At 70.3% G+C, this 57,671-nt stretch carries 48 protein-coding genes and 1 tRNA gene (1 of these 49 running past the window's edge); 30 read left to right on the top strand and 19 right to left on the bottom strand.

Annotation, left to right across the window (positions count from 1 at the left end; translation table 11 throughout):
* Positions 1-474: 474 nt before the first annotated feature.
* The 4 genes from VF542_RS11600 (at position 475) to VF542_RS11615 (ending at position 3,554) form a co-directional block, all read left to right on the top strand.
* Positions 475-1,146, top strand: a complete 672-nt coding sequence (locus VF542_RS11600; protein WP_408651864.1) for a 50S ribosomal protein L25/general stress protein Ctc — start codon at positions 475-477, stop codon at positions 1,144-1,146.
* 89 nt (positions 1,147-1,235) lie between these two features.
* Positions 1,236-1,808: an aminoacyl-tRNA hydrolase gene (pth, locus tag VF542_RS11605; protein ID WP_408651865.1), complete on the top strand. Its 573-nt coding sequence runs from the start codon at positions 1,236-1,238 to the stop codon at positions 1,806-1,808.
* Between the two features lie 89 nt (positions 1,809-1,897).
* On the top strand, positions 1,898-2,929 hold the full coding sequence (locus VF542_RS11610; RefSeq protein ID WP_408651866.1) for a L,D-transpeptidase family protein: 1,032 nt from the start codon (positions 1,898-1,900) through the stop codon (positions 2,927-2,929).
* A 55-nt stretch (positions 2,930-2,984) separates the two neighbouring features.
* A complete protein-coding gene (locus VF542_RS11615) occupies positions 2,985-3,554 on the top strand; it encodes a GNAT family N-acetyltransferase (RefSeq protein ID WP_408651867.1) in 570 nt (189 codons plus the stop codon).
* Between the two features lie 15 nt (positions 3,555-3,569).
* Here the strand turns inward: VF542_RS11615 and VF542_RS11620 are convergent, their stop codons facing one another.
* The 3 genes from VF542_RS11620 to ppc form a co-directional block, all read right to left on the bottom strand.
* The gene (locus VF542_RS11620) at positions 3,570-4,058 is read right to left on the bottom strand and encodes a methylated-DNA--[protein]-cysteine S-methyltransferase (protein ID WP_408651868.1); all 489 of its coding nucleotides are present in this window, start codon (positions 4,056-4,058) and stop codon (positions 3,570-3,572) included.
* Positions 4,055-5,548, bottom strand: a complete 1,494-nt coding sequence (locus VF542_RS11625; protein WP_408651869.1) for an AlkA N-terminal domain-containing protein — start codon at positions 5,546-5,548, stop codon at positions 4,055-4,057. Before VF542_RS11625 ends, VF542_RS11620 begins: the two co-directional genes overlap by 4 nt.
* Before the next feature lie 73 nt (positions 5,549-5,621).
* Positions 5,622-8,486: a phosphoenolpyruvate carboxylase gene (gene ppc / locus VF542_RS11630; RefSeq protein ID WP_408651870.1), complete on the bottom strand. Its 2,865-nt coding sequence runs from the start codon at positions 8,484-8,486 to the stop codon at positions 5,622-5,624.
* 476 nt (positions 8,487-8,962) lie between these two features.
* Between ppc and VF542_RS11635 the strand changes: the two genes are divergently transcribed.
* From VF542_RS11635 to VF542_RS11660, 6 genes are all read left to right on the top strand, one after another.
* Complete coding sequence (locus VF542_RS11635) at positions 8,963-10,480, top strand: sugar transferase (protein ID WP_408651871.1); 1,518 nt, start codon at positions 8,963-8,965, stop codon at positions 10,478-10,480.
* Positions 10,481-10,665: 185 nt separating this feature from the next.
* Complete coding sequence (locus VF542_RS11640) at positions 10,666-14,265, top strand: fibrinogen-like YCDxxxxGGGW domain-containing protein (RefSeq protein ID WP_408651872.1); 3,600 nt, start codon at positions 10,666-10,668, stop codon at positions 14,263-14,265.
* 437 nt (positions 14,266-14,702) lie between these two features.
* On the top strand, positions 14,703-16,256 hold the full coding sequence (locus VF542_RS11645; RefSeq protein WP_408651873.1) for a family 16 glycosylhydrolase: 1,554 nt from the start codon (positions 14,703-14,705) through the stop codon (positions 16,254-16,256).
* A gap of 94 nt (positions 16,257-16,350) precedes the next feature.
* Positions 16,351-17,274: a glycoside hydrolase family 16 protein gene (locus VF542_RS11650; RefSeq protein ID WP_408651874.1), complete on the top strand. Its 924-nt coding sequence runs from the start codon at positions 16,351-16,353 to the stop codon at positions 17,272-17,274.
* 82 nt (positions 17,275-17,356) lie between these two features.
* On the top strand, positions 17,357-18,322 hold the full coding sequence (locus VF542_RS11655) for a glycosyltransferase family 2 protein (RefSeq protein ID WP_408651875.1): 966 nt from the start codon (positions 17,357-17,359) through the stop codon (positions 18,320-18,322).
* 2 nt (positions 18,323-18,324) lie between these two features.
* On the top strand, positions 18,325-19,653 hold the full coding sequence (locus VF542_RS11660; protein ID WP_408651876.1) for an O-antigen ligase family protein: 1,329 nt from the start codon (positions 18,325-18,327) through the stop codon (positions 19,651-19,653).
* On the opposite strand, the gene VF542_RS11665 is transcribed toward VF542_RS11660, so the two are convergent.
* The 6 genes from VF542_RS11665 to galE all read right to left on the bottom strand — a co-directional run bounded on the left by VF542_RS11665 (position 19,646) and on the right by galE (position 26,015).
* Positions 19,646-20,206 (bottom strand): glycosyltransferase, encoded by a 561-nt coding sequence (locus tag VF542_RS11665; RefSeq protein WP_408651877.1) that lies wholly within the window; start codon positions 20,204-20,206, stop codon positions 19,646-19,648. The genes VF542_RS11660 and VF542_RS11665 overlap by 8 nt on opposite strands.
* Positions 20,207-20,304: 98 nt before the next feature.
* Positions 20,305-20,754: a PssD/Cps14F family polysaccharide biosynthesis glycosyltransferase gene (pssD, locus tag VF542_RS11670; RefSeq protein WP_408651878.1), complete on the bottom strand. Its 450-nt coding sequence runs from the start codon at positions 20,752-20,754 to the stop codon at positions 20,305-20,307.
* Positions 20,755-20,759: 5 nt separating this feature from the next.
* On the bottom strand, positions 20,760-22,451 hold the full coding sequence (locus VF542_RS11675) for a hypothetical protein (RefSeq protein ID WP_408651879.1): 1,692 nt from the start codon (positions 22,449-22,451) through the stop codon (positions 20,760-20,762).
* A gap of 163 nt (positions 22,452-22,614) precedes the next feature.
* The gene (locus VF542_RS11680) at positions 22,615-24,162 is read right to left on the bottom strand and encodes an oligosaccharide flippase family protein (RefSeq protein ID WP_408651880.1); all 1,548 of its coding nucleotides are present in this window, start codon (positions 24,160-24,162) and stop codon (positions 22,615-22,617) included.
* Positions 24,159-24,995, bottom strand: a complete 837-nt coding sequence (locus VF542_RS11685; RefSeq protein WP_408651881.1) for a CDP-alcohol phosphatidyltransferase family protein — start codon at positions 24,993-24,995, stop codon at positions 24,159-24,161. The genes VF542_RS11680 and VF542_RS11685 overlap by 4 nt, the downstream gene beginning before the upstream one ends.
* Positions 24,996-25,040: 45 nt before the next feature.
* Positions 25,041-26,015, bottom strand: a complete 975-nt coding sequence (gene galE, locus VF542_RS11690; RefSeq protein ID WP_408651882.1) for a UDP-glucose 4-epimerase GalE — start codon at positions 26,013-26,015, stop codon at positions 25,041-25,043.
* Positions 26,016-26,168: 153 nt separating this feature from the next.
* On the opposite strand from galE, the gene VF542_RS11695 reads away from it, so the two are divergent.
* Positions 26,169-26,603, top strand: a complete 435-nt coding sequence (locus VF542_RS11695; protein ID WP_408651883.1) for an adenylyltransferase/cytidyltransferase family protein — start codon at positions 26,169-26,171, stop codon at positions 26,601-26,603.
* A 66-nt stretch (positions 26,604-26,669) separates the two neighbouring features.
* Here the strand turns inward: VF542_RS11695 and VF542_RS11700 are convergent, their stop codons facing one another.
* Both VF542_RS11700 and VF542_RS11705 read right to left on the bottom strand, forming a co-directional pair.
* Positions 26,670-28,457 carry a DUF4012 domain-containing protein gene (locus tag VF542_RS11700; protein WP_408651884.1) on the bottom strand — a complete coding sequence of 596 codons (1,788 nt, stop codon included), beginning with the start codon at positions 28,455-28,457 and terminating at the stop codon, positions 26,670-26,672.
* 124 nt (positions 28,458-28,581) lie between these two features.
* Positions 28,582-29,202 (bottom strand): hypothetical protein, encoded by a 621-nt coding sequence (locus VF542_RS11705; RefSeq protein ID WP_408651885.1) that lies wholly within the window; start codon positions 29,200-29,202, stop codon positions 28,582-28,584.
* 221 nt (positions 29,203-29,423) lie between these two features.
* Here VF542_RS11705 and mfd point away from each other — a divergent pair, with 221 nt between their 5' ends.
* On the top strand, positions 29,424-33,026 hold the full coding sequence (gene mfd / locus VF542_RS11710; protein ID WP_408651886.1) for a transcription-repair coupling factor: 3,603 nt from the start codon (positions 29,424-29,426) through the stop codon (positions 33,024-33,026).
* Between the two features lie 145 nt (positions 33,027-33,171).
* Here the strand turns inward: mfd and VF542_RS11715 are convergent, their stop codons facing one another.
* Positions 33,172-33,531, bottom strand: a complete 360-nt coding sequence (locus VF542_RS11715) for a hypothetical protein (protein WP_408651887.1) — start codon at positions 33,529-33,531, stop codon at positions 33,172-33,174.
* A gap of 603 nt (positions 33,532-34,134) precedes the next feature.
* On the opposite strand from VF542_RS11715, the gene VF542_RS11720 reads away from it, so the two are divergent.
* Positions 34,135-35,076: a carbohydrate-binding domain-containing protein gene (locus VF542_RS11720; RefSeq protein WP_408651888.1), complete on the top strand. Its 942-nt coding sequence runs from the start codon at positions 34,135-34,137 to the stop codon at positions 35,074-35,076.
* 417 nt (positions 35,077-35,493) lie between these two features.
* Here the strand turns inward: VF542_RS11720 and VF542_RS11725 are convergent, their stop codons facing one another.
* Complete coding sequence (locus tag VF542_RS11725; RefSeq protein WP_408651889.1) at positions 35,494-36,216, bottom strand: VOC family protein; 723 nt, start codon at positions 36,214-36,216, stop codon at positions 35,494-35,496.
* Positions 36,217-36,441: 225 nt separating this feature from the next.
* Here VF542_RS11725 and hrpB point away from each other — a divergent pair, with 225 nt between their 5' ends.
* Positions 36,442-38,937 (top strand): ATP-dependent helicase HrpB, encoded by a 2,496-nt coding sequence (gene hrpB / locus VF542_RS11730; RefSeq protein ID WP_408651912.1) that lies wholly within the window; start codon positions 36,442-36,444, stop codon positions 38,935-38,937.
* A 57-nt stretch (positions 38,938-38,994) separates the two neighbouring features.
* Here hrpB and VF542_RS11735 read toward each other — a convergent pair whose 3' ends face one another.
* The gene (locus VF542_RS11735) at positions 38,995-41,322 is read right to left on the bottom strand and encodes an RCC1 domain-containing protein (RefSeq protein WP_408651890.1); all 2,328 of its coding nucleotides are present in this window, start codon (positions 41,320-41,322) and stop codon (positions 38,995-38,997) included.
* A gap of 494 nt (positions 41,323-41,816) precedes the next feature.
* On the opposite strand from VF542_RS11735, the gene VF542_RS11740 reads away from it, so the two are divergent.
* The 3 genes from VF542_RS11740 to VF542_RS11750 all read left to right on the top strand — a co-directional run bounded on the left by VF542_RS11740 (position 41,817) and on the right by VF542_RS11750 (position 45,107).
* Complete coding sequence (locus VF542_RS11740; protein WP_408651891.1) at positions 41,817-43,898, top strand: DEAD/DEAH box helicase; 2,082 nt, start codon at positions 41,817-41,819, stop codon at positions 43,896-43,898.
* A 253-nt stretch (positions 43,899-44,151) separates the two neighbouring features.
* The gene (locus VF542_RS11745; protein WP_408651892.1) at positions 44,152-44,391 is read left to right on the top strand and encodes a hypothetical protein; all 240 of its coding nucleotides are present in this window, start codon (positions 44,152-44,154) and stop codon (positions 44,389-44,391) included.
* A 113-nt stretch (positions 44,392-44,504) separates the two neighbouring features.
* Positions 44,505-45,107, top strand: coding sequence for a YdeI/OmpD-associated family protein (locus VF542_RS11750; RefSeq protein ID WP_408651893.1), 603 nt, complete (start codon positions 44,505-44,507; stop codon positions 45,105-45,107).
* Between the two features lie 47 nt (positions 45,108-45,154).
* Here the strand turns inward: VF542_RS11750 and VF542_RS11755 are convergent, their stop codons facing one another.
* Together VF542_RS11755 and VF542_RS11760 are read right to left on the bottom strand one after the other, a co-directional pair.
* On the bottom strand, positions 45,155-45,997 hold the full coding sequence (locus VF542_RS11755; RefSeq protein ID WP_408651894.1) for a TIGR03621 family F420-dependent LLM class oxidoreductase: 843 nt from the start codon (positions 45,995-45,997) through the stop codon (positions 45,155-45,157).
* A gap of 56 nt (positions 45,998-46,053) precedes the next feature.
* Positions 46,054-46,398, bottom strand: a complete 345-nt coding sequence (locus VF542_RS11760) for an MmcQ/YjbR family DNA-binding protein (protein ID WP_408651895.1) — start codon at positions 46,396-46,398, stop codon at positions 46,054-46,056.
* A 106-nt stretch (positions 46,399-46,504) separates the two neighbouring features.
* On the opposite strand from VF542_RS11760, the gene VF542_RS11765 reads away from it, so the two are divergent.
* The 7 genes from VF542_RS11765 (at position 46,505) to VF542_RS11795 (ending at position 51,832) form a co-directional block, all read left to right on the top strand.
* Positions 46,505-47,128, top strand: coding sequence for a hypothetical protein (locus VF542_RS11765; RefSeq protein ID WP_408651896.1), 624 nt, complete (start codon positions 46,505-46,507; stop codon positions 47,126-47,128).
* A gap of 128 nt (positions 47,129-47,256) precedes the next feature.
* Entirely contained in the window at positions 47,257-47,859 is a 603-nt protein-coding gene (locus VF542_RS11770; RefSeq protein WP_408651897.1) for a MazG family protein, read from the top strand.
* A 44-nt stretch (positions 47,860-47,903) separates the two neighbouring features.
* Positions 47,904-48,362 carry a DinB family protein gene (locus VF542_RS11775; RefSeq protein WP_408651913.1) on the top strand — a complete coding sequence of 153 codons (459 nt, stop codon included), beginning with the start codon at positions 47,904-47,906 and terminating at the stop codon, positions 48,360-48,362.
* A gap of 178 nt (positions 48,363-48,540) precedes the next feature.
* A complete protein-coding gene (gene eno, locus VF542_RS11780; RefSeq protein ID WP_408651898.1) occupies positions 48,541-49,827 on the top strand; it encodes a phosphopyruvate hydratase in 1,287 nt (428 codons plus the stop codon).
* 3 nt (positions 49,828-49,830) lie between these two features.
* Positions 49,831-50,307 (top strand): septum formation initiator family protein, encoded by a 477-nt coding sequence (locus tag VF542_RS11785; RefSeq protein WP_408651899.1) that lies wholly within the window; start codon positions 49,831-49,833, stop codon positions 50,305-50,307.
* Positions 50,304-50,846, top strand: a complete 543-nt coding sequence (locus tag VF542_RS11790; protein ID WP_408651900.1) for a DUF501 domain-containing protein — start codon at positions 50,304-50,306, stop codon at positions 50,844-50,846. Before VF542_RS11785 ends, VF542_RS11790 begins: the two co-directional genes overlap by 4 nt.
* Positions 50,843-51,832 carry an exopolyphosphatase gene (locus VF542_RS11795; protein ID WP_408651901.1) on the top strand — a complete coding sequence of 330 codons (990 nt, stop codon included), beginning with the start codon at positions 50,843-50,845 and terminating at the stop codon, positions 51,830-51,832. The genes VF542_RS11790 and VF542_RS11795 overlap by 4 nt, the downstream gene beginning before the upstream one ends.
* 44 nt (positions 51,833-51,876) lie before the next feature.
* Here VF542_RS11795 and VF542_RS11800 read toward each other — a convergent pair whose 3' ends face one another.
* Positions 51,877-52,215, bottom strand: a complete 339-nt coding sequence (locus VF542_RS11800; protein ID WP_408651902.1) for a DUF4235 domain-containing protein — start codon at positions 52,213-52,215, stop codon at positions 51,877-51,879.
* A 247-nt stretch (positions 52,216-52,462) separates the two neighbouring features.
* On the opposite strand from VF542_RS11800, the gene VF542_RS11805 reads away from it, so the two are divergent.
* The 5 genes from VF542_RS11805 (at position 52,463) to VF542_RS11825 (ending at position 56,020) form a co-directional block, all read left to right on the top strand.
* Positions 52,463-53,776: an NAD(P)/FAD-dependent oxidoreductase gene (locus VF542_RS11805; protein WP_408651903.1), complete on the top strand. Its 1,314-nt coding sequence runs from the start codon at positions 52,463-52,465 to the stop codon at positions 53,774-53,776.
* Between the two features lie 145 nt (positions 53,777-53,921).
* Positions 53,922-53,997, top strand: a tRNA-Leu gene (locus VF542_RS11810).
* 107 nt (positions 53,998-54,104) lie between these two features.
* Entirely contained in the window at positions 54,105-54,785 is a 681-nt protein-coding gene (locus VF542_RS11815) for a DUF433 domain-containing protein (RefSeq protein ID WP_408651904.1), read from the top strand.
* Positions 54,782-55,249, top strand: coding sequence for a hypothetical protein (locus VF542_RS11820; protein ID WP_408651905.1), 468 nt, complete (start codon positions 54,782-54,784; stop codon positions 55,247-55,249). Before VF542_RS11815 ends, VF542_RS11820 begins: the two co-directional genes overlap by 4 nt.
* A gap of 135 nt (positions 55,250-55,384) precedes the next feature.
* Entirely contained in the window at positions 55,385-56,020 is a 636-nt protein-coding gene (locus tag VF542_RS11825; RefSeq protein ID WP_408651906.1) for a class I SAM-dependent methyltransferase, read from the top strand.
* Positions 56,021-56,119: 99 nt separating this feature from the next.
* On the opposite strand, the gene VF542_RS11830 is transcribed toward VF542_RS11825, so the two are convergent.
* Positions 56,120-56,512: a DUF2304 family protein gene (locus tag VF542_RS11830; protein WP_408651907.1), complete on the bottom strand. Its 393-nt coding sequence runs from the start codon at positions 56,510-56,512 to the stop codon at positions 56,120-56,122.
* Positions 56,509-57,216 carry a glycosyltransferase family 2 protein gene (locus VF542_RS11835; RefSeq protein WP_408651908.1) on the bottom strand — a complete coding sequence of 236 codons (708 nt, stop codon included), beginning with the start codon at positions 57,214-57,216 and terminating at the stop codon, positions 56,509-56,511. The genes VF542_RS11830 and VF542_RS11835 overlap by 4 nt, the downstream gene beginning before the upstream one ends.
* Positions 57,217-57,311: 95 nt before the next feature.
* Here VF542_RS11835 and VF542_RS11840 point away from each other — a divergent pair, with 95 nt between their 5' ends.
* Positions 57,312-57,671, top strand: the 5' end (the start) of a protein-coding gene (locus VF542_RS11840; RefSeq protein ID WP_408651909.1) for a lipopolysaccharide biosynthesis protein. 987 nt of this gene lie beyond the right edge of the window; the window shows 360 of its 1,347 coding nt (coding positions 1-360); it begins with the start codon at positions 57,312-57,314; the stop codon falls past the right edge of the window.

Raw genomic sequence — 57,671 nt, forward strand, 5'->3', positions numbered from 1 at the left:
CACGCAGCGGCCCCACCAGCAGCTGGAGGTTGATCTTGGCGGGAACCCGGACGCGCACCTGGGCGGCAGTTCGGGACACGGCTGCGATGCTAGTGCGCGGCCCCGGCACCCCGATCAGCACGCCGGTGGCGGTGCGCCATACCGGGCTACCCGATTTCCCCGGCGCTCGGCTTGGCTTGTAGGATCGCAGGGTTGCCTCGGCGAGGGAGTCCACAGACCGATCGGCTGAGCCTCTGGCTCGGTAGGCCGTTCTTGTGGGGCCCGTTATCGACGCGGTGCTTGCCGGCGCTGTGTTGTGACCTGGTGTGGCCCGCGGTCCTCGACCGCAGGTGCGCCAGCCGCGCTCTCGGGCAACACCGCGTTCGGACAACAGCAATATGACCGCCGTCACACAGTCAGCACGCTTGACTGAGCAACACCCCTCACGATCCACGAACCAACTTCCGTACGACTTGATCCAACAGGAGCGCCCCCGTGTCTGAAGTCCGTTTGGCCGCCGAAGTACGTACCGAGTTCGGCAAGGGTGGCGCTCGCCGTACCCGTCGTTCCGGCAAGATCCCCGCCGTCATCTACGGCCACGGGGCCGACCCGCGGCATGTCTCGCTGCCGGCGCGCGAGTTCGCCCAGGCCATCAAGCGGGGTGGCGGCAACGTGCTGCTGACGATCACCCTCGACGGCAAGGACGAGTTCACCATTCCCAAGGCCGTCCAGCGGCACCCGATCCGCGGCGACTTCGAGCACGTCGACCTGATCGCCGTCCGCCGCGGCGAGCGGGTCACCATCGACGTCCCGCTGCTGATCACCGGCGACGTCGCCCCCGGCGCGATGCTCGGCCAGGAGCACACCACGGTGCAGGTCGAGGCCGAGGCCACCCACCTGCCCAGCGAGATCGAGGTCTCGGTCGAGGGCCTGGACGCCGGCGCGCACGTCACCGCCGGTGACCTGACGCTGCCGGCCGGCGCGACGCTGGTCACCGATCCCGAGACACTGCTGCTCAACGTCAGCACCGCGCCGACCGCCGAGGACATCGAAGCCGACACTGCCGAGTCGATCGCCGAGCTGGGCATCGTCGAGGAGCCGGCCGGGGACGACACCACCGACGAGGGGCCGGCCGCGGGCGACGCCGCGACGACGGACGAGGCGTAGGACTGACCGTCGCCGGCTGGCGGCGCCGGTTACGGCTGCTTGCGCTGCCCGATCGACCTAGCCGCCATAGCCCAGAGGCCCGGATTGCCATGACTGACGAGCGTTTCCTGATCGTCGGGCTCGGCAACCCGGGCCCTCGCTATGCCGGCACCCGGCACAACGCCGGGTTCCTGGTCGCCGACGAGCTGGCCGCCCGGATGGGCGGGTCCTTCAAGGCTCACCGGAGCCGCACCGACGTGGTCGAGGGCCGGCTGGCCGGTCAGCCCGTGGTGCTGGCCAAGCCGAAGTCCTACATGAACGAATCCGGCGGTCCGATCGTGGGGATCAGCCGGTTCCACAAGGTGGGTGTCGAGCGGATCATCGTCGTGCACGACGAGTTGGACCTGCCGTTCGGCGGGTTGCGGCTCAAGCGCGGAGGCGGCGAGGGTGGCCACAACGGCCTGAAGTCCACCAGCGCGGCGCTGGGTTCCAAGGACTACCTGCGGGTGCGGTTCGGCATCGGCCGGCCGCCCGGGCGCCAGGACCCGGCGGACTACGTGCTGCGCGAGTTCGCCGCCGCCGAGCGCAAGGAGCTGGCCTTCCTGATCGACCGGGCCGCCGACGCGGTGGAGGCGCTGCTCGTCAAGGGCCTGGAAGCGGCCCAGAACGAGTTCAACTCCTGACAGCCGCGCGCAGGCCGGCCCCGGCTGCGATACCGTCCACCCGCAGTTGTCGTACGGGGATGGCCGGGCAGTGCCCGGAAGGAGTCGCAATGAGAGCCGTCCTCGGGCTGGCAACCGCCGTGCTCACCGGGCTGGCGGGCACCGTCGTGGCCGTGCTGGCGCCGCCGCTGGCCGGGACCGCGGACGCGGCCACCCCGCCCGACCAGGTCATCACCGTGCAGGCGAGCAGTTCCAGCTCCACCACCGCCCGGTTCGACCTGTGGACCCGCCTCAGCACGGGCGGGTTCCGCCACCACTCCGGCCCGATCACCGCCTACCTCGGCCGCAACGGCATCGGGGCGACCCGGGAGGGGCTGGCCCGGACGCCGGCCGGCGTCTTCGGCCTCACCCAGGCCTTCGGCAACCAGCCCACCAACGGCACCCGGCTGCCGTACTTCCAGGCCACCCGGGCGGACTGGTGGAACGAGGTCTCCAGCAGCCCGGCCTACAACACCCATGTGCGCCAGACCTACTCACCGGGCTGGCCGAGTGAGAACCTCTACACCGCCGGCGCGGTGTACTCCCATGCCGTGGTGATCGACTACAACCGATTCCCGGTACGGGCCGGCGCCGGTTCCGGCTTCTTCCTGCACGTCACCAACGGCCATCCCACCGCCGGTTGCGTCGCGATCGCCGCCTCGTCGCTGTACTACGTGATGCGCTGGCTGAACCCGGCCGCGCACCCGGTGATCTCGATGGGGGTGGGCAGCCAGGCGACCAGCATCATCACCCAGGCCAACGCCGCCGCCGCCAAGCACAACCCGCAGGGCCACCTCGACTCGGTCACCGGAGGCCGGGGCACCGTACGAGCGGTCGGCTGGGCGGCGGACCCGGACTCGCCGTCAGCCCGGCTCTGGATCGACATCTACATCGACGGCCGGATGGCGGGCCGGTACGGCACCGGCGTGTACCGCCCGGACGTCGCGGCCGCCAGGCCGTTCGGCCCGAACCAGGGCTTCGACTTCACCCTGACCGGCGTGATCAACGGCTGGCACACGGTCTGCGTCTACGCGCTCAACATCTCCCTGGGCACCGGCAACCCGAGGCTGGGCTGCCGCGACATCCCGGTCAACCCGGCGTGAGCAGGTCCGGCCCGTCGAGCTACCCCACGCCCAGTGGGGTGAGCTGTCCCGGCAGATGACCCGCGTCCTGTCGTTCCCGCCGCACGCGGTGCCGCCTGCGTTGCACGTGCAGATCGTGGCCTTGCAGGACCAGGCGTGGCCGCGGGGCACTGGTGAGCCATCGACCGACCACGACCCGGCGCTGCAGCCGGTGACCATGCTGCTCGTCGACGACCGTGAGATCGTGTTGGCCTCGCTGGCCATCCTGTCCAAGGAGATCACTCATGACGGCCGGCGCTACGCCGCCAGCGGGCTCAGCACCGTCGTCACCGACCAGGCGCAACGCAAACGTGGACACGGCCACCGTCTGGTCACCGCGGCCCGTGAGCGGATCGCCGCCAGCGGGGCCGACCTGGGCATCTTCACCTGCGACCGGGCCCTGGCCACGTTCTACCGCCGCGCCGGCTGGCGGATCCTGCCCGGCACGGTGCTCATCGGCGGCACCCCGGAAAACCCGTTCCCCAGCGACCGGTTGGACAAAGTCGTTGTGGCTGAACTGTTCACCGATCACGCCCGCGAGCACGCCGCCAGCTTCGACCAGGCCCATATCGAGCTCTACCCAGGTGACATCGACAAGCTATGGTGACCCGGATACGAGGGATCACCTGATAGAGCTGAGTCCTGCTGTCGCCTGTTCGTGGTCGAGTAGCCAGCGCTTGGCGGAGAAGCCGCCGGCGTAGCCGACCAGCTTGCCGTCGCTGCCCACCACCCGGTGGCACGGGACGATGATCGAGATCGGATTGCGGCTGTTGGCCGAACCGACCGCCCGGACCGCCTTGGGGTTGCCGATCTGCTCGGCCACCTGCCGGTAGCTCATCGTGGAGCCGTAGCGGATCTGGCGCAGCGCCTGCCACACCGCCCGCTGGAAGGCGGTGCCCGGGGCGTGCAGCGGAAGGTCGAAGTCATCGCGCTCGCCGGCGAAGTACTCATCGAGCTGGGTCCGGGCCTCGGTGAACTCCTCATCCGCCCGGTGGCCCAGCTCGGTCGGCGGCCGGCCGTGCTGGTCGGTGTACAGGCCGGTGAGGCCCTCGCCGTCGCCGGTCAGCAGCAGCGGGCCCAGCGGTGAGTCGACATAGCTGTGAATGATCATTTCCCGTCCTTGTTCGGTGAGGAGCCCTTGTCCAGAAGAGGTTCATGCTCGGGAGGCGCCGGCTGGGGATCGCCCAGACTTGCCCACAGGTGATGGGTCAGGTAGCTGCGCCAGGGTGCGGTGGCGCTGGCGTCCAGCGCGGTGGCGCCGGGCAGCCGCGCCAGCGCCTGCCGGATGCCGAGGTCGGTGCCCAGGTAGACGTCCGGGTCACCGATCGCGCGCATCAGCAGGTAGTCCGCGGTCCACGCTCCGATGCCGGGCAGCCGGAGCAGCGCGGCCCGGGCCTCGGCACGATCGGAGCCCGGCCCCAGGACCAGGGCGCGGGTGGCCATCGCGGCGGCCAGCGCGACCAGGCTGCGCCCGCGTGCCCGCGGCATCGGCAATGCGGCCGGGTCCAGGGCCGCGATCGCCGCGGGCTCGGGGAACAGCCGCCAGTCGGGGTTGCCCTCGAAGGCCGGCCGGCCGTGCTCGGCGACCAGCCGGCCCAGCACGGTCCGCGCCGCGGCCACCGAGACCTGCTGCCCGACCACCGCCCGGACCGCCATCTCGAAGCCGTCCACCGCGCCCGGCGAGCGCAACCCCGGCCGCCGGGCCACCAGCCCGGTCAGCGCCGGTTGCCCGGCGAGCACCTCGTCCACCGCCTGCGGATCGGCGTCGAGGTCCAGCAACCTGCGGACCCGGGCCACCGCGGCGGCCAGATCCCGGTGGTCGGCCAGCCGCAGCCGGGCGGCCACGTAGCCGGCGGCCGGGGCCAGTGAGACCAGGCCGGCGCCGTGCGGCAGTCGCAGCGTCCTGGTCAGGGTCGTCCCGTCGTAGCTCTCCAGGCCGGTGACCGCCCGGCCGGCCAGGTAGCGCAGCGAGGTGGTGAGGTCCATCGGCGACCGGTAGGCCAGCCGCAGGTCGATGGTGCCGGGCTCGCCACCCGTCCGGGCGCGGCTGGCCCGCAGCCCGCTCGGGGTGCTGGCGAACACCTCCCGGATGGTGTCGTTGAACTGCCGGATGCTGGCGAAGCCGGCCGCGAAGGCGATCTCGGAGGCCGCCAGGTCGGTGGTCTCCAGCAGGATCCGGGCGGTCTGGGCACGCTGGGCCCGGGCCAGCGCCAGTGGCGGCGCGCCGAGCGTGGCGACCAGCGCCCGGTTGAGCTGGCGCTCGGAGTACCCCAGTTCCCGGGCCAGCCCCGCGACCCCGTCCCGGTCGACCACCCCGTCGGCGATCAGCCGGACGGCCCGGCCGGTCAGGTCCGCGCGGCTGTTCCAGTCCGCCGAACCCGGCGTGGCGTCCGGACGGCACATCTTGCAGGCCCGGAAGCCGGCCCGCTGGGCAGCCGCCGAGCTCGGGTAGAAGCCGACGTTGCGCCGGTGCGGGGTGCGGGCCGAGCACGACGGCCGGCAGTAGATCCCGGTCGTGCGGACGCCGGTGTAGAACATCCCGTCGAAGCGGGCGTCACGGCTGCGCACAGCCCGGTACGCGGCGTCCTCATCGATCGGCATGCCTCCAGTCTGCCCTGCCCCGGTCCGGCTGACTGGCGGTTTTCGGACAGCGTGTTTTCCGAATCAGCCGGTGTCAGCCGGTGTTGCGCAGCCCGGCCGCCACGCCGTTCATGGTCAGCAGCAGGGCCCGGCGCAGCTGTTCGGCGGCGCCGCCGTCCGCGGCCGGTGGCGCGACCTCACCGGAACGGACCCGCGACAGCAGGTCCACCTGGGCGTAGGAGATCGGGTCCAGGTAGGCGTCCCGAACGCTCAGGGTTCGCTGCAGCAGGGGTTGGTCATCGAGCAGGAACTGCTCACCGCTGACCCGCAGCACCTCATCTACCGTCAGCTCGTGCTCTGCCTTGACCAGCTCGAACAGCCGGCGCAGCTCGGTGGGGACCAGGCTCGAGACGTAGTGCGAGGCGATCTCCAGGTCGGTCTTGGCCAGCGTCATCTCGACGTTGGAGATGAACGTCCGGAAGAAGTGCCAGTTGGCGTGCATGTCTGCCAGCGCGTCCGCCAGGCCCGCCTCGCGGGCAGCCCGCAGCCCGGAACCGACGCCGAACCAGCCCGGCACGATCTGGCGGGACTGGGTCCAGCCGAACACCCACGGGATGGCACGCAGCCCTGAGATGCCGCTGCCCGAATCCGGACGCCGGGACGGCCGGGACCCGATGTTGAGCGAGCCGAGCTGCTCGACCGGCGTGGAGGCGAGGAAGTAGGCCGGCAGGCCGGGGTCGTCGACGAACCTGCGGTAGGTGGTGAAGGCGGCCTCGCTGACCAGCTCCATGGTGTGGTCCCAGGTCTGCAGCTGGTCCGGCCGCTGGCGCGGCGTCAGGTGCAGCGCCGAGGCCCGCAGCACCGCGGCCACGGTCAGTTCCAGGTTCTCGCGGGCCAGCTCGGGCAGCGAGTACTTGTCGCTGATCACCTCGCCCTGCTCGGTGAACTTGATCTCACCGACCAGCACTCCCCAGGGCTGGGCCAGGATCGAGTCGTAGGTGGGCCCGCCGCCCCGGCCGACGGTCCCGCCACGGCCGTGGAAGAGCCGCAGCCGGACCCCGTGCCGGGCCGCGACGTCGCGCAGGGTGCGCTGGGTCTTGTGGATCTCCCACTGCGAGGTGGTGATGCCCGCGTCCTTGTTGGAGTCGGAGTAGCCGAGCATCACCTCCTGGACGTCCCCGCGCAGCCGGACGATCAGCCGGTAGGTCGGGTCCGACAGCAGCTCGTCGAGCACGTCACCGCTGTGGCGGAGCTCCTCGACGGTCTCCAGCAGCGGGACGAAGCCGATCCGGGCCACCGGCCGCCGGTCGACCTCCGGATCACCGGGGCCACCGGTGCCGTGCACGTCCACGAGCCCGGCCTCGCGGGCCAGCACCACGGCGGCGAGCACGTCGTCGGCACCCTTGGTCATCGACACGATGTAGCTCTCGATCACCTCGACGCCGTAGGTGTCCAGTGCCTGGCGGATCTCGGTGAAGACGGCGAACGTCCTGGCGCCGGCAGCGTCCAGCGGCGGTGGCGTCTGGGCCAGCGGCCGGCGGGAGGCCAGCTCCTTGGACAGCAGCCGCCGCCGGTAGTCCCGGGGCAGATCGGCGTAGAGCCAGTGCTCCTCCTTGAGCCGATCGATCAACTGGCCGACGGCGTGGTGGTGGGCGTCGGCGTGCTCGCGGATGTCCAGGGTTGCCAGGTGCAGCCCGAAGATCGAGACGGTCCGCTCCACCCGGGCCAGCAGCCCGGCGGCGATCAGCTCGCCGGAGTGCTGCCGCAGCGAGGTCGCGATCAACCGCAGCTCGGCCAGCAGCTCCGAGCGGCCCAGGTAGTCCCGGCCGGGCACGTGCCGGCTGCCGACATCGATCCGCTGCCGGGTGTTGAGGATCTTGTGCCTGATGCAGGACAGCTTCAGCCGGTACGGCTCGGTCTCGTTCACCACCCGGATCCGCGGGTCGAGTTCGGGCAGGTTGGCGAGGTCGGTATCGATCGAGGCGAGCAGTTCCGGCGACACCCCGACGATCGAGCTGGAGGAGGATAGCTCGCCGATCAGCGCGTCGACCTCCGCCAATACCGAGCGGGCGGCCACGTGGTGTTGCAGCCGCAGCACCTCGCTGGTGACTGCGGCGGTGACGTTCGGATTGCCGTCCCGGTCACCGCCGATCCAGGAGCCGAAGGTCAGCGGCCGGGCCTCGGTGTCCAGCTGCGCGCCGTGGCGGGCGAGCTCGGCGGCGAGGTCGCTGGTGAAGTCCGGCACGGTCTCGTCGATCAGCTCCTGCAGGTAGTAGACCGCGTTGCGCGCCTCGTCGACCGGGGTGGGCTGGTGCCGGCGCAGCTCGTCGGTCTGCCAGATCAGGTCGATGATCTCGGCCAGGCTGCGGTCCTGGCGCTGGCGGGCGGCGGTGCCGGGCTCGGTCGGGTCGGCGAGCACGTCGGCCAGCCGGCGCAGCTTGCTCAGGATGGACCGGCGGCTGGCCTCGGTGGGGTGCGCGGTGAACACCGGGCGCACCGCGAGGGCGTGCACCGCCTGGCTGAGGCCGTCCGGACCGGCCTTGGCCGCCACCGCGGCGACCGAGCTGGCCAGCCAGCCCTCCTCGGCCGGCCGGTCCCGCAGGCTGCGTACCCGGTGCACCTGCTCGGCGACGTTGGCGAGGTGGAAGTAGGCCGAGAACGCCCGCACCAGCGCCGAGACGGTGTCGGTCGGCAACCCGGCCAGCAGGGCCCGCACCTCGTCGCGGGCCGCGGTGCGGTCCTCGCTGCGTACCGCGTCCTTGCTCTGCTTGGTCAGCGCCCGGACCTGCTCGACCAGGTCGAGCAGCGCGGGGCCGTGCTGGCGGACCAGCGAGTCGCCCAGCAACTGGCCGACCCGCCGGACGTCGCGGCGCAGGGGTGTGTCGTCGTCGCTCAGCCGGGTCAGCTCGGACAGCTCGGGGGAGGTGGTGCGGGTAGTCACCCTCCAATCTTCTCCCATGAACCGCCGCGGGCATGACCTCCAGGATTACCGGCTCGTGAACACCCGGTCGGAAGAAGGGCGTTTTGGAGTGTTTTGGTAACGGTGCGCAGACACCTGATTACAGAGAGCGCAAACAGTGGCGTTAGGATAAAATATGTTGGTAGTTAAAGGAATTTAGCGCTTCCCAAACGCTCACTTCACCAGCTATAAACGTCTTGTTACAGACGTCGATCGGGGGACGGCGGGAAGTAACGTTTTGCCCCGAGGTGCGTTGTTGATGTTCGTACAGGAGTCATCCGGACAGCAGATTCCGGCTGACGCACTTGGGGAGATGCAGGCCGGTCCAGGCCGCCTGCGACAACGGGGGAAAGATGTACACGTCAGGCCTAGACGTCGCGGGTGGGGATAATGGCGATCGATCGGCTTCCAGCAGGCTGGCGGTCGCCGGTTCGCCGGCCGGCGCCGAGTCGACAGCCAAGGATGATCGGGCCGAATTGACCACCACGTTCTCCGACGGCCTGCAGCCGCCCGTCATCGCAGGCTGGACCGATCCCAGCGCGCTCGAACCCGCTCCCGAAGACTCCGGCGTCCAGCGCCGCACCCGCTGGCTTCGCCGGTACCAGCGCGGCCTGGTCATCACCGACCTCGTCACCGCCTGGGCGGCGATCGCCACCGCCTACCTGCTGCGCTTCGGCCTGGGCGCCTCCGCGCCGTTGAACCTGCTGGTTGCCGTGATGCTGCCGTTGGGCTGGGTTGCCCTGATCGGGATCAACCACGGCTACGGCGCCCGGCTGGTCGGTGTCGGCGCCGCGGAGTTCCAGCGGATCTTCCGCGCCTTCCTGCACATGACCGCGCTGATCGCGTTCATCGCGTTCGTGACCGATGCCGAGTTCGCCCGGGGTTTCATCCTGGTCGCACTGCCACTGGCGCTGGCCATGAACCTGCTGGCCCGCTACGCCGCCCGCAAGTGGCTGCATGCCCAGCGCGCCCGGGGCCGGGCGATGAAGTCGGTGCTGCTGGTCGGCGACGCCGAGGCGATCAGCAAGTTCAGCATGGTGCTGCGGCGCGACGACTACGCCGGCCTCCGGGTGGTCGGCGCCTGCGTGCCGTCGGAGTCGATCGCCGACATGCGGACCATCGACACCCTCGGCGAAGCCGAGGTCCCGCTGCTCGGTGACGTGGACTCGATCGTCAGCGCGGTGCGGCTCAGCGGTGCCGACACGGTCGCGGTGGTGTCCTCCGGCGCGATCGGCCCGGAGAAGCTGCGCTGGGTGTCCTGGCAGCTGGAGGGCAGCTCGACCGACCTGATGGTGTCGCCCGGCCTGACCGAGGTGGCCGGTCCGCGTCTGCACATCATGCCGGTCGCGGGGCTGCCGCTGCTGCACGTGGAGGAGCCCAAGTTCACCGGGGTCCGGCGGGTGTTCAAGGGCGCCTTCGACCGCAGCGTGGCCGCCGTGGCGCTGTTGCTGCTCTCGCCGCTGTTCCTGGTGCTCGTCCTGGCGGTCCGGCTCACCAGTTCCGGGCCGGCGCTGTTCCGCCAGATCCGGGTCGGGCGGGCCGGCAGCACCTTCGTGATGCTCAAGTTCCGTTCGATGTACGCCGACGCCGAGGAGCGGCTGGCCAGCCTGCGGGACCAGAGCGACCACGGCGACGGCGTGCTGTTCAAGATGCGCGAGGATCCCCGGGTCACCCGGGTCGGCAAGTTCTTGCGCAAGTACTCCCTGGACGAGCTGCCGCAGCTGATCAACGTCCTGCTGGGCACCATGTCCCTGGTCGGCCCCCGGCCGCCGCTGCCGCTGGAGGTGGCCCGTTACGAGGACCACGTGCACCGCCGGCTGCTGGTCAAGCCGGGCCTGACCGGACTGTGGCAGATCAGCGGGCGCAGCGACCTCAGCTGGGACGAGTCGGTCCAGCTGGACCTGCGCTACGTGGAGAACTGGTCCCTGGGCGAGGACCTCTTCATCCTCTGGAAGACCGCACGTGCCGTCGCCGCTGGTTCCGGAGCGTACTGAGCCAGTAGCAGACGGTAACCAAAGATTGCCCTTGTCACATAAGGCTAAAATCAATTCATACCAGCTTTACACAGTGCGAGCGGTGGGCTAGCCTTGATCCCACCGCTTAGCACCGATTTTACGAGCGGCTGACAAATGCATATGCAGGATCGCGCTCGTGGCGGCTCTAGGTAGGGGAAGAACGAATGCTCAGCAGTGGCAATGCACAGACCGCCTCCGGCATGCTGTCCCGACGTGCCCGCGCGCTGCTGGGCACCGTGGTGCTGGCGGCCAGCGTGCTGGCCGGCGGCCTGGTCGGGCTCACCCCGGCGGCTGCCGCCACCACGGCCCAGCTGGACGGTTCGCAGTCCTGGCTCGCCGCGCCGTCCTGCTGGGCCATCAAGCAGCAGAAGCCGACCAGCGTGGACGGCGTCTACTGGCTGCAGACACCCCAGCTCATCGCTCCGGAGCAGTTCTACTGTGACATGACCACCGACGGTGGCGGTTGGGTGCTCATCGGCCGCGGCCGGGACGGCTGGACCTGGGCCTACAACGGCCAGGGAACCGCGGGTGCGGTGCGCACCACCCCGACCGGTACCGGCGCGTTCGCGCCCGCCACGCTTCCGGCGGCCACGGTTGAGGGCCTGCTGGGGGGCGGCCGGGTCGACGCCCTTGCCGACGGCATCCGGGTCCGCCGGGCCACGAACACCGGCGGAACCGCCTATCAGGAGCTGCGCCTCAAGACCACCAGCCGGGCCGACTGGACCTGGACCATCGGCGGTGGCGTGCGGGTGTCCGGGATCTCGGTCAACGGCACCAGCTACACCGCCAGCAACACCCAGAGCTGGGCGCCCACCACCACTGAGAAGGGCCTGCTCCGGCTCTACACCACCGAGTCGATCAAGCACAACTACCGGATGGGCTTCGCCTACGGCGACGGCACCGCCAGTGGCAGCCCGGCCGTCAACAACAGCACCGTGGCCGGGCAGAACAACGCCACCAGCTACCTCTGGCAGTACGCCAGCGAGAACGGGGCGCTGCCCTTCGCCCAGGTGTTCCTGCGGCCCAAGCTGACGAGCGCCAGCTACACCGCGATCCCGGCCGGCGGGCTGCCGGCCAGCACCGTCCGCCCGCTGGCCTCCTCGACGACCTCGCCCAACACGCCCTGGGGTGTCACCGGCATCCTCGGCGCGAAGAGCGAGCTGAACATGGAGGTCGAGACCTTCGCCCAGATCGGCAACATCATGTATGTCGGCGGCGGCTTCCAGTACGTGCAGAAGGGTGCCACTCCGGCGGCGGCCGACAAGATCGCCCAGCCCTGGCTGGCCGGTTTCGACGTCAACACCGGCCAGTGGCTCTCCAGCTTCCGGCCGAGCGTGAACGCGATGGTCTGGGACCTGCAGGCCACCCCGGACGGCAAGCTGGTGGTGGGCGGTGAGTTCACCTCGGTCAACGGCGTGGTGGGCATGAACGGGCTCGCCGAGCTCGACCCGGTCACCGGGGCGACGGTTGCCGGCTGGAGCGCCTCGGTCGACTACGTCACCACCGATACCAGCCCGGCGCAGGTCAAGGCCATCGACTACCAGGACGGCTACCTCTACATCGGCGGCCGTTTCAACCGGGTCACCGGTGGCACCCCCGTCAAGGGCCCGGTCACGGTCGGCCGGGCGGCCCGGCTGCGGGTCTCCGACGGCCAGCCCGACGGCGCCTGGAAGCCCAACTTCGACGGCTCGATCGTCGAGCTGGACGCCAGCGCGCAGGGTGACCGGGTTTACTTCTCGGGCTACTTCGACAACGTCAACGGGGTCTCCTCGCCGAAGGTGGGCGTGGTGAGCACCGCCACCGGCGCGCCGTCGGTGACCGGCCTGCAGCCCTGGCAGCCGAGCCTCGGATCGATCGGACCCCACGGTGAGGACTGGCGCTACCAGCAGGCCATCAAGGAAGACGGCAACGGCGTCTGGACGGGCGGCTCGCAGCACATCCTGAGCCTGTACGACCGGGACACCTTCGCCCGCCAGATCTCGCACATCACCAAGTCCGGCGGTGACATCCAGACCATTGGGATCTACAACGGCGTGGTCTATGCCAGCTGCCACTGCGGCAACTACAACTACTCGGGCACCTACGACTACGGCAACCCGATCCCGAACGCCTCGGACGTGAACAACATCAAGTACATCGGCGCCTGGGACGAGGCGACCGGGGCGTACCTGCCCGACTTCTGGCCCGGTGCACTCAACACCCGGTCCGGCATCGGCGGCTGGGAGCTGACGCCCGACTCCAACGGCTGCCTGTGGTTCGGCGGCGACTTCATCCAGGGCTCCTACCAGGGCACCGGCTACCAGTGGCTGGGCGGCTTCGGCAAGTTCTGCCAGCGTGACTCGGTGGCGCCGTCGGTGCCCGGCAACTTCCGGTCCAGCACCGCCACCACCGGCCTCAAGCTCAGCTGGGACGCCGCGACCGACAACGCCGGCTCGGTTCGCTACGAGGTGCTGCGTGACGACCGGGTGATCGCGACCACCAGCGGCCTGTCCTACATCGACACCGCCGGCTCGGTGCCCGCCAACTACTGGGTCCGGGCGATCGACGACGGCGGCAACCGGTCCGCCACCTCCACCAGGGTGGCCGTGCTGCCGCCCGACACCGTCGCGCCGACGGCCACCATCACCAGCCCGGCCGACGGCACCACCGCCTACGGCCCGGTGACGGTGACCGCCACCGCCAGCGACGACCAGGAGGTCGCCTCGGTCGAGCTGCTGGTCGACGGCACCGTGGTCGGCTCGTCGACGACCGCCCCGTACAGCTTCAGCTGGTCGGCCACCACGACCGGCAGCCACACCCTGCAGGTGCGGGCCCGCGATGCCGTGGGCAACACCGGGACGTCGGCGCCGGTGACGGTGACCGTGCCGGCCGACACCACCGCGCCGACCGCACCCGGTTCGCTGGCCAGCACCGGGGTCACCACCACGGCGGCGACGCTGAACTGGGCGGCGGCCACCGATGACCGTGGGGTCACCGACTACCAGGTGCTGCGCGACGGCGTGCAGGTCGGGCAGACCACCGCCCTGAACTGGACCGACGCCGGCCTGACCCCGGGCGCCACCTACAGCTACACCGTCACCGCGGTGGACGCGGCGGGCAACGTCGGGCCGGCCAGTGACCCGGTGTCGGTCACCACGCTGAGCGAGGTGGCTCCGATCTTCACCGACGCCTTCTCCGGCGCCGACGGGGCGGCGTGGGCGCCGGCCTGGACGGCCGGTGCGGGCAGCGGCACGGTCGACATCCAGTCCGGGGCCGGCTCCATCGCGGTGACCGACGTGTCCGGCGCGTACGCCAGGGCACAGCTGACCGGTCTTGCCACCCGCACCGACAGCGAGTTGCTGACGTCCTTCACCTGGTCCTCGAACACCGCGCTGAGCTACCTGAGCGTCTACCTGCGAGGCTCGGGCGGCTGGCAGAACGCCTACCGGCCCAAGAACGGCTACGGCCTGCAGCTGCAGTCGAACCTGGCCACGGTGACGGTGCAGAAGAACGTCAACGGCGTCACCACCAACCTCCAGTCGGTGACCGGTGGCCAGGCCGTGACGACCGCCAAGCAGTGGCTGCGGCTGCGGGTGACCGGCTCGACGATCCAGTTCAAGATCTGGACCGACGGCACCGCCGAACCGACCATCTGGAAGGGGGCCACCACCGATACCGAGGTGACGGCTGCCGGCCAGCTGTTCCTCTCGGTGGTACGCGGTGGCACCAATGTCGGTGCCAAGTCGGTCTCCTTCGACGACCTGGCGATCCGGGACGGTCAGTAAGGACGGCCCCTGATCCGGCTGGTCGCTGATCCGGCCGGTCGCTGATCCGGCCGGAGGACGCCCAGCGTCCTGACGCGAGCAATCACCCGAAGCCCCTCCTGAGACCTCAGGAGGGGCTTCGGCGTGTCACGGCGGCCGATGCCGGAAGCCGGCCGGGCCAACCGCTGAGGCGCCCGAGCCGGTTAGTCACTGAGTTACATCACTGTAAGTAACTACTGTCTGCATACCGTCCCACCGATCGAGGTCGGAGAGGTAGCTGGCAAGCGTTGACGGGCGGTTACCGCTCTGGGCTGTTGAGCCACATGATGTTGGGCCTGACGACCTCATAAGGCACCCAATACCGACGGATCGGTATCTAGAAATATACGTAGCGTAAGGGCTCAGTTAAGTAGCGGTGCGGACGATAAGTCCGGGTAACCGACTACTAGGAGTGATCAATGTCTCGCCAGCACCGTGAGCGTCCGAGCTCAATCAGAAGGTCTTGGGCCGGCGCGGCGCTGGTCGCACTGGTCGGCGCGGGTGCGATCACCGCCCTGAACCTGTCCACCACCGGCGCGGTGGCCGGCGCCTCCACCGTCAACCTGGTCGCCGACCCGACGCTGAGCAAGGGCACCGCGTCCTGGTTCACCGGCTCGGGTGGTGCGCTCAGCGTCGTCACCGGTCACAACGGGCACCTTGCCGTCCGGATGCGCAACGCGACGGCCGCGCCGCTGACCCTGGCCCTCAACGACCGGGTGAACACCGTGCAGGCCACCGTCGCAGGTGCGACCTACCAGGCCGGCGCCTGGATCCGGACCGACGCCCCCGGCGTCACGGCGGCGGTACGCCAGATGGAGTACCAGCGCCTGGTCTACCGCGGCAACAAGGTCACCAGCGCCTGGCTGCGCACCACCGACTGGGTGCACGTCAGCGTGAACTACACCGCCACGGCGAACCTGAGCACCATCGACTTCAACGTGCTGGCCTGGGCGCTGCCCAGCGGCAAGAGCGTGCTGGTCAGCGAGCCCAGCCTGATCCTGCTGTCGCTGCCCAGCCAGCCGGCCCCGGTGGGCATACCGCCGTCGTCGGCCCCGGCCAGCTCCCCGGCCCCCGCTCCCTCGGCCCCCGCCACCAGCGCGGCCCCGACCAGTTCGGCACCGAAGCCGACCACCAGCGCCCCCACCAGCTCGGCACCGGCCCCCACCAGCTCGGCACCGAAGCCGACCACCAGCGCCCCCTCCAGCTCCGCGCCGGCCCCCACCAGCTCGGCACCCGCTCCGTCCCCGACCACCTCGGCGCCGGCTCCCAGCGGCTACAAGCTGGTCTTCAACGAGGACTTCAACGTCATCGACCGCACCAAGTGGAACGTCCGCAACAACTCCTGGGCCAACAACGAGGAATCGATCGTCACCTCCCGGGCGGCCAACGTCTTCACAAGCAACGGCGCGCTGACCCTGCGGGCGATCAAGGAGAGCTACACCGTCGGCAGCACCACCAAGCAGTACACCTCCGGTTACCTCGACACCATCGGGCGCGAGTCGTGGCAGTACGGCCGCATCGAGATGCGCGCCAAGCTGCCCACCGCACAGGGCATGTGGCCCGCCTTCTGGCTGCGCGACAACACCAACCTCGGTGAGCTCGACATCATGGAGGCCGTCGGCGGCCTGCCCACCAAGACGGTGCAGACGATCCACCAGTCCACCAACGGCGGCATGGCCAAGGCGGGTCACGAGGACGTCCTGCCCAGCGGCACCACCTCCACCTGGCACACCTACGCGGTGGACCGCGAGCCCGGCTCGGTGAAGTGGTACGTCGATGACCGGCTGGTGTTCTCCAAGACCCAGACGCTGCTCACCTGGCTGGACCCCACCTTCAACGAGCCGATGAACCTACGGCTGAACCTGCAGGTCGGGGGCAGCATGCCCGCCTGGTACGGGATGCCGGTCAACGGCGCACCGCTCGGCGCCAGCGACTACGTGATCGACTACGTCCGGGTGTACCAGCAGAGCTGAGCGAGCCGGACTCAGCGATCCAGCTCCTGACATATGCTTCCGGGGTCCCGTCCCAAGATCCAAGGACGGGACCCCGGAAGCAGAGACATGTGTGATGGATAACCTGACATCGGCGCCGGCCGGCAGCACCCCGCAGGCAACGGCGCCCAGGCGGCCGGCCTCCGGCCGCCGATGGCTGGTGGCGGCGGCGGTCGCGCTGCTGCTGGCGGCCACGGTGACCGCCGTGAAGGTGTTCCGGGCCGAGACCAAGCCCGGCTGGCAGCTGGCCTGGTCAGACGACTTCAACGGTTCCACCCTCGACCGCTCCAAGTGGAGCCCGGAAGACCACTCCACCTTCGGCGACGGCAACAAGGAGCTGGCCTGCCTGATGAGCCGCCGGGCGAACGTCGAGGTGGCCGGCGGCATGCTGACCCTGCGGGCCATCCGGGAGAAGACACCCAGGATCTGTGGCGACAACGACTCCCGGTTCCCGAACGGGCGCCCCTACACCTCGGCGATGCTGAGTACCGAGGGCAAGGCGTCCTGGCATCAGGGCCGTTTCGAGATGCGGGCGAAGCTGCCGCTGGTGGCCGGAAAATCCAAGGGCCTGTGGCCGGCGTTCTGGATGCGCCCGGTCGACGGCTCCGCAGACGGTGAGCTGGACATCATGGAGGCGATCGGCACCTCCGACAGCCAGGACCCCGAAGCCCGCTCGGTGCACCAGACGCTGTGGTACGACGGCAAGGGCACCTATCCCAAGCAGTCTCATGTCGCCGAAGTACAGGGCGGCCCGGCGAGCGGGTTCCACACCTACGCCGCCGAGTGGCAGGCCGGGGTGATGCGCTGGTACGTCGACGGGCAGCTGAGCTTCGAACGCGACAGCTCGACCGCGCCGTGGATCGACGAGGCCTTCGCCGGCCAGTTCTACCTCCGGCTCAACATGGCGGTCGGGGGAACCTTCCCCGGGAGCCCGAACGCCGACACCGCGTTGCCGGCAGACATGGTGGTGGACTGGGTGAAGGTATTCCAATGGCGCTGACGGTTCCCGGCTCCGCGCCACGGTATGTTCGGCCCGGCCGGCCGGCAACCGGCCACGGCCGGCTACCCCGCGGACGGACGGTATGAGCGAGCTGAGCCTCTCCCCGAACACCTCAGGCTGGCGGTCGGACCCGGCGGTCTGGCCGCTGGTCACCGCGGTCATCCCCACCAAGGACCGCCCGCAGCTGCTGGCCCGCGCCGTCCAGTCGGTGATCGACCAGGATTACCCCGCGGACATCGAGTGCCTGGTCGTCTACGACGGCACCGAGCCGGTGATGCCCGAGGTCCGCCTGCGCGAGGGCCGCACGGTGCAGGTGCTGGTCAACAACCGGACCCCGGGGCTGGCCGGCAACCGCAACACCGGCTACCTCGCCGCGGCCGGTGAGCTGGTGGGCTCCTGCGACGACGACGACGAGTGGCTGCCCGGCAAGCTGCGGGCCCAGGTCGAGCTGCTGCGCGAGCACCCGCGGGCCAGCGCCGCGGCCTCGGGCTTTCTCTACCACTACCGCGGCAAGGACATTCCGCGGCTGGCCGAGCTGCCGGTGCTGACCTTCGCCGACCTGCTCAACGACCGGCACCTGGAGGCCAACGCCTCCACCTACCTCATACCGCGGGCCGAGCTGCTCACCGAGATCGGCCTGGTCGACGAGCAGCTGCCGGGCAGCTACGCCGAGGACTACGAGCTGCTGCTGCGGGCGGCCCGGCTGGGGGACATCGTCTGCGTCAAGGAACCCCAGTCCCGGGTGTACCTGCACGACTCGTCGTTCTTCGCCAGCCGCTGGCAGACCATCTCCGACGCCCTGGCCTACCTGCTGGAGCGGGTTCCGGAGTTCCGGCAGGACCCGGCCGGCCTGGCCCGGATCGAGGGCCAGATCGCGTTCGCCCACGCGGCCCTGGGCCGCCGGATGCCGGCGGCGAGGTGGGCGCTGCGGTCGCTGCGCAAGTCCCGGGGCGCCCGGCAGAGCTATGCGGCGCTGGTGGTCGCCACCGGCCTGGTCAGCGCCGACCGGGTGCTGGCCACCGCCCGCCGGTTCGGTCGCGGGATCTGAGCATGTCCTCGGTGTCCGTGCCGCCGTCCAGATCCCGGCAGCTGCCGGCCTGGCCGGTGTACGCGCTGTTCGCCGGCTTCCCGATCTGGTGGGTCCTCGGGCTCGGCGCGTTCGCGGTGCTGGTCATCGCGATCCCGATGTTCCTGCTGCTGGTGCAGCGCCGCAACGTCGAGGTGCCGGGGGCGTTCTGGTTGTGGATCGGCTTCGTGGTGTGGGCCTGCGTGGCCGCGCTGGAGCTGTCCTCGGGCTCGCGGCTGGTCGGCTTCAGCGTCCGGATGGGCAATTACGTCGGCTCCAGCGTCGTCTTCCTCTACCTGTACAACGGCCGGGGCCGGCTGAACAACCGGACGGTGCTGCGCGCCCTGGTGCTGTTCTTCGCGGTCGTGGTGGCCGGTGGTTACCTCGGCGTGCTGGTGCCGCGGGGCAGCCTGTCGACCCCGGTGCAGGCGCTGCTGCCGCTGAACATCAGCAACAACGAGTACGTGCACGCCCTGGTGCACCCGTCCTTCGCCGAGGTGCAGCGTCCCTACGGCTCGCCGCGCACCTTCTACCGTCCGAGCGCTCCGTTCCCCTACACCAACAGCTGGGGATGCAACGTCGCGCTGCTGGTTCCGCTGGTGATCGCGGCGATCATGACGTTCCGGCGACCGGTCTGGCGGCTGGCCATGGTGGTGCTGCTCGCGGCGGCCTGCGGGCCGGCGTTCGCCACCCTGAACCGGGGCATGTTCCTGGCGCTGGGGATGGTGCTGGCCTACGCCTCGATCCGGCTGGCCCTGCGCGGCCGGCTGCTGCCGCTGTCGATGGTGCTCGGCGGCGCCTCGGTGGGGCTGGCGGTCGCGGTGTCGGCCGGGGTGCTGGCCCGGTTGCAGGAGCGGCTGCACTACAGCCGGACGAACGTCGGCCGGCAGACCATCTACCGGGAGGCCTTCGACGGCGCGGTGAACTCGCCGGTCTTCGGGCATGGCGCGCCGCAGCCGTCCACGACGGTGGACGTGTCGATCGGCACCCAGGGCCAGGTGTGGAACGTGATGTTCAGCTACGGCTTCGTGGCGCTGGCCTTCTTCCTGGGCTGGTTCGGCCTGGTCGTGCTGCAGAGCTGGAAGCCCCGGGACCAGGCCGAGCTGTGGGTGCACGCGACGCTGTTCGTCGCCTTCGCGACCTTCTTCTACTACGGCTATGACGGCATCCAGCTGACGGTGGCGATGTCTGCCGCCGCGATGGCGCTGCGGGCCCGGCGGGTCGAGGCCGAGGATCCCGGCAGCGCACCGGACGCGGCTACCGAGTTGCCGGCCGACCGCGCGCACCGGCACCGCCGGCCGGCGCTCACCTGACGGAGCTGCGCCTGCTGCCCCGGGCCGGCTTGCTGGCCAGCAGCTGGGCGACCGCGGCGTCGAACCGCGCCACCGTCTGGCTCACGTCACTGGTGTTGGCGCCCACCGCCAGGCTCGCCGGATCGCCGACCGCTCGATCGAGGGCTGCGTGCAGTTCGGCCTCGGACTCGGCGACCACCACCAGGCCGCGGCCGGCCAGTTGCCGGGCGAAGGCCACCTGGTGGTCATCGACCACCTCCTCGAGCCGGGCCAGCCTGGGCACCACGATCGGGACGGTGCCGCACTCCCGGCTGTCCATGATGCCGCCGGGACCGCCCTGGGTCACCACCACGTCGGCGGACCGCAGCAGCTCCAGCAGGTCCTCGCGCGGCTTCATGTCGAAGCCGTCCGTGCCGGCCATCGGCCGGGTCGAGCCGTACTGCACGTGCCAGCGGACCGCTCCGGGCCGGCCGGTGTTCCAGCGCTCCAGCCAGTCCATCAGCCGGTCGAAGCGGTGGTGGTCGGTGCCGACGGTCACCACCCCGGCAAGGGGGCCGGTCACAGGGCTACCCATCCGCTCCGCGCCTCGCTCGCTGCGCTCGCTGCGATGCTCACTCACAGGGCTACCCATTCGCTCCGCGCCTCGCTCGCTGCGCTCGCTGCGATGCTCACTCACAGCAGCTGGCCGATCATCATCGCGTTGGGGTAGAGCTTGAGCTGCTCGTCCCACTGCACCAGGAACAGGTCCGACACCGGCCGGCACAGCCGTCCGGTCAGGGTTGCCGAGTCGATCCGGTCATAGACCTCGACGTAGACGGTGCGGATACCCATCAGCCGCGCCAGGTAGAAGACCGGCACCGCGACCGCGGCCCCGGTCGAGACGACCACCTCGGGCCGGAAGCTGCGCAGGGCCTTCCAGGCGACGCCGAAGTTACGGATCAAGTTCGGGATGTTGCGGGTGGTCGGGTGGTAGGCCCAGCTGATCGCCTCGCCGGCCAGCATCGAGCGGGCATCGGGCTTGTCGAAGGTGATCCAGTGCCGCTCGTGCTGGGTCCACCACGGCCGCAGCGCTTCGAGCTGCCCCAGATGGCCACCGGTGGAGCTGGCCAGCAAGACCCGCATTCCGCTCAGCTCTTCCTGGCCGAGGCTGGACGCGCCGAGCCCGGGTAGGCCGACTCGCCGGAACTGGAGCTGCCCGCGGGCGGGCGCGCCGAGGCCGTCCCGTGAGTGGGGGCGCTGTTGGTCGGGGCGCCGCCGGTCGGGGTGCTGTTGGTCGGGGCGCTGCTGGTGAACGTGCCGACCGGAGTTGTGGGCGCATCCTCCGGCACCGAGCTGTGGGCGCCGGCGGCCGGCCGCCGCAACGCGGCGTCGGACCTGCGCCGGCGCAACCTGGCACGCAGACCCGCCCGGCGGGTGAGCAGGACGCCACCCAGCACCGTGGTGTTGACCTGGGCCAGCTGGCGGGCCAGCCGCTCGATCCCGGCGTGGGTTGAACGGTTGCGGTAGGCCACCACGACGGCCTCGTCCGCCAGCTGGCCGAGTCGCAGCGAGGTGCTCGGCAGCTCGATGTTCACCCCGTCCAGGACGATCACATCGGCTCTGGCCAGGACGTCGTCCAGCCGGTCGCCGTTGGCGCGCAGCGTCGCTCCGAGGGAGACCTCATCGCCCAGTGACAGCACCGAGAGCAGCGGCAGCGTGGCCGAGGGCGCCAGCTGGTCGGCCAACCGGGAACTCTGCGAACCGGGCCGGCTCGACACCTCGAGCAGTTCGGTGGCGGGCTGCACGGCCTGGCGCGGTCCGGCGATCACGGTCCGCAGGCCCTGCATCGCGAAGGTGGCCGCCAGGTTCAGCGGGGCGAGGCTCAGGCCGTCCTGGCCGGTGCCGCACAGCAGCACGATCCGGCTGCCGGCCGCGTCCGAGGCCACCGTGGTGGTGATCGTGCGGTAGGCGTCGGCCTCGGCCCCGCGGGCGGCGTCGACAGCGGCCAGCTCTCCGAGCCGGGAGCCGCTCTCGATCGAGCTCGATTCAGCGATCACCGGGGCGCCCAGGCTGTGCTCGAGCTCCGCCGAGTCGCGCACCCGGTCATCGCGGCGGTCGCGCATCACGGCCAGCACGATGCCCAACAGCAGCCCGAACAGCACGCCGCCGGCCAGGTAGAGCACCGGCCTGGGCGAGCTTGCCGACGCCGGCACCGGCGCGTCACCGGCCTGATGGCCGGGGTTGACGACCGAGGTCTGGTACGTGTTCAGCTGGTTCTGCAGCTGCTGGATCTGGTTCTGCAGCGAGCTGCGCTGGGTGTCGTTCTGTCCCGGCTTCAGGGGAGCCAGGCTCCTCTGCAGGTCAGCCACCTGCGACTGGATCCGGCCGATCCGCAGCGTGATGTCCTTCTGCGCGATCTGCGTCCGGTAGTCCAGGTAGGCGTGGGCGAAGGCGTTGGCCCCGTCCGCGGCACCCTGCGCGGAGCCGGCGGCGAAGGTGATGTTGAGTAGCTGGCTGGCCAGCGGCGAGGTCACCGTGACCCGGCTGGCCAGGTCGGTCGGAGTGCCTTCGAAGGCCAGCGTCTCCTTGGCCTCCAGCGCCACCGAGGACGAGGTCACGATCCGCGACTCGGTGATGGTGCTGACCGTGGAACTGCTGTTGGAGCCCGGTGGCGAGATGTCGACGACCGCGGTGGATTCGTAGGTCTTGGGCGTCCGGAGCAGCAGCGCCCCGGCGGCGAGGACGCCCAGCATGACGAGCACCAGCAGCAGCAGCAGCCGGCGGCGCAGGATGCCGAAGAACTGCCCGATCGTGACCACGGACTGCTGCGAGCTCGACATCGGTGGACCGGTAAGGGCCTTGCCGGTCACCTGGTGCTCCGGTCTGGCATGGCGTTCACGGTGTTCCCCCAACGGCCTACTACTAGGACAGCTGTCAAGTTTAGGTTACTTCGCCGGTAGCGGCCGGAAGGCTGCCGCGCGGGCCTGGCATGGCCGGTGCGGATCAGCTGTGTCGGGTACGCCGGGACAGCGCCTGCATCAGGATCGGGATGCCGAGGCTTTCCCGGCGTACCCACACCATCGGTAGGTAGAGGACCAGCGATAGGGCAATCGCCACCGACATCGCGGGCAGCGAGCTGCCGGCGATCATCCGGACGGCCACCGGCACGACGGCGAAGCACCCGAGCGCCAGCAGCCCGGCCAGCACCAGGCCGCGCAGGCTGCCGCCGATCCGCATCCCCCAGCGGACCTGGCCGAAGGCGAGCACGCTGTCTCCGACGATGGTCACCGCCCAGGCCACCGCGGCGCCGGTGATGCCGAAGTGCGGCACCAGAGCCAGGTTGGCGGCCACGTTCACCGCCAGCGCGCCGGCCTTGTCCATCAGCACCCAGCTACTGCGGCCACCCATCAGCAGCACGGTTCCGACGTTGCCGGCGGCCAGGTTGACCAGCATCGCCAGGCAGAGAACGGTCATCGCGTGCGCGCCGGCCGGGTAGGACTCGCCGAAGATCCGCAGCACCGTCGGCGCGAACACCGCCATCACCAGGTACAGCGGCCAGGAACTGAGCACCACCCACTGCGAGGCGGTGGAGTACATCTGGCTGACCCGGTCGGTGTCCTGACGGGCCAGCGCCGCGCTGACGTCACCGGCGATGGCCACCCGCAGTGCCTGCAGCACCAGGGTCCCCGAGGTGATGAACCGGCTGGCGGCGGCGTAGATGGCCGCCTCGGCCGGCGAGGCCAGCGCCGCCACCAGCAGCACGTCGAGCCAGTTCAGCAGGATCTCCATGACGCCGGCCAGCCCGCGGGCGCCGGTGAAGCGCCAGTACTCGGTTGCGATGTCGCGCACCGAGGTCGTCCGGGCCGGCCAGGCCAGCCTGCGGCCGAACAGCTCGCGCATCCGGCGGGCCAGCAGGGCGGCGGCCAGCAGCAGCGCCAGCACCAGCGGGATCAGCCAGGCCAGCACCACCCCCCACAGCGGCGCGCCAGCGGCGATGGCGATCCCGACCAGCACCGGCCTGGCCGCGGGTATCCCCACCTGCTGCAGCAGCACGTAGTTGCGGACGCTGCCGAACGCCCGGGTGCTCTCGACGATGCCGACCTCGATGGTGCCGGGCAGGAACAGCAGCGCCAGGACCCGGATGCTGCTCAGCGCCGCGTCGGCGTTGTCGTGGCCGATCCGCGAGGCCAGCACCGGGGCGGCGAACCACAGGGCGACACTGCCCAGGATGCCCAGCACGATCACCGGGACGAAGGCGACCACCAGCAGCGCGGGCAGGTCGGCCTGGCGGTCCAGCGCCCGCAGCCGCGGCACGAACCGGACCAGGCCGGCGCCCACCCCGAAGGACAGGAAGGTCTGCAGCACGATGAAGATCGCCGTGGCGCTGAAGAACTGCCCGGCGGTGGTGGTGGTCAGGCCGTGGGTGAGGACCAGGGTCAGGACGAAGCCGAGGACCGAGCCGGCGCCGGTGCCCAGCACCGCGAAGCTGCCGCCGCGGGCCACTCCGGCCAGCGGGCTGGTCGCGGGCTGGGCGGCGCTGGCCACGCTCACGGCCGGTGGCGGCTCGGGCTGAGCGCCGAGTCGCCGGCCGGGGTTGCGGCAGGCGCCGTGGTGAGAAGCTGCGTGTCGACAGGTTGCGCGTCGAGCAGCCCGCGGTAGGCCTTGATCAGCGAGCGGATCGAGAACAGCACGGTGCACAGCGCCAGGAGCGCGTAGCACCACAGGAACAGGGTGTGCACGCCGAGCACCAGGAACGCCAGGGCCAGGCTGCCATGATCCAGCGGCAGCAACACGAACGAGACCAGCAGCGAGGCGGACCCGGCCGGTGCCAGCGGTGCCCGGCCGGGCTCGGTGAGCTTGTCGCGCAGCATCATGCCGAAGAACTGGGTGACGTTGGCGACGAGGAAGATCACCGGCACCGCCAGGTACAGCAGCGAGTCGAGGTCGAAGTAGCGCAGCACGGCGATCGCGACCGCGCTGTGCAGCGAGCTGATCTTGGCTATGTCGGTGACATGGTCGAGCCATTCACCGGCCTTGCTGCCGCCGCCCCGGACCCGGGCGAGCTGGCCGTCCGCCGAGTCGAGCGCGTAGCCGAGCAGCAGCAGCAACGACACCGCGATGCCGGCCGGCACCGTGGCGTCGTGCAGGATCAGCACGGCGATTCCGGTGAAGGAGACCGCCGAACTCAGCAGCGTCAGCTGGGTGGGGGTCAGCCGCAGCGCGTAGCCGGCCGCGGCCAGCACGCCGCCGGCCTTGCGGTTGACGAAGCGCAGGTAGGCCGGCACCGAGGCGGTCGGCTTCTGGGCACCGGCCAGCCGGGACCGGGCGTGGCCGAAACGCAGCGCGAAAGAGCTCTCCGGCACGCGCACGGCGGTGTTGTTCATCGTGGTGGACCCTGTTCCTCAGCGGCTGACCTGTTGTTCGCCCCGTTAGCCCCGCGAGGCGCTGACCTGCCGTGGCTGGGCATGCCATGCACTGCGAACCATCTCACGCAGGTCGTGCCGCGGGTGCCAGCCGAGCGTCCTGCTGATGCGAGCCGTGTCGGCCACCACCATCGCGGGGTCACCCGGCCGGGCAGCGCCCACTCGGGGCTCGATGCTGCGTCCGGACACCTCGGCGACCATCTCGATGACCTCGCGCACCGAGTACCCGCGGCCGCAGCCGACATTGAAGACGTGCGACGCGCCCGGCTCGTCCAGCGCGGCGATGGCGGCGACGTGGGCGTCCGCCAGGTCCTGGACGTGGATGAAGTCCCGGACGCAGGTGCCGTCGGGTGTGGGGTGCTGGCCACCGAAGATCACCGGCTGATCGCCGCGGTCCAGCGCGTCGAACACCATCGGGATCAGGTTGGTGCGGCCGAGATCGGCCAGTTCGGGGCTGGCCGTGCCTGCGACGTTGAAGTAGCGCAGCGCGGCGAACCGGAGCCCGGTGGCGCGGGCCTGGTCGCGGATCAGCCACTCACCGATCAGCTTCGTCTCGCCGTAGGGGTTGATCGGCCGGGTCGGGTGGTCCTCGCCGACCAGGGGCGAGTCGACCATGCCGTACACCGCGGCGCTGGAGGAGAAGACCAGCCTGCCGACCTCGGCGTGCGCCATCGCGGTCAGCAGTTGCATCAGATTGACGACGTTGCGCCGGTAGTAGGTCAGCGGCTCGCGCATCGATTCCTCGACCTGCTTGTCGGCCGCCAGATGCACCACTCCGGTGATCCGGTACTGCCGCATCGTGTCGGCCACCAGTCGCCAGTCCGCGATGTCGCCTTCCACGAACGGCACCTGGACCCGGCCGATGTCACCGGTGCTGAGGTCGTCTATCACCACCGCGTCGGCGCCGGCAGCTTGCAGGCTGCGCACGACATGCGCGCCGATGTAGCCTGCTCCGCCCGAAACCAGCCAGGTGTCCCTCATGTTGGAGCCGTTCTGTGTCGATGGTTCAGCTGCACCTTTATGAAGTGAGCGTAAAGCACCACAACAGGGCTGCGATGCGTTATCTTAACATTGTTTGCACGTAGCGCCGGTGGGCGCAGAACTTTCGGGGGAATCGTGAACCAGCCGAGCCCAGTGGCACGCAAGCGGATCGGCTACGCCCCCGGGGTCTACGACATGTTCCACATCGGTCACCTCAACATCTTGCGCAAGTCCCGGCTGGCTTGTGACTACCTGATCGCCGGCGTCGTCTCCGACGACCTCAGCCGGCGGGCCAAGGGCAAGAGCCCGGTGATCCCGCTGGCCGAGCGGCTGGAGATCGTCCGCAGCATCCGCTACGTCGACGAGGCGGTCGCCGAGGACGTGCCCACCAAGCTCGAGATGTGGCAGCGGCTGCAGTTCGACGTGATCATCAAGGGCGACGACTGGCGTGGCACCGACAAGGGCAACCGGCTCGAACGCGAGTTCGCCGAGGTGGGCGTCGAGGTCTTCTACCTTCCCTACACGGTGCATACCTCCTCCACCATGCTGCGGCAGGCCCTGAACATCGAGATGGGCCTGCGCGCGTAGCTCGCGCCGCTGTCCGGGTTCAGGCGCCGCCGGACTCAGCCAGCGCCGGCTCAGGAACTGCCGGACTCAGCCACCGCAGTCGGGCAGCCGGGTCGTCACCGACAGCGGGTTCACCGCAGGTTGCCGCAGGATCTCCGTCCGGTTCTCCCGGGCCGGCTCGGTCGCGGTCACCGTCACCGAATGCCTGGATCCGCGCGCCAGTTCCAGCGGCAGGGTCAGCACCGTCAGGCCGTGCTCGGACGCCGGCATCACCACGGCCGGCCGGCCGTCCACGGTGACGGTGTCGATTCGCGAGCCGGGAGTTCCGTAGTAGCTGAGCAGCACCTTGTTGTCGCCGGGCCGGGTGCGGTAGCGGGGTGCGTCCAGGCGCAGCGTGACGTAGGAGGGCAACGGGCCGGCCGGGACCTGGTTGGTCAGGGTGAAGGTGGAGGTGCTGGTGCTGCCGGCCCCACAGCCCTGGCGGGAGTAGGACATGCCGCGGCTGAGGTAGTAGTCGAGCTTGCCGCCGGTGGCGTTCACGGTGCTGAAGCCGGCGAGGTAGCCGGTCCCCGCGTCCAGCGTTCCCGACACGGTCGCCGCCACCAGTCGCTGTTGGACGGCCGGGTCCGCGCTCCAGGCCACGATCCGTCGCTCGCCGGCTGCCTGCGCGGCGGCCCGGACCAGGCCGGCCGAGCCGCGGGCCGACAGCAGCCGGACCGAGATCGCCCTGGCGATGTCGAGCAGGTAGGCCTTGCGGGCGGCCTTGTCAGGGTGGGTGCGGTACATCGTCTGCTGGGTCAGGCTGACCACTTCGGCTCCGGTCACCGTGCTGCCGTCGGCCAGCGTGGCGGCACCGGTCACTCGCAGCAGGTAGGAGATGGCGGTCGGGTCGACGGCCAGCGCCCCGTCGATCCGCTGGCCGCTGTACTTCTGCCACATCGCCGCCCAGATCCGCGCGGCGTCGGAGAAGTCCGGGCTGATGGTGGAGTTGGAGTAGGTGTTCACCGGGTCCGCCGCCCGGTAGCGCTGGTCGTACTCGGCACCGAGGTCCAGCTCCGTGCGCACCTTGCTCAGGGTGGTGTCGCTCTCCAGCCGGTCGACGCTGATCTTGCCGTCGGTGGCCGTCACGATGGCGAACGCGCCGGGGATGCCGCCGACCCCGCGCGACTCGGCCTCGTTCTCCAGGCCGACGAAGTACCGTTTGCTGCCGTGCCGGCCGAGCAGGTCCGGCAGCACCTCGCTCGCCTGGCTGACCGGCCGCAACCGGCCCTCGAACTCGAGCAGGGTGCGGCGCAGGCTGCCGCGGAAGCGGTCGGCCGGGGCCAGCCAGGTCCTGCTCGGCAGCCGCTCGACCTGCTGCGAGCCGGCCCGCAGGTGCAGTTCGGCCTGCTGCAGCACGGGCGCCGCATCGATCAGCGGCCGCAGCCGGATCGAGCCGTGGTCGACCAGCCCGCCCGGCGGCAGGGTTTCGGCCAGGTCAACCAGTGGCATCAGCACCGTGGAGCCGAGCTGGTCCGACTGCGCGGCGCTGCCCCGGATCGAGCGGACCGGCCGGCCGAGCCAGGGCACCTTGGCGCCGGCCCACCAGGCCGGCCCGGTGGTCAACCGGTGCGCCGAACGGGCGTGCCCGGTCAGCGAACTGGCGGCGCTGCGGGCGGCCGGCAGGTCAGCCGCCGACACCGCCGCCCGGAGCCGGCTCACCGCCTGGTCGCCGGCCTGGGCCTGCTGCCGGACCAGCGCCGCGGTGACGGCGATCCAGAGCAGGCCGGCCAGTACCAGCCCGAAGCCGGCCGCGAGGGCGTACCGCAGCACGGCGCGCCGCCGGCCGCGCGGGTGCCGGCGCCCGGGAACGGGCACTGGTTCGGCGGCAGTCATGCGGTCCCTTCAATTGTTTCTACGCCGAGCCAGCGCGGAATTGCCGTCGTAAACACTGAGGGATTAATTACCACAGGTGACAGCAGTCGGCACATTGATCACTACAGGTGAGACTTTGTGGAATTCAGGTGGTGCCGGGCGCCGTCGGGTAGGTGCTCGACACGGAGATCTCGGAGCTGGCCGGGCGGTCGGAGCGATGGCCGAGCCGGCCGGTCAGCCCGATCAGCGCCGCTCCCGCCAGCATCACCGCTCCAGCCAGTCCGAGGAACAGTTGCGGAGGCAGGCCGGTCAGCGGCGTCGACGGGATCGCGGCCACCGGGTCGGCCCGGCGGGCCGGCGGTACCGGCTCGCTCGGCGGAACGTTCTTGGCAGGCTTGGCCGGGCCGGGCTGTCCGGAATTGCCTGAGCCACCCTGGGAATTCTCGATCACCAGCACGCCGGTGGCCGAGCAGCCGGCATCGGAGGCGGTGATCGCGGCCCCGGCCGCCGGGGTGGCGAGGCGCCAGGAGGCCTGGAACGAGCCGGCAGCGTCGGCGCGGATGGCGCCGGTGTTCCGGCCGTCGACACGGACCAGCACCCGGGACCCGGCGTCGAAGCCGATCCCGCGGACCTGGACAAGCCCCGAGCCGGCCGAGGCGAGGCCCGAGACCCCGCAGCCGAGCGCGGGCGGGTAGCTCGCAGCCCCGGCGCTGCCGGCCATGCTCCCCCAACTCGACAGCAGCACCAGCCCACCCAGCACGGGCACGAGAAATGCACGAGAACGGGACCGGGTTCCGGTCCCGTGCTCGAGAACGTGCCTGGGCGTGCTTCTCACGCCGGGTGGACCGAACATCTGATTCCCCCGAAATCCGCGAGCGTAATGTAGCGGTCTTATCTATCAATTTACAAGCGTTTGACAAAGGGCGTTTGCCGCCAGCCGTACCGGGTGGTGGAGGGGCTGTCAGCTCCGCCACGTAAGCTCGTGGCATGAGCTTGGCGGGACTGATCGACGCCGCCCTCGACGATCCAGCACTGGCCACCGTGATCCAGGCCGCCAGCCGTTCCGGCGCCCGGCCGCTGGCCTTGTCCGGGCCCACCGCGCTCGACCCGCTCGCGGTCGCCACCCTGGCCGGGCGGGCCGGCCGCACGGTGCTGGCGGTGACCAGTACCGGGCGCGAGGCCGAGGATCTGGTGGCCAGCCTGCAGTGCCTGCTGGCGCCGGACTCGGTGGCGCTGTACCCGGGTTGGGAGACGCTGCCGCACGAGCGGCTCTCGCCCCGCGCCGACACCATCGGCCGCCGGCTGGCGGTGCTGCGCCGCTTGCGCCACCCCGACCCCCGCGAACAGAGCACCGGCCCGCTGAGCGTGGTGGTGGCGCCGGTCCGCTCGATCCTGCAGCCGCAGGTTCCCGGCCTCGGTGACCTGGAGCCGGTCAGCATCTCGATTGGGGACTCCGGGCGCGAGCTGGAAGAGATCGTCACGGCACTGGTCGCCGCCGGCTACGGGCGGACCGAGCTGGTCGAGAAGCGCGGTGACTTCGCGGTCCGGGGCGGCATTCTCGACGTCTTCCCGCCGACCGAGGAACACCCGCTGCGCGTCGAGTTCTGGGGTGACGAGGTCGAGGAGGTCCGGTACTTCAAGGTCGCCGACCAGCGCTCGCTGGAGATCGCCACGGGCGGGGTGTGGGCGCCGCCGTGCCGGGAGCTGATGCTGACCGAGCAGGTGCGGGCCCGGGCGGCCGCGCTGCTGGCCCAGCATCCCGAACTCGGTGAGCTGCTGGAGCCGATCAGCCTGGGCAATCCGGTCGAGGGCATGGAATCTCTGGCCCCGGTCCTGGTCGAGGAGCTGCGGCTGGTGCTGGAGGAGTTCCCCGCCGGTACCACCGTGCTGGTCTGTGACCCGGAGAAGGTGCGGGCCCGGGCGGCCGATCTGGTGGCGACGTCGGAGGAGTTCCTGGCCGCGTCCTGGGCGGCGGCGGCCGGTGGCGGCAAGGCCCCGGTCGATCTGGGCTCGGCGTCGCTGCGCTCGTTGGAGGAAGTAGCCGAGGTCGCGTCCGCTCTCGGCATGCCGTGGTGGTCGCTGTCGCCGTTCAGCACCGACAACGAGCTGGTCGCCGAGGCCGGCCCGGACTTCCGGACGGTCGCCGCCGTCGACTCCTCGTTCGAGGCGGCGCCGGCCTACCGCGGCGACACCGAGGCGCTGCTCGGCGACATCGGCGGCTGGGCCCGCGACGGCTGGCGGCTGGCGCTGGTCTTCGCAGGCCACGGTACCGCCGAGCGGGCTCTGGAACGGCTGCATGCCGCCGACCTCGCGGCCCGGATGGTGCCCGGCATCGACAAGCTGGAACCCGGTGTCGTCACGGTGACCACCGGCCACCTGGAGTCCGGCCTGGTCTCGGCCCGGCTCAAGCTGGCCATCCTCACCGAGTCCGACCTCACCGGCCAGCGCGGGATCACGGCGCTGGACAAGTCCCGGATGCCGTCCCGGCGCCGCAACGCGATCGACCCGATCCAGTTGCAGTCCGGCGACTTCGTGGTGCACGAGCAGCACGGCGTCGGCCGCTACGTCGAGATGGTGCGCCGCACCGTCAACGGCGGCGAGCGCGAGTACCTGATCATCGAGTACGCCGCGGCGAAGAAGGGCCAGCCGGGGGACCGGCTGTTCGTGCCCACCGACTCCCTGGACCAGGTCACCAAGTACGTGGGCGGTGAGTCACCGTCGCTGTCACGGCTCGGCGGTGCGGACTGGGCCAAGACGAAGGGCCGGGCGCGCAAGGCCGTCAAGGAGATCGCGGCGGAGCTGATCAGGCTGTACTCGGCACGGATGGCCACCCGCGGGCACGCCTACGCCCCGGACACCCCGTGGCAGCGCGAGCTCGAGGACGCCTTTCCCTACGTCGAGACTCCCGATCAGATGGCGGCCATCGACGAGGTGAAGGCCGACATGGAGAAGCCGCTGCCGATGGACCGGGTGATCTGCGGCGACGTCGGCTACGGCAAGACCGAGGTCGCGGTGCGGGCGGCGTTCAAGGCGGTGCAGGACGGCAAGCAGGTCGCGGTGCTGGTGCCGACCACGCTGCTTGCCCACCAGCACATCCAGACCTTCACCGGGCGGATGAACCAGTTCCCGGTGACGATCAAGGAGCTGTCCCGGTTCACCCACGCCGCCGACGTCGACCAGGTGCTGGCCGGGATCGCCGACGGCAGCGTCGACATCGTGATCGGCACCCACCGGCTGCTGCAGCAGACCGTCCGGTTCAAGGACCTGGGCCTGGTGGTGGTGGATGAGGAGCAGCGGTTCGGGGTGGAGCACAAGGAGTACCTGAAGTCGCTGCGCACCGCGGTCGACGTGCTGACCATGTCGGCGACCCCGATCCCGCGCACCCTGGAGATGTCGCTGACCGGCATCCGGGAGATGACCACGATCCTCACGCCGCCGGAGGAGCGGCACCCGATCCTGACCTTCGTCGGCGCCTACGACTCCCGCCAGATCTCGGCGGCGATCCGGCGCGAGCTGCTGCGCGACGGCCAGGTGTTCTTCATCCACAACCGGGTCGAGTCGATCAACCGGACCGCGGCCAAGCTGGCCGAGCTGGTGCCCGAGGCCCGGATCGCGGTGGCGCACGGCCAGATGGGTCAGGACGCGCTGGAGAAGATCATGGTCGGCTTCTGGGAGAACGACTTCGACGTGCTGGTCTCGACCACCATCGTCGAGTCGGGCCTGGACATCCCCAATGCCAACACCCTGATCGTGGACCGGGCCGACACCTTCGGGCTGTCCCAGCTGCACCAGATGCGCGGCCGGGTCGGCCGGGCTCGCGAGCGCGGGTACGCCTACTTCCTCTACCCGCCGGAGAAGCCGCTCACCGAGCTGGCCCATGACCGGCTGGCCACCATCGCCCAGCACACCGAACTCGGCGCCGGGATGCAGGTGGCGATGAAGGACCTGGAGATTCGCGGCGCCGGCAACCTGCTGGGCGGTGAGCAGTCCGGCCACATCGCCGGGGTCGGCTTCGACCTCTACGTCCGGCTGGTCGGCGAGGCGGTCTCGGAGTTCCGGGGCGAGCAGCAGGAGCAGTTCAGCGAGGTCAAGGTCGACCTGCCGGTCAATGCGAACCTTCCGCAGGACTACCTGCCCGGCGAGCGGCTGCGGCTGGAGGCCTACCGGGCGCTGGCCAACGCCACCACCGACGAGGCGGTCGACGCCGTCCGGCTGGAGCTGCTGGACCGGTTCGGGCCGATGCCGATCGAGGTGGACAACCTGCTGGCGGTGGCCCGGTTCAAGGTGGTGTGCCGCAAGTTCGGCATTACCGAGGTCTCGCTGCAGGGCCAGTCGGTGCGGTTCTCCCCGGTGTTGCTGCCGGAGTCGGCCCAGGTCCGGCTGCAGCGGACGTATGACAAGGCGGTCTACAAGCCGGCGGTCTCCACGATGGCCGCCGCTCGTCCTAAGGGCGTGGTGAAACCGGACGGAAGCTGGGCGGAGGCCAAGTTCGGCGGCGAGCCGCTGCGGGATCAGCCGTTGCTGACCTGGTGCGCTGAGTTGCTGGAGAACATTTTGGGGCCGGTGCTCAAGGCCGTGCTGTCCAATTAGCTGACCGGCGCCAGGGCAGACTGTCCGCGCTCGCTGGCCGCCGTGCTCAACGGATGCACCAAGCCGACACACCGGCCGCCCACCACCGTCGAGTTAAACTGACCCGCTAACCACCCGTTTTGGCGTCCTGTAGGACATCTGGGTGTTACAGGTGGTCCAACAGCTTCTCCCTGCAGTCGCTCCAGTTGTTGGGGCAGATGTAGAGGTGGGCAGATTTCGAATCGTCGACATTCAACGGGCCAGCGATACCACATCCCGGCTGCGCACCGTTGTCGTCATATTTCGTCCAGGTCCCACCGCCGTCGACGGACAGAATCGCCTTGGCGACTCCCTCGTGCGGGTCGTTATCGCACACGGTCAGAACATTCGTGTCGTAGTTCCAGCGCGCATAGTCACCGACAAGGTCATAAACCGTGGCAGGGGTGGTGGCAAACGCCGGAGTCGCAAGAGCAAAGACCGCCATCAGGGAGACACCCATCGCGCCGAGTACTCGCAGTGCTCGCATATTCCACTCCTCCTCAGGCAACTAGGAAGGGAGTGCATCACGCGCCCGGGTATGCGTCAAGCATCCTTTTCGCGCCTGCTGATGCCTGTCGAGCGCCGTCCCCCGGCTCGGCTGGTTCGCCACTATTGGAGCCGAACGGGATAGCGGGCCGGTACGGGATTGCCCTACTCGGCATCGGTGGCCGGAATGGCAACATGGCCCATGTCTGACCCCTATGCAGACAAGGGAACGCAAGTAGCCGCTGGCGTCGCACGGCTAGCCTCGGGGCGTGCCGTCCCTGCTGTCGCCGCCCGACGTGCCGGGTGCGGATCTCCCGGTTCGGGCGGTGCTACCGGAGACTATTCGGCGACCCCGGACACGGCCGCGCTCACCCGCGCGCTCGACGCGCCGGTCATCACCGCGACCGCCGCGACGCACCCGGTGGACGTCGTCTGGACCCGCCGCCGCCCGCCAGCGGCCTCCCAGACCCAAAACACCCCGTCCGACTTCTGGGCCACCAACGACCCTGGGGACAGCGACGATGATGGCTAGCGGGCTACCATAAAGGACAAGTCGTGCAAACAGTGTCCCGACCGCGAGAAAGGGCAAAGGAAAGCCATGAGCATGCGCAAAAGTCTCGTACCGAGCGGCATCGTCGCTGCGGTGGCGGTCGGCCTGGTGGCACTGAGTCTGTCCAGCGGAGGTAGCGCATCGGCTGCCGCCGTCGGCCAGCTTCAGGCCGAGGTCATGACCAGCATCCAGGGCTACGGCGCCTCCGTCTACAACGACACCACCGCCAGTGGCGGGCAGGCGCTGCTGGTCGACAGCAACGTCACCGTCCAGGGCACGCTCAACCTGACCAGCGCCGCCACCGGCCTGACTGTTCGCGCGAAGACCGACGGCACGGCAGCCAGCATGACGGTCACGGTCGACGGTGTGGCCTTCGCAGCGCAATCCGTCCCGGCCCAGACCTGGACGGACTACGCCTTCACGCGCAGCCTGGCCAGCGGCAACCACGCGGTCAAGATCGCCTTCACGAACGCCTGCTGTCGCAACCTCTACCTCGACGTGGTCACCGGCCAGGGCACGGTCGTCACCCCGAGTCCCGGCACGAAGGCAACCGCCTACCTGACCGGCTACAGCGTCTACGACAACGACCCGATCGGCTCGACGGCCATCTGTTGCGGGGTTATTCACACCGAGGCGGGCGGCACGGGCACCTACGCCGATCCCATCACCCTGGCGGTGGGCGTGGTCGGCACTACCCTGGACGTCCCCGCTGGGACCAGGTTCCATGTCCCGGCGCTGCGCAAGTACTTCATGGTCGAAGACAGCTGCGCGGCGTGCCACAGCGGCACGCGCCCGGCGGGCACATCTATCTGGGTGGACGCCTGGGTGGACGGTCGAACCAGTACCAACGCACAGGCCGACGCCTGCATGAACTCCATCACCGGAGTGCATGACATCTACCAGAACCCGGTGAGCAACCTCGCCGTCGTGTCGGGTGTCATCTCCGCCAACGGGGGCTGCGCCACGGTCTACTCCGAGACGGTCGTCTACGCCTGACGACCGCCCCGGTAGCCCAGAGGGAGAGAGCACTGCCTCTCGGAAACGCCGAGACCGCCGCCGGGCCCGGTTCTCGTGGTCTGAAGCGGCCAGAGCACAGTTCAGTGAGGGTCTAAGCGCCGGACGGCAGGTGGGCGAGGCCAAAGTTCGGCGGGGAGCTGTTGCGCGACCAGCCGCTGCTGGCCTGGTGCGCTCGAGCCCGTCGTCGCAGACGTGCACCGCGACGTCTGAACACACTGTCCGGAAAGCGCGAAGCCCGAGCGCCACGGTCGTCCGGCCGGGTCTCGGGCTCACTTCTTGAAGCTCAACGCTCCAAGCAACACAAACTGTAAGGGACAACGGTACCTACTTGCCACTTCGCTGGCAGCCGCTTCAGTGGTGCTATGGAATAACCGTGCAAGCACCCTGCCCGGCCCCCTATCGAGGCGGCAGCACACAGAACTCATTGCCATCAGGATCGGCCATCACCACCCAGCTGACCTCGCCCTGGCCGATGTCAATTCGAGTCGCGCCAAGAGAGATGAGACGCTCGACCTCTGCGTGCTGATTACCGTCGACGGGTGGCGCGATATCCAGATGCAGGCGGTTCTTTCCCGTCTTCGGCATCAGTGGCGGACCGCCCCAGGTGATCTTCGGACCACCGCGAGGCGAGCGGATAGCGGTTTCCTGGTCCTGGTCCCAGACCAACGGCCAGCCCAGCGCTTCGCTCCAGAAGTACCCGACGTCCTGCGAGCCGTCGCACGCGACCGCTCCTATGAATCCGCAGTCAGCAAGGAAGTTGTTGCCCGGCTCGATGACGCAGAACTCATTGCCTTCGGGGTCGGCGAGCACCACATGAGGCTCCTCCGGTCGTTGACCGATGTCGATGTGCCGGGCGCCGAGTTCGAGTGATCTCACCACCGTCTGCTGCTGGTCTTGCAGGGACGTGCTCGTTAGGTCGAAGTGCATCTGGTTCTTGCCGGCCTTCTGTGCCTGGGTCGGAAGGAACCGGATGCGAAACCCGGTGTCGTCGCTCGGCAAGAGCGCGATGCCCTCGTGAGGGTCATTTCCCATCTCCCAGCTGAGGATGCCGGCCCAGAAACGCGCGAGACGGAGCGGGTCGTTGGCATCGACGCAGAGTGCAAGGAGGTGAGAAGTCATCGGGAGCAAACGCTAGGCACCCGGGGAATATCACGCAATGCGATTAAGTCAGAGACTCGATGAGGGCCGAGCTCGGTGTCACTGACCCTCGCCAGTCGTGGCGGCCCTGTCGATACCCAGATGAGCGTGCATCGAATGCGCGTCAGAGCGATGCGTCTACGCGCCGTCCAGCACGCCTCCTGCGGCGGTTGCGTTAGGCACGGCTAGCCTCGGGGCGTGTCGTTCCTGCTGCCGCCGCCGGAAGTGCCCGGCGCGGATCTGCCGGTTCGGGCGGTGCTGCCGGAGACGATCTCCGCGATCACAAGCACCGGCAAGGCGGTGCTCGTCTCCCCGCCGGGATCGGGCAAGACCTCGCTGCTGCCGCTCGCGCTCGCTGATGCCCTGGACGGAAAGATCCTGGTCGCCGAACCGAGGCGGATCGCGACCCGCGCCGCGGCCCGGCGGCTGGCCGAACTGCTGGGCGAGCAGCCCGGCGGGCGGGTCGGCTACGCGATGCGGGACGAGCGGGTCGGTGGTGCGCAGACCCGGATCGAGGTGGTGACGACCGGGCTGCTCGTCCAGCGCCTGCAGCGCGATCCCGAACTGCCCGGTGTCGCCGCGGTGGTGATTGACGAGTGCCACGAGCGCCACCTGGACGCCGACCTGTTGCTGGCCTTCTGCCTCGAGGTCCGCGACACGCTCCGCGCCGACCTCGCGCTGGTGGCAACGTCGGCCACCCCGGACACGGCGGCGCTCACCCGCGCGCTCGACGCGCCGGTCATCATCGCGACCGCGGCGGCGCATCCGGTCGACAAGATCTGGGCCCCGCCCTCGCGTCCGCTGCCGCTGCTGCCGGGCCAGCGCGTCGACCCGCGACTGCTCGACCACGTTGCGGACGTCACGCGGCGCGCGCTCGCCGAGGGGGACGGGGACGTGCTCGTCTTCGTGCCGGGCGAACGGGAGATCGCCACCGTCGCCCGGGCGCTCGACGGAGTGGCCGCCGACGTACGCCCGCTGTTCGGGCGCCAATCACGCGCCGAGCAGGACCTGGCACTCACGCCCGGCCGAAAGCGTCGTATTGTCGTCACCACCTCGGTGGCCGAGAGCTCGTTGACCGTGCCCGGCGTGCGAGCCGTCGTGGACGCCGGGCTGGCGCGCGAGCCACGGATGGACCAGGCGCGCGGACTCGGCGCGTTGATCACCACCCGGGTGTCGAAGGCGTCGGCCGATCAGCGCGCCGGCCGGGCGGGACGCGAGGCGCCCGGTCGCGCCTACCGCTGCTGGTCACCCGAGGAGCACGTCCACCTCGCGGCGCATGCGCTGCCCGAGATCGCCACGGCCGACCTCGCCGGGTTCGCGCTCACGACCGCCGCGTGGGGCGCACCGGGCGGCGAGGGGCTCGCCCTGCTCGACCCGCCGCCCACTGCGGCCCTCGACGCCGCAACCGGGCTGCTGCACCGCCTCGACGCGATCGACACACAAGGCCGCATCACCGATCGCGGCCGGCGGATGGCCGCTGTGGGCGCGCACCCGCGGCTGGCCCGCGCCGTCCTCGACGGCGCCGAACTCGTCGGCGCCGAGCGGGCGCGGGAGGTCGTGGCGCTGCTGTCCGACGACTCGCTGACCGGTCATCACGACGACCTGGCCGCCCGCTACCGGGAACTTCGCACAGGAGGGGATGCGCGTGACCGCGACGGCACCCGCCGGTGGCGGCAGGAGGCGCGCCGGCTCGGCAGCGGCGGGCCGGGACACACCGCGATGTCCGACGACCTCGCGGTGGGCACCGTCGTCGGCCTGGCCTATCCCGATCGCATCGCGCGGGCCCGCGGGGCGGATACCGCCAGCTACCAGATGACCGGCGGCACCGGCGCGCAACTCGCGGAATCCTCCCGGTTGCGAGGCACCCCGTGGCTCGCGATCGCCGTGGCCGACCGGCAGCCCGGCCGCGCCGAAGCGCGGGTGCGGGCGGCGGCGCCGATCGACGAACCCACGGCCCGGGTGGTGGCCGCCGACCTCGTCACCACCTCCGAGGAGATCGAATGGGCCAACGGCGCCCTCGTCGCGCGCCGGGTGGAGCGGCTCGGCGCGATCGAGCTCTCGGCAGCCCCGCTGCGCAGCCCCGATCCGCAGCGGGTCCAGGCCGCCGTCCGTGAGGGGCTGCGCGCCCAGGGCGCCGGGGGTCTGGTCGCGCTGAGCTGGACCGACGCCGCTCGCAGCCTGCGCGCCCGGCTCGGCTTTCTGCACGCGGTGCTGGGCGACCCGTGGCCCGACGTCGGAGACGCCGCGCTGCTTGAGCGCCTGGACGAGTGGCTGGACATCAGCGCGGTGCGGCGCAGCGCCGACCTGCGCCGCCTCGACGTGCACACCGCGCTGCGCCGGTTGCTGCCCTGGCCGGCGGCGACCCGGTTGGACGAGCTCGCGCCCGAGCGGTTGCAGGTGCCGTCCGGATCCCGCGTCCGCGTCGCCTACGACGGCGCCGAGCCACCGGTGGCGGCGGTGAAACTGCAGGAGACCTTCGGCTGGACGCGGACCCCGGCGCTCGCGGACGGGCGCGCCCCGATCGTCCTGCACCTGCTCTCGCCCGCCGGCCGCACGGTTGCCATCACCGCGGACCTGGCGTCCTTCTGGCGGCAGGGCTACCCGCAGGTGCGCGCGGACCTGCGGGCGCGCTACCCCAGGCACCCGTGGCCCGAGGACCCGCTCACCGCCGAGGCGACCGCGCGCACCAACCGTCGCCAGTGATCGACGCCGCGCCGGTTCGAGCGTCCCGCCCGCCTCGGCGCAGAACCGAAGACCCTTTCAGCCGCGCAGGACGAAGGTGCCCTGCCGGTAGCTGCTGATCATCGTGATGCCGCTCAGGTCCGGCATCGGAGCCGGCTCGGTGATCACCTCGTACCAGTCATTACCGGTCTGCGAGCTCCACGTGTACCCGTCGCCCATGGAGTTGTACCAGCCGTGACCCCAGCGCCAGACCGTGCCGGCCGAGGTCAGTGCGAAGGTCGCGACGTCCTGGGTGGCGAGGTCGCTCACCCCGCTCAGGCCGGGAATCGTCGCACCCCACGGGGCGGTCGGGTGTTGGAACACATCCCAGGCCCAGACGGTGCCGTCCTGGCACAGCACCGCGCCCAGTTGGTCGGCGGCCACGACCTTGCGCGCCGGGCAGGCGCTGGCGGTCCAGTACGGTGCGGCCGGAACGGCGCTCGGTCCGCTGCGCATGGAGGAGCTGCCCCACTGGCTCAGCGAGCCGTCGGCGGAGACCGCCCAGGCTTCGTTCCGGTCCGCGGAGATCGCGACGATCCCGGTCAGCCCGGGCACCTGGACCGGGCTGCCGCGGTACCCGCCGACGCTGCCCTGGCCTAGCTGGCCGGCGGCGTTGTCACCCCAGGCCCAGACGGTGCCGTCCGACTTGAGCGCGTAACCGGCCGTCGCCCCCGCAGCCAGCTGGGTGATCCCGGTGAGGCCCGCGATCACGGCCACCGAGTTGCGGTTGTTCGTGGTGCCGTCGGCCAGTTGGCCCCGGGTGTTCTGCCCCCAGGCGAGCACCGTGCCGTTCGAGCGCAGCGCGAAGGCGGTGCCCCATCCGTTGTCGTCCTGTCCGTTGGCCACGACCGCCACCACCCCGGTCGCTCCCGGCACCGACACCGGCACCGTGCTGTAGGTGCGTCCGGCGCCGAACGGGCCGTAACCCCAGCCCTGCACCGTGTGGTCGTCACGGATCAGGTAGTTGGCGTACCAGCCGCTCGTGCTCAACCCGATCACCCCCGTGGACGCGGCGATCCTGACCGGCGCGGACGAGGAGACCAGATCAGCGCGTCCGACGCTGTCCCAGCCCCACCCGTACAGCCCGGCGGTGGTGGCCGGGCGCAGCCGGGCGAAGTAACCACTGACGTCGACGGTGAACTGGGTGGCCGCACCCGACAGCCGCAGCGAGAACGAGCCGCGCGCCAGCGGCGCCAGGACCTGGTTGCTGACCTGACCGCTGGAGTAGGGCAGGTCTGTGGTCGCCGGTGGCGCGCTACCGGTCGGATAGGCCGTGATGCTTCCGCTGCCGCGCTCGCCGAACACGCTGACGGAGGCGATTACGGCAGTCGGCGGCACCGTCGAATCCCAGGGCGCGAACCCGGTGATGGCGTCCGTCAGTGCCGTCTGGCTGACCGTCAGCACTCCGTTGGTCGGCGGCTGGATGCGGGTGTCGGCGACCCGCACCGGGCTGTCCGGGGGCTTGACATAGTCGTGCTGCAACGGGTGGTAGTAGCTGCCGCCCGCCGCAGTCCCGAAGTAGCCGACGACCTCCACCACGAACTGGGTGGTGCCGGCGGCGGCGTTGTACACCCTGATCCGGCCATTGGACATCCCGACGATGACCCGGTTGGCGATGGTCAGACCCGCGGGGAAGCTCACCGAGGCCGTGTACGGCAGCGGCTGGCCGTCGGGGTAGGCGGTCAGGTAACCGTTGGCGGTCGAGCCGACCGTCACCAGGTTGACCGCCACCGCGGTGACCCCCGTGGTCGGCACCCCAGCGAGGCCGGCCACCTGGAGGCTTTCGGATCCGCGCGCCGCCAACGGGCGCCCGCCCAGCCCTTGCCTGGTGTCCACGATCCGCTTGGCGCTGACGGGGTGGTAGCTGCCGGCGGCCTGGGCATCGGGGCGGCTGGTGAAGTACCCGAGCAGGTCGACCACCACGTTGGCCGGCACCGCGATCCGGATGGCGACCCGGGCGCTGCCGGACAGATTGGCGACCACCGTGTTGGTGCTGGTCCGGCCCGCGGTGAAGCTCATGCTGAGCGCGACCGGCGCTTGCGCTCCGTCCGGATAGGCGGTGAGGTAGCTGGTGCGGGTCGGGCGCACGACGGTGATGGATAGCACAGCAGCCAGCGCGCCGGTGCCGACCCGGCCGCCGGCGTCCACCAGCACGCTGCCGACCGGTCCGGTGGTGGTCCTGGTGTCGACCAGTCGCCGGGCCGGCACGGTGACCAGGCTTCCGCCCACCTCCACGGCGGTGGGCGCGAGGGCTGCGGTGGGCGCGAGGGCTGCGGTGGGGGCGGGTCCGGCGGCGGAGGCAGTGACCGGAACGACCAGACCGGCGATCAGGATGGCACTTATCGCGCCACCTAGGGCGTACCTCATGTGCCAACTCCTCTGATCACGTCACGGAACCCCCATCTCAGGCGAGAGGCACTGAGAATGTCATATCGGGTGGGACCGCGCTGGTGTCTTCAGCATGTCCGGTACGCCTCGTCGGCACGATGGACCGGCGCTAGCATGAACCTGTACCACTCCCACAACGCGAGAGCCTGCTCCGTGTGCGGCGGACCTCGGTGTGCGGTCGTCGACCCACCCGTCAACCGGCGGCTCAGGGCACCCGCGGTGGTCGGCCCGTCCGGTCTCGTGATGTCGATCTCGCGGAGTTCGGTCGGGCAGCGCGTCTCGGAGCAGCTGCCCGGCTCTCCTGGCGGACCGAATCTGGTCCGACCGGCGGGCAGGTCGCAGGATTTTCGCCCGGCCACCGAGCCGGGCGTACGGAGGAGGAGTTTGTGGCTGCTCGACCACGTCGGCGGCAGACGGGCGCTGGACATACCGCTTCGCCGAAGCAGCGGCGCGTCGGTGCCCCGGACGACGTTATGTCCGTGCTCGCTCGCGCGGTGCGTGAGGTGCAAGCAGCTGTCGAGAGTCGCCGCGTGACGCCCGCTGTCCGTGCCAAGTTCCAGGTCGTCGCGCTGCTTGTGCGCGAGGAGCACGCCCGGGTCCAGGGGAAGCAGGCCGGCAGCCAGGCCAGTCGGGCCGAGCGGCTCAAGCGCCTGGACGGGATCGCGACGATCCTCGCGAAGACCGCCGTACGCGACCCCGCGCTCCTCGCGCTCCTGGCCGAGGATGCCGTCGTCTCCGACGCGGCCAGGTCGCTCAAGCGGGACATGCTGAGGGCGGCGGGCATCGAACCGGACCCCGAGGAGGCCGCGCCGACGGAGCCTGCGACCGGTTCCGCCAGCACCGAACGCCGGGTCGTGCCCCGATCGGTCGTCACTCGAAAGCTGGCCAACCCGTTCCTCGCTCCCGACTTCTCATCGGTCCGGCCGGGCAGGGTCGGTCCGCGGCGCCTGGCCGGTTGGGAGCTGCTCAACCCGCTCCTCAGCTCGTTCGAACGGGCCGACGACAGAGCCCCGGCGTGCATGGCGCTGCCGGCACCGGCCCCGCTGCGCCTGCCAGGGAGCCGAAAGCTGATGCCCCACCAGGCACAGCTGGTCGCCGCTGCCGCGGCCGGCCACCGGACCTTCCTGCTCGCCGACGAGCCGGGCCTGGGCAAGACGGCCCAGGCGCTGCTCGCCGCCGAGGCGGCGAACGCCTACCCGCTGCTGGTGGTCGTACCGAGCGTCGTGAAGACCAACTGGGCACGCGAGGTCGGCCTGTGGACTCCGAACCGCTCGGCCACCGTGGTCCACGGCAACGGTGACACGGTCGACGGCTTCGCCCACATCGTCATCGTCAACTACGAGGTGCTCGACCGGCACGTGGGGTGGTTCGGCGACTTCGGCTTCCGCGGCATGGTCGTCGACGAGGCGCACTTCATCAAGAACAAGACCTCCCAACGCTCGCAGCACGTCCTGGAGCTCTCCAAGCGCATCCGGTCCCGCACCGCGCGGCCCTTGCTGATGGCCCTCACCGGCACCCCGTTGATCAACGACATCGAGGACTTCCTGGCCATCTGGCAGTTCCTCGGCTGGATCGATGAGACCGAGCCGCGCGCCGAGCTGATGGACTCCCTCGAAGCGGCCGGCCTGACCCCCGCGGACCCCGGGTTCTACTCCGCCGCACGCCAGTGCGTGATCGACCTCGGCATCGTCCGTCGCCGCAAGGTCGATGTGGCTGCCGACATCCCCGCCCGCCGCACCGCCGACCTGCCCGTCGAGCTGGAGGAGAAGGTCGGCCGGTCGATCCGGGCGGCGGAGCGCGACCTCGCTCGCCGGCTGGTGGCGCGGTATGAGACCGCGCTGGCGAACCGTCGCTCCGCCGTCGCAGTGGACGCCAGCGGCATCGACCACGCCCTGGTGCGCAAGATCGCCACGTCCGAGCAGAAGAACGCGAGCACGACGAAGGCCGGCGAGAACGTGTTCAGCATGATGCGGCGCATCGGCCAGGCGAAGGCCGGCCTCGCCGCCGACTATGCGGCACAACTCGCGCGAAGCGCCGGCAAAGTGGTCTTCTTCGCCAAGCACGTCGACGTCATGGACGTCGCAGAGGAGGCTTTCGCCAGGCAGGGGATCCGCTACGCCTCGATCCGCGGCGACCAGACGCCGGTGGGGCGGCAGCGCAACATCGACGCCTTCGTCAACGATCCGGAAGTCGCCATCGCGGTCTGCTCGCTGACGGCGGCCGGCGTGGGCATCAATCTGCAGGTCGCCTCCAACATCGTGCTGGCCGAGCTGTCCTGGACCGACGCGGAGCAGACCCAGGCCATCGACCGCAGCCACCGCATCGGTCAGACCGAACCCGTCACCGCGTGGCGTATCATCGCCGCGCAGACCATCGACAGCAGGATCGCTGAGTTGATCGACAAGAAGGCGGGGCTCGCCGCCAGAGCGCTGGACGGCTCGGATGAGCAGGTGTGGTCATCGGCCGACGTGCAGCACGAGGCGCTGGTCGCATTGTTGACAGACGCGTTGTCGGAGTCGTCCCAGGAGCGGGCAGTCTCACGGGACGGCCACTGATCCGGCGTCCTACGCCGATCGGGCGTGGGCTGAGGGGGTGACGGAGCGGTCAGCCGTCGACGGCCTAAATATGACCCGAAACCCCTATAGGATGTGTAACGAAATGAGGCTGTACAGCTCTCAGTGCTGCGTAGCCCCAAAGACCTACACATCATCGGGTGAGGCAGTTCACAGTGGCTGACACGGCTGTACAGACCGTCGCCCCTCGCCACCTGGCAATCCACCTCCTAGCCAGCGGGCAGTTCTGTTCGACTTGTGGCTCGCGCTGAACGAGCTGTGCCTGCGACCGGCAGACATCCTCGAGTGCTTCCCGCCCTACCGCCCCGACGGCTACACCGCCGCGGCGGCGATCGCGAATCTTCAATTGAAAACGGCGGACACGGCGTTCGTCGAAGACTTGAACCAACTGGTCACCGCGTGGCCGCCCGCGTATTCCGTGCAAACCGCCGCCGACCTAGTCATATCCGAGCTGCTGAGACCGATGGACGGGTGAACCGTCCAGGACTCCTCATCAACGAACGATGCGAAGATCTCGACCAGGATGGTCCTGGGAACAGCTCAGGCTTGAGGTTCCAAGCGTCAATCCTCACTGGGGAAAGAGGTCTGATGGCCGCTGCCGAACTGCCCGAACTGCTGGTGCCGGACGCGGCCGCCTGGCGGAACTGGTTGACCGAGAATCACGCCAGCTCGCCCGGTGTCTGGCTGGTGCTCACCAAGAAGGGCGGCCAGGTCACCGAACTGGACTACGCCGCGGCGCTGGACGAGGCGCTGTGCTTCGGCTGGATCGACGGCCAGGTGGGCCGGCGGGACGAGGCCAGCCTGCGGCAGCGGTTCACCCCGCGCCGGCCGAGGAGTGCCTGGTCCCGGCGGAACGTGGAGCACATCGCCAGGCTCAGCGCCGAGGGCAGGGTGACCCCGGCCGGCCAGGCCGCGGTGGACGCGGCGAAGGCCGACGGCCGTTGGGAGGCGGCCTATGCCGGCGCGGCCGCTGCCGAGCTGCCGGCCGACCTGGCCGCGGCACTGGCCGCGAATCCGCGCGCCCGGGCGATGTGGGATGTGCTGACCTCGCAGAACCGCTACGCCATCACCTACCGGGTGGGGCAGGCCAAGCGCCCGGAGACCCGGGCCAGGCGGATCGCCGAGTTCGTCGCGATGCTGGAGCGCGGCGAGACCATGCATCCGCAGCGGCGGCGAGCACCCGAGAGCTGAGGATGCCGGGCACCCGAGGGCTGAGGCCGGGCTGTTCGGTGGGCTAGCTAGCCGGCGGCCAGCAGTTCGACTACCGGAGCGAAGGCCTCGGCGGACGCGCTGGGGACGGTGACGTAGGACAGGCCAAGGCGGTCCCGGCGGCGCAGCAACGTGTCGGCGATCTCGCGCGGAGAGCCGGCGACGACCGTGACGGCGCCGGCTGCGGCTAGGGCCAGCGGGTCGACGCCTAAGCGTCGCAGCCACGGATGCTGCTCGTCGCCGACGGCGATGAGGCCTGCCGCGAGTTCGATCTCACCCGCCCGGTCGCCGGCCGCCGTGACGACCGGGTCGATGACCGAGCGCGCCCGGTTCTCGTCCGTGTCGGGCGGCCAGCCGAACGCGATGATGTCGGCTGCCTGCGCCGCGAACTCGAGCAGCCGCGGGCCTGATGCCGCGATCAGGATCGGGACGCGGTACCCAGCACCCGGGAAGTCGGGTTCGGCGCCGTCCAGCAGCCCGCGGATGAGCTGCACCGACTCCCGCAGCCGTGTCACGCGCTCAGCGGGGGCGCCGAAGGGCAGGCCGAGGCGCCGCGCGTCCTCGCCGGCTGCTGGGCGTCCCGCGCCGAGCCCGAGTTCGACACGCCCGCCCGTCATGCGGGCCAAGCTGCCGATCTCCCAGGCGACTGACCGCGGGTTGCGCAGTGGATCGCACAGCACCCAGGTGCCGACTCGGAGTCTGCTCGTGACCGCGGCTACCGCGCCGAGCGCCGGCAACGGGGCCGCCGTGTCCAGCGTGTCCGGTACGAGGAAGGTGTCGTAGCCGAGCGACTCGACCCGCTTCGCCGTCGCGGTCCAGCTGGCCATGTCCGGTGGCCCCGCATGCGTCACGCCAAAGCGAAAGGCGCGCATGTATCAGTCGTACGCACGGCCCGGCGGAATAGCAAGAGAGCACCGCGCCGCGGGCACTAGCCCGGACGCTGGGACTTCGGCAGCGCGGCCACCACCAACCGGTAGGAGTCGTCGATGAGTTCCCGGACGTCGTCCTCCGGTACCCGGTCGATGAACAGCTGGGCCCATAGCCGCTTGTCGAGGTAGGGCGCCGGGCCGGCGTCCGGGGCGAAGCGCTGCTTGAGCTCTTCGATCGCCTCTGCGGTGTTCTTGACGGTGATCACCGGCCGGCCGTCCCGGTAGCCGGGGAACAGGAAGATCCTGGTACCGACCTTGGCCACGTAGTGGTGCTCACTCCACGGGCTGTCGGCCCAGGCGCCGGGCTTGCCGAGGGCGTAGCGCATCGCGTCGTCACTGTCCATCGAGGTCAGGTCTAGCACGCCTGAGCACGGGCCTCATGCGCCCGTGCAAAAATGACTGGGCTCGACCTGCGCGCCACCGCCACCAGACGAACTCGGAGATCGCAGAGTGAAGATCCGTTCCGGAAAGCTCCGCTCGCTTGCCGTGCTGCCGGTGCTGGCGCTCAGCTGCCTGGGCCTGGTGGCGTGTGACTCCAAGGCCGGCACCGCCGCCGTGGTCGACGGCCACCGGATCACCGAGAAGGACCTGTCGCGCTACGTCCCGGCCAGCACCCAGCCGATCCCGACCGGTGACGGCTCGACCAGCACGCCGGCCAAGAACTTCGTCCTGCAGTACCTGGTGCGCAACGAGGTCTTTCCGATCCTGCTGGCCGCGACCGGCAGCCCGGTGACCGAGGCCCAGCTGGAGAAGGGCAAGGCCGAGGCGCTGGGCGGTGGTAACGAGGCCGAGCTGACCCGCCAGATCACCCAGGCGGGGCTGAGCGCGCGGTTCGAACCGGTGTTGCTGCGCAACCGCGAGCTGCTCAACCTGGTGCGCGCCAAGCTGACCACCGACAAGCAGATCGCCGATGCCCTGGCCAAGGTCAAGGACAAGGTCTCGATCAGTCCCCGCTACGGCAGCTGGGACCTCAACAGCCTGTCGGTGGTGAACCTGGGCAAGAAGCAGCTGCCGTCGGTGCTGTCCTTCGACAAGACGCTGCCCGGTGACGTGAAGCTGCCGACCCAACAGTGACGGTCCCGCTGCCTGCGGCCGGACCGGGCGCATCCGCCGGACCGGGCGCATCCGCCGGACGGGGCGCATCCGCGGGACCGGGCGCATCCGCGGGACCGGGCGCGCAGCTCGTCCACGCCGTCGAGATCATGGACCGGCTGCGCTCACCCGGTGGCTGTCCGTGGGACGCCGAGCAGACCCACTCCTCGCTGGCCCCGTACCTGATCGAGGAGGCCTACGAAACCCTCGAGGCGATCGAGACGGCCGACCTGGCGGCACTGCGCGAGGAGCTCGGCGACCTGCTGCTGCAGGTGCTCTTCCACGCCCGGCTCGCCGAAGAGGCCGCCCCCGACCAGCGGTTCACCATCGACGACGTCGCCGGTGACCTGGTGGCCAAGCTGGTCCGCCGGCATCCACATGTCTTCGCCGACGTCCTGGCCGGCTCGGCGGCCGAGGTGGAGACCAATTGGGAGGCCATCAAGAAGGCCGAGAAGCAGCGCGACTCGGTCACCGACGGGATCGCGATGCAGCAGCCCGCGCTGGCGCTGGCCGCCAAGCTGGTCAGCCGGTCCTCCCGGGCCGGGCTGGCCGTGCCGCTGCCGGCGGGCGACGGGATCGGCGAGCGGTTGCTGGCCGTCGTCGCGGACGCGGTGCGCGCCGGCGTCGACCCCGAGCAGGCGTTGCGGAGCGCGGCACGCGACTACCGGGAGGCGATCCAGCAGGCGGAGCGGTCAGCCGGCGGTGCGTCCTGAGCGAGCGGACCGACCCACCCGTCGCCGCTGATGAGAAGGCGACCCTGTCCGGCTTCCTGGACTATCACCGGCAGACGCTGCTGATCAAGTGCGAGGGGTTGACGCCGGAGCAGCTGCTGGCCCGGTCGTGCCCACCGTCCTCGCTGTGCCTGCTGGGGCTGGTGCGGCACCTCACCGAGGTGGAGTACGGCTGGCTGCACGAACGGTTCGCAGGCGGTGTGGAGCAGGACCTGTACGGCCCCGGCGATGCCGACCTGGACGTGGCAGCGGCCGATGAGCAGTCGGTCGCCGAGGCATTGGACTCCTACGCCCGGATGGTGGAGCAATCCCGCGCGATCGTCGCGGCGGCCGGGCTCGATGCGCTCACGGTCCGGGCGCATCCCAGGACCGGGGAGCGTTACTCGCTGCGCTGGATCCTGACCCACCTGATCGAGGAGTACGCCAGGCACAACGGCCATGCCGACCTGCTGCGCGAGGCCATCGACGGCGCAACGGGCGAGTAGCTGCGCCGGATCGCCGGAGCCGCCCGATAGGCTGGTCGAGGAGCCCGTCGGCGCAGCGTGGCGTCGGCTGAAGCCGCACTGAGCTACGTCTGCACTGAGCTGTGTTAGCACTGACCGGAAGCGACCGTCGGATCACCGCCGCCGATTGGACACCGAAGTACGTCGAGAGGACCTGGTTGTGGCCAGCATCGAGGCCGTAGGCGCCCGCGAGATCCTGGACTCGCGTGGCAACCCCACCGTGGAGGTCGAGGTAGCCCTCGACGACGGCACGTTCGCCCGCGCCGCGGTGCCCTCCGGCGCCTCCACCGGCGCCTTCGAGGCGGTGGAGCTGCGCGACGGCGATGCCCGCTACGGCGGCAAGGGCGTGCGGAAGGCAGTCGCTGCCGTGCTGGAGGACATCGGTCCCGAACTGCTGGGCTACGAGGCGAGCGAGCAGCGGCTGGTGGACGCGGCGCTGATCGACCTGGACGGCACCCCGGACAAGTCGAAGTTCGGCGCCAACGCGGTGCTCGGCGTCTCGCTGGCGGTTGCCAAGGCGGCCGCGGCATCGGCCGGCCTGCCGCTGTTCCGCTACCTCGGCGGTCCCAACGCCCACCTGCTGCCGGTGCCGATGCTCAACATCCTCAACGGCGGCGCGCACGCCGACTCCAACGTCGACGTCCAGGAGTTCATGATCGCGCCGATCGGGGCGCCCACCTTCGCCGAGGCGCTGCGTCAAGGGGCCGAGGTCTATCACGCGCTGAAGTCGGTGCTGAAGTCCAAGGGCCTGTCCACCGGCCTCGGCGACGAGGGCGGCTTCGCGCCGAGCCTGGAGTCCAACCGGACCGCGTTGGACGTCATCAGCGAGGCCGTCCAGAAGGCCGGCCTGACACTGGGCACCGACATCGTGTTCGCCATGGACGTCGCGGCCACCGAGTTCTACTCCGAGGGCTCCTACCAGTTCGAGGGCAGCCCGAAGTCGGCCGAGCAGATGGTGGCCTACTACACCGACCTGGTCGCCAACTACCCGATCGTCTCGATCGAGGACCCGATGTCGGAGGAGGACTGGGACGGCTGGATCTCGCTGACCTCGGAGCTGGACGAGGTCATCCAGATCGTGGGCGACGACCTGTTCGTCACCAACCCCGAGCGGCTGGCCCGCGGCATCTCCAGCGGCGCTGCCAACGCCTTGCTGGTCAAGGTGAACCAGATCGGCTCGCTCACCGAGACCCTGGACGCGGTGGACCTGGCGCACCGCTCGGGTTACCGCTGCATGATGAGCCACCGCTCCGGTGAGACCGAGGACACCACGATCGCCGACCTGGCGGTTGCCACCAACTGCGGCCAGATCAAGACCGGAGCGCCGGCGAGGTCGGAGCGGGTGGCCAAGTACAACCAGCTGCTGCGCATCGAGGAGGAACTCGACGACGCCGCGCGCTATGCCGGGGCGGCGGCCTTCCCGCGTTACAACCGGGCGGGCAGCTAGCCGATGGGGGCCCGGACCCGGGTGGCCGGCGAGCGCTCCGCCGGCGGAGAAGCCGGCCGCGCCGTGCGCCTGCGGCCGGGCTGGGCGCGGGCGCCGAAGCTGACCGGCCGCCGGATGATGGTGGCGGCGATGGCGCTGTTCCTGGTGGTCGTGCTGGCCTCGCCGTTCCAGACCTACCTGAGCCGGCGGGCCTCGGTGGCCAGCTCCGAGCGTCAGCAGCAGCAGCTCAACGCCCAGCTGGCCCAGCTGCGGCACCAGAGCGAGCAATGGCAGGACCCGGCTTTCGTGGCCCGGCAGGCCCGGATCCGGCTGCAGTACATCCGGCCCGGCGACACCCTGTACACGGTGCTGGACGCGCAGGGCAACCCGCTCGGCCCACCGGCCCAGGCCGCCACCGAGAAGGTCGCCCGGACCGATCACCGGCCCAGCTGGAACTCGGTGCTGTGGGCCAGCGTGCACGACACCGACACCGCGAAGTGACCGCTGCGGGCGACTCCGGCGCGGTGAGCGACGCGGACGCCGCGATCGTCCGGGAGCAGCTGGGACGGCCGCCGCGGGCGATCCGCGCGGTGGCGCACCGGTGCCCGTGCGGCAACCCGGACGTGGTCGAGACCGCGTCCCGGCTGCCCGACGGCACCCCGTTCCCGACGCTGTACTACCTGACCTGCCCCAAGGCCGTCTCGCTGGTGTCGACGCTGGAGGCGTCCGGGCTGATGCGCGAGATGACCGACCGGCTGGGTACCGACGACCGGCTGGAGGCCGGTTACCGGGCGGCGCACCAGGCCTACCTGGCCCAGCGCGAGCGGCACGGGACGGTTCCTGAGATCAGCGGCGTGTCGGCCGGCGGGATGCCCACCCGGGTGAAGTGCCTGCACGTGCTGGTGGCCCACTCGCTGGCCGCGGGCCCGGGCGTGAACCCGCTCGGCGACGAGGCGCTGGCCGCGGTCGCGGACTGGTGGCGGCAGGGGCCGTGCGTGGTGGCCGAGCGGCAGTCCCGGCCGGAATCCCAGCCGGCATGAAGCGGGTCGCGGCGATCGACTGCGGTACCAACTCGATCCGGTTGCTGATTGCCGACGGTGGCCCGGTGGGGCTCAGCGACGTGCGCCGGGAGATGCGGGTGGTGCGCCTCGGTGAGGGCGTCGACCAGACCGGCCGGTTGGCGCCGGCGGCGATCGAGCGGACCCGGCTGGCGCTGGTGGACTACGCCGAGTGCATCCGGTCACTCGAGGCCACCGAGGTGCGGATGGTGGCCACCTCCGCCTCGCGCGATGCCGCCAACGCCGACGAGTTCCGGGCGGTGGTTCGCCAGGTTCTGGAAGTCGAGCCTGAGGTGATCACCGGCCTGGCCGAGGCGGAGCTGTCCTTCACCGGTGCGGTGGCCAGCCTGTCCGGGGTCGCGGAGCCGTTGCTGCTGGCCGACATCGGCGGTGGCTCCACCGAGCTGGTGCTGGGCTCGGCCACCTCGCCGGCTGCCTCGGCGCCCGCCCAGCCGGCTGCCACTGCTCCCTCCGCGCGCGCTCAGCCGGGGCCCAAGGTGGTGGCCGCGCACAGCATGGACGTCGGCTGCGTCCGGCTGACCGAACGGCACCTGCACGACGACCCGCCTACCGAGGCGCAGGTGCAGGGGGCGCTGGCCGACCTGCGGGTGGCCCTGCAGGCCGCCGCGGCGGACGTCCCGGTGAGCCGGGCCGCCGCCTTCGTCGGGGTCGCGGGCACGGTGACCACCATCGCCGCGCTGGCGCTGGACCTGCCGGCCTATGACGCGGACGCGATCCACGGCTCGGTGATCGACTACCAGCAGGTGGCCGAGGTCACCGGCCGGCTGCTGGGGATGCGCCGGGCCGAGCGGGCCGCCCTGCCGGTGATGCACCCCGGCCGGGTGGACGTCATCGGCGGCGGCGCGCTGGTGCTGCGCACCGTGATGGAGTTCGCCGGCGCGCGCGAGGTGATCGCCAGCGAGCACGACATCCTGGACGGCATCGCGCTGAGCCTGCTGGCACGCTGACCCTCGAACGTGCTTGACCCACCGAACGGCGTGACCGCCCTCTCTCAGGCGTTGATGGCGCTCAGTGCGCTGGGCGCCTTGGGGCCCTTCTCGTCGCTGATCTGCTTGGGCCGCGGCGACGGGTGGCCGGTCATCGCCCGCCAGAGCGTGTCGGCGCCCTTGGTGGTGGCCAGCTGGGCCACCGCCGTCCCGACGCCGCTCAGCGACGCCCAGATCAGGGCGTCCTTCCAGTTGGTGTCGGCGTCGCGCGGGTTCACCGGTGCCCGGCCCGGCCGGGCCGCCGTCCAGGCCTTCGAGGTGGCCGAGGACACCGCCTTGCCGACCGGCACCGCCACCGCGACCGCCACCAACTTGAACGCGAACCTGCTCGCTGCGCCAGCCATTGCCACCCCATCGTCGTGAGCCGCGGTGCTCGAAGAAGTCCTTTCAGCCAGTCTAGGAGGTGCGGCCGATCGCTCGGCAGCCGTGCCGCCCGCCGCGGTGCCGGCCTCGGCGCCGCCTCCCGGCTCTGCCCACCCGTGCCCGGCACTCACCCGGTGCCCGGCGCTCACCCGGTGCCCGGCACCGGTGTGGATCGGCGGCCTTCTCAGCGTCGGTAGCCTGGAATTGCCAACCAAGGGGGCTGAACTGATGACGACTGATGGACGCAAGCGGATCCTGATCGTCGGCGGCGGGTACGTCGGCATGTACACGGCATTGCGAGCCCAGAAGGAGCTGTCCCGCGGCCGGGCCGAGATCGTGGTGATCGACCCGCAGCCCAATATGACCTACCAGCCCTTCCTGCCCGAGGCCGCGGCCGGCAGCATCGAGCCGCGGCACGTGGTGGTTCCGTTGCGGCGGGTGCTCAAGAAGTGCCGGGTGATCACCGGGAGCGTGAGCAGCATCGACCACGCCCGGCGGTCGGTGACGGTGGAACCTGAGACGGGCAACTCCTACGAGCTGGATTACGACCTGCTGGTGGTCGGAGCCGGTTCGATCGCCCGGACGCTGCCGATCCCGGGACTGGCCGAGCAGGGCATCGGCTTCAAGACCATCGGCGAGGCCATCTTCATCCGCAACCACGTGCTGTCCCGGCTGGACTTCGCCTCCTCCACCGAGGATCCGGCGGCCAGGCGCCGGGCGTTGAGCTTCGTCATCGTGGGTGGCGGCTATGCGGGCGTGGAGTTGCTGGCCGAGCTGGAGGACATGTCCCGCTACGCCTGCCGGTACTACTCCAACCTGAACCCGGCCGATCTGCGCTGGGTGCTGGTCGAGGCGGCGGACCGGATCATGCCCGAGGTGTCGGTGGGGTTGTCGGCCTACACCGTCACACGGCTGCGGGAACGCTCCATCGACGTCCGGCTCAACACCCGGCTGAACTCCGCCGTCGGCGGCCGGATCGAGCTGTCCGACGGCGACGCCTTCGAGGCCGACACGCTGGTCTGGACGGCCGGGGTGAAGGCGCATCCGCTGGCCGCCCGGTCCGGGTTGCCGGTGGACGACAAGGGCCGGCTGCCGTGCCGGGCCAACCTGACGGTGAAGGGGGTCGAGGGAGTGTTCTCCGCCGGCGACACCGCGGCGGTGCCCGACCTGTCCAAGTCCGATCCGAACGCGCTCTGCGGCCCGTCGGCCCAGCACGCCGTCCGGCAGGCCAAGGTGCTCGCCGACAACCTGGCGCGGACCATCAACGGCCAGGCGCTGCAGGACTACAAGCACGCCTACGTGGGATCGGTCGCCTCGCTCGGGCTCTACCGGGGAGTGGCCGAGCTGTACGGGGTGAAGGTGCGCGGGCCGGTGGCCTGGTTCCTGCACCGGACGTATCACCTGTCGCGGGTGCCCACGTTCAACCGCAAGGTTCGGGTACTGGCCGACTGGACCGCCGCGCTGTTCTTCCCCCGCGAGGTGGTGTCGCTCGGCCAGTTGCAGAGCCCGCGGTACGACTTCCAGCGGGCCAGCGCCTCCTAGAAACGCATCAGCTCCGCAGTCGATCGCCGACTGCGTGGACCGTGAGCGCCGTGGCCAAGTAGCTGCGTGCCGCCGGGCGATATCTCGAGATCACCGCCGCCGCCCGACCCGAGGTCAGCGCCGGGAGAGATACCCTGCTGGCGCGGCCCCCGTAGCCCAATGGCAGAGGCAGCGGACTTAAAATCCGCCCAGTGTCGGTTCGAGTCCGACCGGGGGTACCAAATTTTCTCCGGGTGCCCAAGGTGCGGGAAAAGAACCGGTCCTTGGTGGGGCGCCTGGATAAGGGTTCCCACTAACCCCTTGCGACACGTGCCACACTTGCCGGGCGATGACCGATGTGAGTGTGCTTGACCAGGAGATGTTCGCCGAGGCCGAGGCGGCCCGGCTGCTTCGGCTACCTCAAGGCACGCTGCACTATTGGCTCGATGGCGGCAGTCAGGGAGGAAAGGTCCACAAGCCGATCATCCGGGTCGAGCCGACCGGAAGTCGCGCCGTCACGTGGGCCGAGTTCGTCGAGGCCGGCCTGCTCCGCAGTTACCGCAACCACCGGGTGCCGATGACCGAGCTGCGGGCTTTCATCGACCTGTTGCGCAACGAGTACGGCGTGCCCTATCCCTTGGCCCATCAACAACCGTTCGTGAGCGGTCGCCAGCTGGTACTGGAAGCCCAAACGGCCACCAAGCTGGGCGCCGAGTTCTGCCTCGTTGCCTTCGCCAACGACCAGTTGATCCTGACGACCCCGTCCCAGGAGTTCGTCGAGCGGGTTCGCTGGGTAGACGACATCGCCGTGGCGTGGCGTCCCCATGACGACCCGAACTCCCCGGTCGTCATGACGCCTGACGTGAGGTTCGGCCGTCCCGCCGTCGGTGGCATCAGCACGGACGTCATCTTGGAACACGAACAAGCCGGCGAAGAAACCAGCGAGATAGCCTCGGCCTTCGGACTGCCCATCGACAGTGTCCAGTGGGCACTCGCTTACGAGATCTCCGCACGAGCTAAGCCGGCGTGAGCCAACCGGCCACGCCCGGCCGCCAGCGGACTTATTCCTCGGCGACCGTCCGCTTCTACCTCGACGCAGACGTACTCGGCCTGGCCAAGATCTTGGTTCAGATCCGTAATGACGTGACCTACCCAGGCGACCCAGGTGGCATCGTGCGCAAACGGCGGCGGGCAGCCTGCCCCGTCGAAACCACTGACACCGCCGACACCGTGTGGATTCCGCAAGTCACAAGCCACGACTGGCTCATCATCACTCGGGACAGCAACATCGCCGTCAATCGCGCAGAGATCCAAGCCGTGCGCAACAGCGGCGCTCGGATGGTCGCTCTTGCTGGCAGAGAGGCGATCGGGACATGGAACCAGTTGGAGGTTCTCATGAGCCAGTGGCGGGCTATCGAAGCCGTGCTCGATACTCCAGGGCCATTCATCTACACGGCAACACGAACCAGGCTCAAGCCGATCGACCTCAGCTGAGGCGAGATCCTCGATGGCCATGAGTACCTGAGCTGAAGTCCAGCGACGCCGGGCCCTGCACGACGTGGAGCCCAACCCATGGGTGCTTGCTAGGCTGCGGAAAAGCTGAAACGGACCTGACAGATTGGCGCCACAGTGACCAACCCGGAGCAGGGCCTGTCCGACGGCGCCGTGCCGCCGGCGACCAGCCGTGAGGACTACGCGGACCGGCTCGTCCGGCTGGAGACCAAGGGCTGGAAACGGGCGCTGGACGTCCAGCGCCCGTACCGATGGAACCTCAAGCGGCAGGTACTGGGCCGCACGCTGGACGTCGGGTGCGGCATCGGGCGCAACCTCGCCGCCCTGTCGGCGGATTCGCTGGGCGTGGATCACAACGCCCAGTCCGTCGAAGTAGCCCGCCAGCGCGGCTACCAGGCGGTCACCAGCGAGGAGTTCAGCGCCCAACCGCCGCCGGCCGCCTCGTTCGACTCGATGCTGCTCGCGCATGTCGTGGAACACATGACGGCCGAGCAGGCCAGGGAACTGCTGCTGTCCTACCTGCCCTACCTCAGGCCCGGCGGCCGGGTGATGCTGATCTGCCCGCAGCGGCGCGGTTACCGCACCGACGCCACCCATGTCCAGTTCTTCGACTTCGCGGCGCTGCGCCAACTGGCCACCTCGGTCGGTCTCGTGGTGACCCGCGAGTACAGCTTCCCGCTGCCGGAGATCGCCGGGTCGGTGTTCCCGTACAACGAGTACTGCCTGGTCGCCGCCCGGCCCGCCAACCGCTGACGGGCTCTGCCGCGCGCCAACCATTCAGCCCCGCCGAGCGGGCGCCTGGATCAACCCTGTCGAACGGCGCTAGTTCAGCCCTGCCGATCGGCGCTAGTTTCAGCCCTGTCGATCGGTGGCCGGTTCGGAGACCGCTGAACCCGCCGCTCCGGTCGGCATGCCCTGCATGGTGACCGCCTCCCGGATCGCCGCGGCCCTGGCGAGGTCGGCGAGCCGCCGTTCGAGCTCGCGGAACCGGAAGTAGAAGCCGAGGCTGGTGGCGGCGAACACGACCACGAGCAGGTAGAGCAGCAGGTCGGTGCCACGGGTGACCCCCAGCGCCTCCGCGACGCGCTGGGTGACGGTGGGATCGATGATCGAGACGATCGCCACGAGGGCGAGCAGGATGGCCGCCAGCCTGGCGCCGGCCCGCAGACCCACCCGGGACCGGTTGCGGAACGCCCAGAACATCGCGATGATCGCCAGCACCAGAACGATCTTGATCGCTGTCATCTGCGTCGCCCCCTCAACGCCTGATGCAACCAGATGTCCATCGCGATGTTCACCGAGTTGATCGACCGCTGTCCCTTGGCCCTGGAGTAGTCGGTGTACCTGATGGTCACCGGATGCTCGGCGTACCGGAGCCCGCTGCTCTTGATCAGGCTGAGGAGTTCGCTCGCGTACGCCATGTCGGTCATCTGCAGGTCCAGGCGCTCGGCGAAGGCCCTGGTGAAGGCCCGCAACCCGTTGTGGGCGTCGGTCAGCGCGACGCCGGAGGTGAGCCGTTCGAAGACCCGGGCACCCTGCAGCAGCAACCGCCGGTTGCGGGGCATCCCCTGGGCGCTGCCGAGGAAGCGCGAACCGATCAGGATGTCCTCCTCGCCGCGCCGCAGCCGCTCCACCATGCTCACGGCGTCCTCGACGCAGTGCTGGCCGTCAGCGTCGAAGCAGACGAAGTACTGGGCATCCGGGTCCAGCAGCGCGAACTCGATGCCGGTCTGCAGGGCGGCGCCGCCGCCGAGGTTGATGGGATGCCTGACCACCACCGCCCCCGCCGCGACCATCTCCGCCGAGGAGGTGTCCCGGCTGCCGTCGTCCACGCCGACCACGTTGGGGAAGCTCTGCCGCAGCTCCTCGATGACCTTGCGCACGACTTGGGCCTCGTTGAAGCACCGGACGACCACCCACACGTCGGTGTTGGCCGCCTGCTCGGTCATCAGGGTGTCTGCCGCCGTTCGCTCTCGAAGGGTCGCCGTGTCGAAGTACCTGCAGGCGCGGTGGGCATTCGCTGGCAGGGATTAGGGTACTCGCAATGACCGGATCAGCTTCGCCGCGGCGCTCCAGCCGATCCCCGGCCCACCGGGGGAGGCTCGCCGGCCGGGTGTCCTCAGGAGTGCTGTCGGTCGCGGTCGGGCTGGCGGTGCTGGGCGTCACGTCCTACGGCTTCCTGGTGGTGGCCGCCCGGCGGCTGGACGCGAGTGAATTCGCGCAGCTGAGCGTGGTGTGGACCGCGCTGTTCACCCTCGGCCCCGGCCTGTTCCTCCCGTTGGAGCAATCGGTGGCCCAGCGGCTGGGCGCCGGAGCCGATCCGAGGCAGCTGCTGCGCCGGGCGGCGGCGCTGGCCGGGGGCCTGCTGGCCGCGCTGGTGCTGCTGGCGCTGGCGCTGGCCCCG

This window comes from Jatrophihabitans sp. (assembly GCF_036389215.1).
GTDB lineage: Bacteria > Actinomycetota > Actinomycetes > Mycobacteriales > Jatrophihabitantaceae > Jatrophihabitans_A.

What these genes read in the sequence shown, in the direction of transcription:
- VF542_RS11685 (WP_408651881.1), bottom strand. Translation starts at nt 24,995, where the DNA reads ATGAACAACACCGCCGTGCGCGTGCCGGAGAGCTCTTTCGCGCTGCGT.
- VF542_RS11640 (WP_408651872.1), top strand. Translation starts at nt 10,666, where the DNA reads ATGCTCAGCAGTGGCAATGCACAGACCGCCTCCGGCATGCTGTCCCGA.
- VF542_RS11735 (WP_408651890.1), bottom strand. Translation starts at nt 41,322, where the DNA reads ATGAGGTACGCCCTAGGTGGCGCGATAAGTGCCATCCTGATCGCCGGT.
- VF542_RS11740 (WP_408651891.1), top strand. Translation starts at nt 41,817, where the DNA reads ATGTCCGTGCTCGCTCGCGCGGTGCGTGAGGTGCAAGCAGCTGTCGAG.
- VF542_RS11795 (WP_408651901.1), top strand. Translation starts at nt 50,843, where the DNA reads ATGAAGCGGGTCGCGGCGATCGACTGCGGTACCAACTCGATCCGGTTG.
- VF542_RS11665 (WP_408651877.1), bottom strand. Translation starts at nt 20,206, where the DNA reads ATGGGTAGCCCTGTGACCGGCCCCCTTGCCGGGGTGGTGACCGTCGGC.
- VF542_RS11805 (WP_408651903.1), top strand. Translation starts at nt 52,463, where the DNA reads ATGACGACTGATGGACGCAAGCGGATCCTGATCGTCGGCGGCGGGTAC.
- ppc (WP_408651870.1), bottom strand. Translation starts at nt 8,486, where the DNA reads ATGGGAGAAGATTGGAGGGTGACTACCCGCACCACCTCCCCCGAGCTG.
- VF542_RS11755 (WP_408651894.1), bottom strand. Translation starts at nt 45,997, where the DNA reads ATGCGCGCCTTTCGCTTTGGCGTGACGCATGCGGGGCCACCGGACATG.
- pssD (WP_408651878.1), bottom strand. Translation starts at nt 20,754, where the DNA reads ATGCGGGTCTTGCTGGCCAGCTCCACCGGTGGCCATCTGGGGCAGCTC.
- VF542_RS11660 (WP_408651876.1), top strand. Translation starts at nt 18,325, where the DNA reads ATGTCCTCGGTGTCCGTGCCGCCGTCCAGATCCCGGCAGCTGCCGGCC.
- VF542_RS11610 (WP_408651866.1), top strand. Translation starts at nt 1,898, where the DNA reads ATGAGAGCCGTCCTCGGGCTGGCAACCGCCGTGCTCACCGGGCTGGCG.
- galE (WP_408651882.1), bottom strand. Translation starts at nt 26,015, where the DNA reads ATGAGGGACACCTGGCTGGTTTCGGGCGGAGCAGGCTACATCGGCGCG.
- VF542_RS11675 (WP_408651879.1), bottom strand. Translation starts at nt 22,451, where the DNA reads ATGTCGAGCTCGCAGCAGTCCGTGGTCACGATCGGGCAGTTCTTCGGC.
- VF542_RS11760 (WP_408651895.1), bottom strand. Translation starts at nt 46,398, where the DNA reads ATGGACAGTGACGACGCGATGCGCTACGCCCTCGGCAAGCCCGGCGCC.
- VF542_RS11815 (WP_408651904.1), top strand. Translation starts at nt 54,105, where the DNA reads ATGACCGATGTGAGTGTGCTTGACCAGGAGATGTTCGCCGAGGCCGAG.
- VF542_RS11750 (WP_408651893.1), top strand. Translation starts at nt 44,505, where the DNA reads ATGGCCGCTGCCGAACTGCCCGAACTGCTGGTGCCGGACGCGGCCGCC.
- VF542_RS11725 (WP_408651889.1), bottom strand. Translation starts at nt 36,216, where the DNA reads ATGACTTCTCACCTCCTTGCACTCTGCGTCGATGCCAACGACCCGCTC.
- VF542_RS11655 (WP_408651875.1), top strand. Translation starts at nt 17,357, where the DNA reads ATGAGCGAGCTGAGCCTCTCCCCGAACACCTCAGGCTGGCGGTCGGAC.
- VF542_RS11620 (WP_408651868.1), bottom strand. Translation starts at nt 4,058, where the DNA reads ATGATCATTCACAGCTATGTCGACTCACCGCTGGGCCCGCTGCTGCTG.
- VF542_RS11625 (WP_408651869.1), bottom strand. Translation starts at nt 5,548, where the DNA reads ATGCCGATCGATGAGGACGCCGCGTACCGGGCTGTGCGCAGCCGTGAC.
- VF542_RS11720 (WP_408651888.1), top strand. Translation starts at nt 34,135, where the DNA reads ATGCGCAAAAGTCTCGTACCGAGCGGCATCGTCGCTGCGGTGGCGGTC.
- VF542_RS11700 (WP_408651884.1), bottom strand. Translation starts at nt 28,457, where the DNA reads ATGACTGCCGCCGAACCAGTGCCCGTTCCCGGGCGCCGGCACCCGCGC.
- VF542_RS11830 (WP_408651907.1), bottom strand. Translation starts at nt 56,512, where the DNA reads ATGACAGCGATCAAGATCGTTCTGGTGCTGGCGATCATCGCGATGTTC.
- VF542_RS11835 (WP_408651908.1), bottom strand. Translation starts at nt 57,216, where the DNA reads ATGACCGAGCAGGCGGCCAACACCGACGTGTGGGTGGTCGTCCGGTGC.
- VF542_RS11615 (WP_408651867.1), top strand. Translation starts at nt 2,985, where the DNA reads ATGACCCGCGTCCTGTCGTTCCCGCCGCACGCGGTGCCGCCTGCGTTG.
- VF542_RS11770 (WP_408651897.1), top strand. Translation starts at nt 47,257, where the DNA reads ATGGACCGGCTGCGCTCACCCGGTGGCTGTCCGTGGGACGCCGAGCAG.
- mfd (WP_408651886.1), top strand. Translation starts at nt 29,424, where the DNA reads ATGAGCTTGGCGGGACTGATCGACGCCGCCCTCGACGATCCAGCACTG.
- pth (WP_408651865.1), top strand. Translation starts at nt 1,236, where the DNA reads ATGACTGACGAGCGTTTCCTGATCGTCGGGCTCGGCAACCCGGGCCCT.
- VF542_RS11785 (WP_408651899.1), top strand. Translation starts at nt 49,831, where the DNA reads ATGGGGGCCCGGACCCGGGTGGCCGGCGAGCGCTCCGCCGGCGGAGAA.
- VF542_RS11800 (WP_408651902.1), bottom strand. Translation starts at nt 52,215, where the DNA reads ATGGCTGGCGCAGCGAGCAGGTTCGCGTTCAAGTTGGTGGCGGTCGCG.
- VF542_RS11650 (WP_408651874.1), top strand. Translation starts at nt 16,351, where the DNA reads ATGGATAACCTGACATCGGCGCCGGCCGGCAGCACCCCGCAGGCAACG.
- VF542_RS11645 (WP_408651873.1), top strand. Translation starts at nt 14,703, where the DNA reads ATGTCTCGCCAGCACCGTGAGCGTCCGAGCTCAATCAGAAGGTCTTGG.
- VF542_RS11715 (WP_408651887.1), bottom strand. Translation starts at nt 33,531, where the DNA reads ATGCGAGCACTGCGAGTACTCGGCGCGATGGGTGTCTCCCTGATGGCG.